49 protein-coding genes (2 of these 49 cut by a window edge) are annotated in these 57,671 nt (G+C 54.6%); 32 read left to right on the forward strand and 17 right to left on the reverse strand.

Translation table 11 applies throughout. From position 1 onward, the window contains the following. From RAHAQ2_RS01035 to RAHAQ2_RS01050, 4 genes are all read left to right on the forward strand, one after another. A protein-coding gene (locus RAHAQ2_RS01035; RefSeq protein WP_014333477.1) for a LacI family DNA-binding transcriptional regulator crosses the window boundary here: on the forward strand, positions 1-740 show its 3' portion. 178 nt of this gene lie to the left of the window's left edge; the window shows 740 of its 918 coding nt (coding positions 179-918); its start codon lies off the left edge, out of view; it ends in the stop codon at positions 738-740. 106 nt (positions 741-846) lie between these two features. After that, on the forward strand, positions 847-1,842 hold the full coding sequence (gene gntR / locus RAHAQ2_RS01040; RefSeq protein WP_014411484.1) for a gluconate operon transcriptional repressor GntR: 996 nt from the start codon (positions 847-849) through the stop codon (positions 1,840-1,842). Between the two features lie 154 nt (positions 1,843-1,996). Continuing rightward, positions 1,997-2,503 (forward strand): transposase, encoded by a 507-nt coding sequence (locus tag RAHAQ2_RS01045; protein WP_014333478.1) that lies wholly within the window; start codon positions 1,997-1,999, stop codon positions 2,501-2,503. Continuing rightward, on the forward strand, positions 2,503-3,330 hold the full coding sequence (locus tag RAHAQ2_RS01050; RefSeq protein WP_238532068.1) for an IS3 family transposase: 828 nt from the start codon (positions 2,503-2,505) through the stop codon (positions 3,328-3,330). The genes RAHAQ2_RS01045 and RAHAQ2_RS01050 overlap by 1 nt, the downstream gene beginning before the upstream one ends. A gap of 50 nt (positions 3,331-3,380) precedes the next feature. Here RAHAQ2_RS01050 and RAHAQ2_RS01055 read toward each other — a convergent pair whose 3' ends face one another. After that, positions 3,381-3,896, reverse strand: coding sequence for a gluconokinase (locus RAHAQ2_RS01055; protein WP_013573544.1), 516 nt, complete (start codon positions 3,894-3,896; stop codon positions 3,381-3,383). A 245-nt stretch (positions 3,897-4,141) separates the two neighbouring features. Here RAHAQ2_RS01055 and gntT point away from each other — a divergent pair, with 245 nt between their 5' ends. Continuing rightward, on the forward strand, positions 4,142-5,458 hold the full coding sequence (gene gntT / locus RAHAQ2_RS01060; RefSeq protein ID WP_014333480.1) for a gluconate transporter: 1,317 nt from the start codon (positions 4,142-4,144) through the stop codon (positions 5,456-5,458). Positions 5,459-5,520: 62 nt separating this feature from the next. On the opposite strand, the gene RAHAQ2_RS01065 is transcribed toward gntT, so the two are convergent. Next, positions 5,521-6,114 carry a YhgN family NAAT transporter gene (locus RAHAQ2_RS01065; protein WP_013573548.1) on the reverse strand — a complete coding sequence of 198 codons (594 nt, stop codon included), beginning with the start codon at positions 6,112-6,114 and terminating at the stop codon, positions 5,521-5,523. A 210-nt stretch (positions 6,115-6,324) separates the two neighbouring features. Here RAHAQ2_RS01065 and asd point away from each other — a divergent pair, with 210 nt between their 5' ends. The 6 genes from asd to glgP all read left to right on the forward strand — a co-directional run bounded on the left by asd (position 6,325) and on the right by glgP (position 17,335). Then, on the forward strand, positions 6,325-7,428 hold the full coding sequence (gene asd, locus RAHAQ2_RS01070) for an aspartate-semialdehyde dehydrogenase (protein ID WP_014333481.1): 1,104 nt from the start codon (positions 6,325-6,327) through the stop codon (positions 7,426-7,428). A 411-nt stretch (positions 7,429-7,839) separates the two neighbouring features. Beyond that, complete coding sequence (glgB, locus tag RAHAQ2_RS01075; protein WP_014333482.1) at positions 7,840-10,023, forward strand: 1,4-alpha-glucan branching protein GlgB; 2,184 nt, start codon at positions 7,840-7,842, stop codon at positions 10,021-10,023. Beyond that, complete coding sequence (glgX, locus tag RAHAQ2_RS01080; RefSeq protein WP_014333483.1) at positions 10,023-12,047, forward strand: glycogen debranching protein GlgX; 2,025 nt, start codon at positions 10,023-10,025, stop codon at positions 12,045-12,047. The genes glgB and glgX overlap by 1 nt, the downstream gene beginning before the upstream one ends. Positions 12,048-12,064: 17 nt before the next feature. Continuing rightward, positions 12,065-13,342, forward strand: a complete 1,278-nt coding sequence (glgC, locus tag RAHAQ2_RS01085; RefSeq protein WP_014333484.1) for a glucose-1-phosphate adenylyltransferase — start codon at positions 12,065-12,067, stop codon at positions 13,340-13,342. Between the two features lie 71 nt (positions 13,343-13,413). Beyond that, positions 13,414-14,850, forward strand: coding sequence for a glycogen synthase GlgA (glgA, locus tag RAHAQ2_RS01090; RefSeq protein WP_014333485.1), 1,437 nt, complete (start codon positions 13,414-13,416; stop codon positions 14,848-14,850). 37 nt (positions 14,851-14,887) lie between these two features. Further along, positions 14,888-17,335, forward strand: a complete 2,448-nt coding sequence (gene glgP / locus RAHAQ2_RS01095; protein WP_014333486.1) for a glycogen phosphorylase — start codon at positions 14,888-14,890, stop codon at positions 17,333-17,335. A 233-nt stretch (positions 17,336-17,568) separates the two neighbouring features. Here the strand turns inward: glgP and glpD are convergent, their stop codons facing one another. The 7 genes from glpD to ulaG all read right to left on the reverse strand — a co-directional run bounded on the left by glpD (position 17,569) and on the right by ulaG (position 25,041). Next, positions 17,569-19,080 carry a glycerol-3-phosphate dehydrogenase gene (gene glpD, locus RAHAQ2_RS01100; protein ID WP_014333487.1) on the reverse strand — a complete coding sequence of 504 codons (1,512 nt, stop codon included), beginning with the start codon at positions 19,078-19,080 and terminating at the stop codon, positions 17,569-17,571. A 273-nt stretch (positions 19,081-19,353) separates the two neighbouring features. Further along, positions 19,354-20,112: a DeoR/GlpR family transcriptional regulator gene (locus RAHAQ2_RS01105; protein WP_013573556.1), complete on the reverse strand. Its 759-nt coding sequence runs from the start codon at positions 20,110-20,112 to the stop codon at positions 19,354-19,356. 9 nt (positions 20,113-20,121) lie between these two features. Then, entirely contained in the window at positions 20,122-20,955 is an 834-nt protein-coding gene (gene glpG, locus RAHAQ2_RS01110; RefSeq protein WP_014333488.1) for a rhomboid family intramembrane serine protease GlpG, read from the reverse strand. A 299-nt stretch (positions 20,956-21,254) separates the two neighbouring features. Then, positions 21,255-22,445: a trans-sulfuration enzyme family protein gene (locus RAHAQ2_RS01115; RefSeq protein ID WP_014333489.1), complete on the reverse strand. Its 1,191-nt coding sequence runs from the start codon at positions 22,443-22,445 to the stop codon at positions 21,255-21,257. A gap of 142 nt (positions 22,446-22,587) precedes the next feature. Next, positions 22,588-22,908 (reverse strand): thiosulfate sulfurtransferase GlpE, encoded by a 321-nt coding sequence (gene glpE / locus RAHAQ2_RS01120; protein WP_014333490.1) that lies wholly within the window; start codon positions 22,906-22,908, stop codon positions 22,588-22,590. An 84-nt stretch (positions 22,909-22,992) separates the two neighbouring features. Further along, positions 22,993-23,748 carry an HTH-type transcriptional regulator UlaR gene (gene ulaR, locus RAHAQ2_RS01125; RefSeq protein ID WP_014333491.1) on the reverse strand — a complete coding sequence of 252 codons (756 nt, stop codon included), beginning with the start codon at positions 23,746-23,748 and terminating at the stop codon, positions 22,993-22,995. Between the two features lie 228 nt (positions 23,749-23,976). Next, entirely contained in the window at positions 23,977-25,041 is a 1,065-nt protein-coding gene (gene ulaG / locus RAHAQ2_RS01130; protein WP_014333492.1) for an L-ascorbate 6-phosphate lactonase, read from the reverse strand. A 424-nt stretch (positions 25,042-25,465) separates the two neighbouring features. On the opposite strand from ulaG, the gene ulaA reads away from it, so the two are divergent. The 8 genes from ulaA to malQ all read left to right on the forward strand — a co-directional run bounded on the left by ulaA (position 25,466) and on the right by malQ (position 34,686). Then, positions 25,466-26,869 (forward strand): PTS ascorbate transporter subunit IIC, encoded by a 1,404-nt coding sequence (gene ulaA / locus RAHAQ2_RS01135; protein WP_014333493.1) that lies wholly within the window; start codon positions 25,466-25,468, stop codon positions 26,867-26,869. A gap of 56 nt (positions 26,870-26,925) precedes the next feature. Next, positions 26,926-27,234 (forward strand): PTS ascorbate transporter subunit IIB, encoded by a 309-nt coding sequence (ulaB, locus tag RAHAQ2_RS01140; RefSeq protein ID WP_014333494.1) that lies wholly within the window; start codon positions 26,926-26,928, stop codon positions 27,232-27,234. Between the two features lie 10 nt (positions 27,235-27,244). Next, positions 27,245-27,715 (forward strand): PTS ascorbate transporter subunit IIA, encoded by a 471-nt coding sequence (gene ulaC / locus RAHAQ2_RS01145; RefSeq protein WP_014333495.1) that lies wholly within the window; start codon positions 27,245-27,247, stop codon positions 27,713-27,715. 23 nt (positions 27,716-27,738) lie between these two features. Beyond that, positions 27,739-28,395, forward strand: a complete 657-nt coding sequence (locus tag RAHAQ2_RS01150; RefSeq protein ID WP_014333496.1) for a 3-keto-L-gulonate-6-phosphate decarboxylase UlaD — start codon at positions 27,739-27,741, stop codon at positions 28,393-28,395. Between the two features lie 10 nt (positions 28,396-28,405). Further along, a complete protein-coding gene (locus RAHAQ2_RS01155) occupies positions 28,406-29,266 on the forward strand; it encodes an L-ribulose-5-phosphate 3-epimerase (RefSeq protein ID WP_014333497.1) in 861 nt (286 codons plus the stop codon). After that, positions 29,263-29,952 carry an L-ribulose-5-phosphate 4-epimerase gene (locus RAHAQ2_RS01160; RefSeq protein WP_014333498.1) on the forward strand — a complete coding sequence of 230 codons (690 nt, stop codon included), beginning with the start codon at positions 29,263-29,265 and terminating at the stop codon, positions 29,950-29,952. Before RAHAQ2_RS01155 ends, RAHAQ2_RS01160 begins: the two co-directional genes overlap by 4 nt. 184 nt (positions 29,953-30,136) lie before the next feature. Next, positions 30,137-32,551: a maltodextrin phosphorylase gene (gene malP, locus RAHAQ2_RS01165; RefSeq protein ID WP_014333499.1), complete on the forward strand. Its 2,415-nt coding sequence runs from the start codon at positions 30,137-30,139 to the stop codon at positions 32,549-32,551. A gap of 8 nt (positions 32,552-32,559) precedes the next feature. Next, a complete protein-coding gene (gene malQ, locus RAHAQ2_RS01170; RefSeq protein ID WP_014333500.1) occupies positions 32,560-34,686 on the forward strand; it encodes a 4-alpha-glucanotransferase in 2,127 nt (708 codons plus the stop codon). Positions 34,687-34,858: 172 nt separating this feature from the next. Here malQ and nfuA read toward each other — a convergent pair whose 3' ends face one another. Together nfuA and gntX are read right to left on the reverse strand one after the other, a co-directional pair. After that, positions 34,859-35,434 (reverse strand): Fe-S biogenesis protein NfuA, encoded by a 576-nt coding sequence (nfuA, locus tag RAHAQ2_RS01175; protein WP_014333501.1) that lies wholly within the window; start codon positions 35,432-35,434, stop codon positions 34,859-34,861. Positions 35,435-35,531: 97 nt separating this feature from the next. Next, positions 35,532-36,221, reverse strand: coding sequence for a DNA utilization protein GntX (gene gntX / locus RAHAQ2_RS01180; RefSeq protein ID WP_014333502.1), 690 nt, complete (start codon positions 36,219-36,221; stop codon positions 35,532-35,534). 46 nt (positions 36,222-36,267) lie between these two features. On the opposite strand from gntX, the gene bioH reads away from it, so the two are divergent. The 12 genes from bioH (at position 36,268) to RAHAQ2_RS01235 (ending at position 45,719) form a co-directional block, all read left to right on the forward strand. Beyond that, positions 36,268-37,038: a pimeloyl-ACP methyl ester esterase BioH gene (bioH, locus tag RAHAQ2_RS01185; RefSeq protein ID WP_014333503.1), complete on the forward strand. Its 771-nt coding sequence runs from the start codon at positions 36,268-36,270 to the stop codon at positions 37,036-37,038. Between the two features lie 232 nt (positions 37,039-37,270). Next, positions 37,271-37,540, forward strand: coding sequence for a YdgH/BhsA/McbA-like domain containing protein (locus RAHAQ2_RS01190; protein WP_014333504.1), 270 nt, complete (start codon positions 37,271-37,273; stop codon positions 37,538-37,540). 308 nt (positions 37,541-37,848) lie between these two features. Then, the gene (mdcA, locus tag RAHAQ2_RS01195) at positions 37,849-39,510 is read left to right on the forward strand and encodes a malonate decarboxylase subunit alpha (protein ID WP_014333505.1); all 1,662 of its coding nucleotides are present in this window, start codon (positions 37,849-37,851) and stop codon (positions 39,508-39,510) included. Positions 39,511-39,515: 5 nt separating this feature from the next. After that, positions 39,516-40,373, forward strand: coding sequence for a triphosphoribosyl-dephospho-CoA synthase (locus tag RAHAQ2_RS01200; RefSeq protein WP_037040700.1), 858 nt, complete (start codon positions 39,516-39,518; stop codon positions 40,371-40,373). Positions 40,374-40,413: 40 nt separating this feature from the next. Next, positions 40,414-40,716 carry a malonate decarboxylase subunit delta gene (locus RAHAQ2_RS01205; RefSeq protein ID WP_014333507.1) on the forward strand — a complete coding sequence of 101 codons (303 nt, stop codon included), beginning with the start codon at positions 40,414-40,416 and terminating at the stop codon, positions 40,714-40,716. Continuing rightward, complete coding sequence (locus RAHAQ2_RS01210) at positions 40,706-41,557, forward strand: biotin-independent malonate decarboxylase subunit beta (RefSeq protein ID WP_014333508.1); 852 nt, start codon at positions 40,706-40,708, stop codon at positions 41,555-41,557. The genes RAHAQ2_RS01205 and RAHAQ2_RS01210 overlap by 11 nt, the downstream gene beginning before the upstream one ends. After that, the gene (gene mdcE, locus RAHAQ2_RS01215) at positions 41,554-42,369 is read left to right on the forward strand and encodes a biotin-independent malonate decarboxylase subunit gamma (RefSeq protein ID WP_014333509.1); all 816 of its coding nucleotides are present in this window, start codon (positions 41,554-41,556) and stop codon (positions 42,367-42,369) included. The genes RAHAQ2_RS01210 and mdcE overlap by 4 nt, the downstream gene beginning before the upstream one ends. 190 nt (positions 42,370-42,559) lie before the next feature. Beyond that, a complete protein-coding gene (locus RAHAQ2_RS01220; protein ID WP_014333510.1) occupies positions 42,560-43,522 on the forward strand; it encodes an AEC family transporter in 963 nt (320 codons plus the stop codon). Positions 43,523-43,539: 17 nt separating this feature from the next. Next, complete coding sequence (locus RAHAQ2_RS01225) at positions 43,540-44,166, forward strand: malonate decarboxylase holo-ACP synthase (RefSeq protein ID WP_014333511.1); 627 nt, start codon at positions 43,540-43,542, stop codon at positions 44,164-44,166. 27 nt (positions 44,167-44,193) lie between these two features. Next, a complete protein-coding gene (gene mdcH, locus RAHAQ2_RS01230) occupies positions 44,194-45,129 on the forward strand; it encodes a malonate decarboxylase subunit epsilon (RefSeq protein ID WP_014333512.1) in 936 nt (311 codons plus the stop codon). A 100-nt stretch (positions 45,130-45,229) separates the two neighbouring features. Next, positions 45,230-45,469 (forward strand): DUF4160 domain-containing protein, encoded by a 240-nt coding sequence (locus tag RAHAQ2_RS24730; RefSeq protein ID WP_014333513.1) that lies wholly within the window; start codon positions 45,230-45,232, stop codon positions 45,467-45,469. Beyond that, a complete protein-coding gene (locus RAHAQ2_RS01235; protein WP_014333514.1) occupies positions 45,453-45,719 on the forward strand; it encodes a DUF2442 domain-containing protein in 267 nt (88 codons plus the stop codon). Before RAHAQ2_RS24730 ends, RAHAQ2_RS01235 begins: the two co-directional genes overlap by 17 nt. Here RAHAQ2_RS01235 and RAHAQ2_RS01240 read toward each other — a convergent pair. The 6 genes from RAHAQ2_RS01240 to greB all read right to left on the reverse strand — a co-directional run bounded on the left by RAHAQ2_RS01240 (position 45,699) and on the right by greB (position 52,915). After that, positions 45,699-46,619, reverse strand: a complete 921-nt coding sequence (locus RAHAQ2_RS01240) for a LysR family transcriptional regulator (RefSeq protein WP_014333515.1) — start codon at positions 46,617-46,619, stop codon at positions 45,699-45,701. The genes RAHAQ2_RS01235 and RAHAQ2_RS01240 overlap by 21 nt on opposite strands. 69 nt (positions 46,620-46,688) lie before the next feature. Continuing rightward, positions 46,689-46,928, reverse strand: coding sequence for a FeoC-like transcriptional regulator (locus tag RAHAQ2_RS01245; RefSeq protein WP_014333516.1), 240 nt, complete (start codon positions 46,926-46,928; stop codon positions 46,689-46,691). 8 nt (positions 46,929-46,936) lie between these two features. Then, positions 46,937-49,255 (reverse strand): Fe(2+) transporter permease subunit FeoB, encoded by a 2,319-nt coding sequence (gene feoB / locus RAHAQ2_RS01250; RefSeq protein ID WP_014333517.1) that lies wholly within the window; start codon positions 49,253-49,255, stop codon positions 46,937-46,939. A gap of 87 nt (positions 49,256-49,342) precedes the next feature. Further along, complete coding sequence (gene feoA, locus RAHAQ2_RS01255) at positions 49,343-49,567, reverse strand: ferrous iron transporter A (protein WP_014333518.1); 225 nt, start codon at positions 49,565-49,567, stop codon at positions 49,343-49,345. 432 nt (positions 49,568-49,999) lie between these two features. Beyond that, positions 50,000-52,330: a Tex family protein gene (locus RAHAQ2_RS01265; RefSeq protein WP_014333520.1), complete on the reverse strand. Its 2,331-nt coding sequence runs from the start codon at positions 52,328-52,330 to the stop codon at positions 50,000-50,002. 111 nt (positions 52,331-52,441) lie between these two features. Further along, positions 52,442-52,915 carry a transcription elongation factor GreB gene (greB, locus tag RAHAQ2_RS01270; protein ID WP_014333521.1) on the reverse strand — a complete coding sequence of 158 codons (474 nt, stop codon included), beginning with the start codon at positions 52,913-52,915 and terminating at the stop codon, positions 52,442-52,444. A gap of 230 nt (positions 52,916-53,145) precedes the next feature. On the opposite strand from greB, the gene RAHAQ2_RS01275 reads away from it, so the two are divergent. After that, positions 53,146-57,671, forward strand: partial view of an alpha-2-macroglobulin family protein gene (locus RAHAQ2_RS01275; RefSeq protein WP_014333522.1) — the 5' portion only. Its footprint extends 1,492 nt past the window's final position; 4,526 of the gene's 6,018 nt are visible here — the first part of the coding sequence; its start codon is at positions 53,146-53,148; the stop codon falls past the right edge of the window.

Below are 57,671 nucleotides of genomic sequence, written 5' to 3' on the forward strand. Positions count from 1 at the left end.
GTTGTATCGGGGTCATTTGCGCGACCGAAAACATCAATCAGTCGACCGGTTATCTCCACGCGCTGGAAAAAGAGTTGCGGCTGAATCAGAAATATTTGCTGCTGCGTTTTGCCACCGACGCGGCGAGCCTGACGCATTCCGTGGACGAAATCGGCAGAGGATTGTGCGATGCGATGATTGTGATCGGCGCCCGTTTTCCGCTGCCAAAACTGCCCGACAACGTCATCACCATTGACTGTCTGGATGCGGATTCAGAGCGCAGTATTCATTTTGACCGCAGCTTTGCCGCCGAAACCGCCTGTCAGTATGTGCTGAAACAAGGGCGCAGACAGATTGCCCTGATCAATCCGGAGAGTCATGAAACCGCCGGACAAATCCTTCAGGGATATCACCTCGCGCTGGAGAAATTTCTGTTGCCCTATGACCGGCGGCTGGTACACAGCGGGGCCGATGCGCTGACGCAACTGCTGGCGCAGAACGTGCCGTTCAATGCGTTGCTGGTGCCGGACGATGCCACCGCGCAGGACGCACTTCGCCAGCTGATGCAACGCGGGCGCGCGGTGCCGGAAAACGTGATGGTGTTTAGCCTCGACAGCACGCTGCCGCCGGGTGTTTCTGCCGTTCCGGCCATTGCCTATCCGCTGGAAACACTGGCGCAACGAGCCATGGCGCTGCTGACCGGTCAGTTTTCCGCCAGCGTCAGTGCGCCGGTTCGCGGCCAGCTCTCTTTACCTTCCTGACAAATCTCTCATGTCGCGCAGCAACGGATATCCGCCTGCGCGAATGTTTGCTAACATCACTCTCTGATCCCTTAACCTTTTCAGCGGCACCATCTCATTGATGAATATGAAGAAAAAAAGACCCGTACTCCAGGATGTTGCCGACAAAGTGGGCGTCACAAAAATGACGGTCAGCCGTTATTTACGTAATCCTGAACAGGTTTCCGGCGCGTTGCAGGAAAAGATTTCAGCGGCACTCGACGAGCTGGGTTATATCCCCAACCGTGCCCCTGACATTCTTTCCAACGCAAAAAGCCGCGCCATCGGCGTGCTGCTGCCGTCGCTGACCAACCAGGTGTTTGCGGAAGTGCTGCGTGGCATCGAAAGCGTGACCGATATCCACGGCTATCAGACCATGCTGGCGCACTACGGCTACAGCCAGGAGCGGGAAGAACAGCGCCTGACCTCACTGCTTTCCTACAATATCGACGGGCTGATTTTGTCCGAACGCCATCACACGGCGCGAACGCTGAAGATGATTGAAGTGGCCGGTATTCCGGTGGTGGAGATGATGGATTGCGTGTCGCCGTGCGTGGATCTGGCGGTTGGCTTCAACAACTTCGAAGCCGCACGACAGATGACGCAACAAATTATCGCGCGCGGCCATCGTCATGTGGTGTATTTCGGCGCTCGGCAGGATGAACGTACCATTATCAAACAGCAGGGTTACGAGCAGGCGATGCGTGAATCCGGGCTGGAGCCTTACAGTGTGATGACCAGCCGTTCTTCCAGCTACAGCGGCGGCGCGGAATTACTGCGACAGGCGCAAAAAGACTGGCCACAAATCGACAGTATTTTCTGCACCAACGATGACCTCGCGGCGGGCGCATTCTTTGAATGTCAGCGTCAGGGGCTGAAAATCCCTTCACAAATGGCGATTGCCGGTTTTCATGGGCACAACATGGGACAGGCGATGGAGCCACCGCTCGCCAGCGTGCTGACACCGCGCGAAAGAATGGGGCAAATCTCCGCCGAACGCCTGCTGGCGAGACTTCGCGGCGAAGAAGTGGTGCCGAGAATGGTGGATGTGGGGTTTACGATATCTGCGGGTGGAAGCATCTGATCTTTTACTCCTTCCCCTCTCACGAGGGGAAGGCTGGGATGGGGGGTGGGTTTTGCGGATGACAGCGCTGCCATTAAAACCCCCTCCCGACCTCCCCCTTCGCATGAACTGAACCCCGAATGTTGGACGTTTTAATCCTCATTCGGAGTTTAGTATGAAGTACGATTTTCAAATCAAAATGATAGCCGTCAGGCACTATCTTGACGGCCATGATGGCTTCAAAATTACCGCCCGCAAATATCAGGTTCCGGCATCCTCACTTCGTGCATGGACTGCCGCCTATCAATTTCACGGTGAGCAGGCTTTTCGTAAGGCGACTCGCATCTATTCCGAACAGTTTCGTGCTCATGTCGTGGATGTGACTCTTCGCGAACATCTTTCTATGCGTTCTGCCGCCGCCCGATTTAATATTGCTGATTATCAGACAATCAAACGCTGGATCCTGGCTGCTAAAAACTCAGCTTTTCCAGCTCTGAAAGAGAGGAATAACATGGCGCAGAAAACGCAAAAACCTGAGATAAAGCCTGAAGACATGACGCCTGCCGAGCTTCTGGAAGAGGTGCGCTATCTGCGTGCTGAACGCGCTTACAACGAAAAGCTCGACGCCCTGATGAAGTCAAAAACAGAACGGAAGAAAAAATCCACGCCATCAGGGCATTAATCGGAGAACACCGTCTCCAGGATCTGTTGAAATCTGCGAGGTTGCCACGAAGCACCTGGTACTGGTGGCAATCGCGGGAGCAAGCCGGGGATGACGTGACGTTATGTGACGCCATCGGGCAACTGGCCATCCGCCATAAGCGGTGCTATGGCTATCGCCGCGTCACGTTAGAACTGCGCAATCAGGGCGTGCGGGTCAATCATAAAAAGGTGTTCCGCCTGATGCGGGAAATGGATGTACAGGCGCGGGTGCGGCCTAAAAAATACCGGAGTTATAAGGACGATATCGGGATGGCGCCAGCGCCCAATCTGCTGAGACGGAAATTTAACGCCTCCGGACCGGGGGTAAAGCTGGTGACGGATGTTACCGAGTTCAATGTGGGCGGGGATAAACTGTATTTATCGCCGGTCATGGATTTATACAATGCAGAAATCATCGCGATGAGTATAGGTACGCGGCCGACTTTCGAGCTGACTGAAAAGATGCTAAATGATTTACTTACATCAGGTTACGTCAGAAAAAAAGCCATTCTACATAGCGATCAGGGCTGGCAATATAGGATGCCTTCGTGGCAAAAAAGGCTCAAAGAGGCAGGGATAAGACAGAGCATGTCGCGAAAAGGCAATTGCTATGACAATGCCGCAATGGAAAGCTTTTTTGCGGTGTTGAAGACGGAGATGTTCCACGGTTATAAGTTCGAGAGCAGGGAAAAACTGGCTGAGTCGATAGAAGCGTATGTCGCTTACTATAACCACGATAGAATAAAGATGAAGTTGGGTGGAATGAGTCCAGCAGATTACCGGACTCAAATGTTCCCCCTGCACTAACCTGGTGTCCAAGTTTAGGGGTTCAGTCCACGCAGGGGGAGGAGAAAGTCTTACTTCTGTACCGTCTTCAAAGCCGCGATACAACGATCTACCACACCTTCAAACTTATGGTCGATATTCACCCGCAACACATCCGGTTCGTCTTCGCCCGGTTCTTCGAGCGCATCGAACTGGCTGCGCAGTAAATCGGTCGGCATGAAATGTCCGGCACGCGCTTTCAGGCGCTCGGCGATCACTTCAAAACTGCCTTTCATGTAGATGAATACCATGCCTTCGTTGTCTTTACGCAGGGCGTCACGGTAGCGACGTTTCAGTGCGGAACAGACAATGATGCCGGTTTCATTTTTATGGCGCAGGCTGTAAGCCGCGTCGTTGAGGCGCAATAACCACGGCGCGCGGTCATCGTCGTTCAGTGGCGTGCCGCTGGCCATCTTTTGAATATTGGCGCGGGGATGAAGATCATCACCGTCGATAAATTTCGCGTTAATTTCACGGGCCAGTGCCGCGCCGACGGTGGATTTACCGCTGCCTGACACGCCCATCAGAATGATGCTTTGTCCTGCCATAAGTATGATCTCTATCCCAAAATGAACATTTTGACTGTGTAGTGAGTCCTAATATTACCATGTTACCGGTATCATGATACCGGTAACAAATGGAGATGTGACTAATATCACAAAGGAATGCACTGCTGTTTTAGCGGTCGCGGTCTGTACCCGTAGCACTGTTAATTCCTACAACATCTTGAAAATTAAAACAATGCTTCACCCGGTTTTTAGCCATACCCGGGTGACAGCGTGAGGGGAAGAATATGCCATTAGTTATTGTAGCGGTGGGTGTCGCACTGCTGTTGTTACTTATGATCCGATTTAAGCTTAATGGCTTCATTGCACTGATTCTTGTCGCGCTGGCGGTGGGGATTATGCAGGGAATGCCGGTCGATAAAGTCATCACCTCGATCAAAAACGGGGTGGGTGGGACGCTTGGCAGTCTTGCGCTGATCATGGGCTTCGGTGCCATGCTCGGTAAAATGCTGGCGGATTGCGGTGGCGCACAACGTATCGCGACCACGCTTATCGAAAAATTTGGTCGCGAACACATTCAGTGGGCGATTGTGCTGACCGGTTTCATCGTCGGGTTTGCCCTGTTCTATGAAGTCGGTTTCGTGCTGATGTTGCCACTGGTCTTCACTGTGGCCGCGGCGGCGCGTTTGCCATTGCTGTATGTCGGCGTTCCGATGGCGGCCGCGTTATCCGTCACACACGGATTCCTGCCTCCGCACCCTGGCCCGACGGCGATTGCGACGATTTTCCATGCGGATATGGGTAAAACGCTGCTGTTTGGTTCGCTGCTGGCGGTGCCGACCGTTATTCTGGCCGGTCCTGTGTATGCGCGCTTCCTGAAAGGTATCGACAAACCGGTGCCGGAAGGTCTGTTTAACCCGAAAACCTTCACGGAAGAAGAGATGCCGGGCTTTGGCGTCAGCGTTGCGACGTCACTGGTACCGGTCATTCTGATGGCATTCCGCGCGCTTTGCGAAATGATCCTGCCGAAAGGCCACCCGGTGCTGGCGTATGCTGAATTCTTCGGCGATCCGGTGATGGCAACGCTGATTGCGGTGCTGATTGCTATCTTCACCTTCGGTCTGAACCGTGGCCGTAAGATGGAAGATGTAATGGCGACCGTGACCGACTCCATCAAAATTATCGCGATGATGTTGTTAATCATCGGCGGTGGCGGGGCGTTCAAACAGGTGCTGGTGGACAGCGGTATTGAAAAATACATCGCGGCCCTGATGCACGGCAGTACTCTGTCGCCAATCCTGCTGGCCTGGTCCATTGCGGCGGTTCTGCGTATCGCGTTGGGGTCTGCTACTGTGGCAGCGATTACTGCGGGCGGTATCGCCGCACCACTGATCGCCACCACCGGTGTCAGCCCTGAGTTGATGGTGATCGCCGTCGGGTCCGGCAGCGTGATTTTCTCGCACGTCAACGATCCGGGATTCTGGTTGTTCAAGGAATATTTCAACCTGAGCATTGTCGAAACCTTCAAATCCTGGTCGGTGCTGGAAACCATCATTTCCCTGTGCGGTCTGGCGGGATGTCTGCTGTTGTCGATGGTCGTCTGACGACAAATTGTTAGCATAAAAAGGCGAGCCAGACGGCTCGCCTTTTTCGTTTCTTCTGCCTGCTAAATCTTCAAATACGCTCTGATCCCATCGAGGAACATCTGCGTTGAGAGCATGACCAGAATCAGACCCATCAGGCGTTCGAGGGCGCTGACGCCTTTGTCGCCGAGCAGGCGCAGAAACAGGTTTGAGAGCAGAAGGATCGCCATCGACATGCCCCAGGCGATAAACAGCGCCAGCGTGAGATGACTCATCTGATTCGGGTACTGGTGCGAAAGCAGCATCAGCGTCGCGAGAATCGACGGACCAGCAACCAGCGGGATGGCCATCGGTACGAGGAAGGGTTCTTCACCGGCAGGCAGGCCACTGCTGCTTTTCTCTTCCGACGGGAAAATCATTTTGATGGCAATCAGGAACAGGATAATACCGCCGGAAATTGACACGGTTTCGGTACGTAAATTCAGGAATGACAGGATTTTTTCCCCGGCGAACAGGAAAATCAGCATCAGGATCAGTGCGATCAGCATTTCGCGGATTAACACGACCCGGCGACGTTTCGGGTCGAGATGTTTTAAAACCGACATAAAAATCGGTAAGTTGCCCAGCGGATCCATAATTAAAAACAGCAAAATGGTTGCTGAAATCATTTCGGTCATGACTACCTCAGAAAAAATGCCTGTTATAAGTTGCGCTGCTATTAAAAGCTGCACTATTGATTAAATTCACTTGCCACTTCTACTACATTTTGTAAGGTGGTAGACCAGCGCGTTAACGGGGCACAGTGCATCAAAACAGGCACTAACTTAGTGCAAATGCGCGTTCAAGCCGTTTTAAGCAGTTATCACCCTCAGGGCAGGACAGATATTATGAAAAATGTAGGTTTCGTTGGCTGGCGCGGGATGGTCGGTTCTGTACTCATGCAACGCATGATTGAAGAACGCGATTTCGACGCTATCCGTCCGGTATTCTTCTCCACCTCTCAGCACGGTCAGGCCGCGCCTTCTTTCACGGGTCAGTCCGGAACCTTGCAGGATGCCTATGATCTGGACGCTCTGAGCGCGCTGGACATTATCATCACCTGTCAGGGCGGCGATTATACCAATGAAATCTATCCTAAGCTGCGTGAAATCGGTTGGTCTGGCTACTGGATTGACGCAGCATCCTCTCTGAGAATGGAAGATGACGCGATAATCATCCTCGACCCGGTGAACAGCGCCGTGATCCATCAGGGCATCGACAAAGGCATTAAAACCTTTGTGGGCGGTAACTGTACCGTCAGCCTGATGCTGATGTCGCTCGGCGGTCTGTTTGCTCATGACCTGATTGAATGGGCCTCTGTCGCCACATATCAGGCGGCCTCCGGCGGTGGTGCGCGTCACATGCGCGAACTGCTGACCCAGATGGGCATGCTGCATAACAGCGTGGCGAAAGAGCTGGAAAACCCGGCTTCCGCCATTCTGGACATCGAACGTAAAGTGACCGCGCTGACCCGCAGTGGCACGCTGCCAACCGATAACTTCGGTGTTCCGCTGGCGGGCGGCCTGATCCCGTGGATCGACAAACAGCTCGATAACGGCCAGACCAAAGAAGAATGGAAAGGTCAGGCGGAAACTAACAAAATTCTCGGCACTTCCAGCATTATTCCGGTGGATGGCCTGTGTGTTCGTATCGGCGCACTGCGTTGTCACAGCCAGGCTTTCACGCTGAAATTGAAACAAGACGTGTCGATTCCGGAAATCGAACAGATGCTGGCTTCGCATAACGACTGGGTTCGCGTGATCCCCAATGACCGCGAATTGTCGATGCGTGAGCTGACGCCAGCGGCTGTCACCGGCACCATGAGCACGCCGGTAGGCCGTCTGCGTAAACTGAATATGGGCCCGCAATATCTGTCTGCATTCACCGTCGGTGACCAGTTGCTGTGGGGCGCGGCAGAGCCTTTACGCCGTATGTTGCGTATTCTTCTGTAACCCGATGCTATGTTGAAAACTGCCCTGTTTTCTTCGTAATGATTTCCCGCGGGACACCAGCACGGTGTCCCGTTTTTAACTCTGCCATCAATCACTTCACCGTTTATCCGCCTTTTTCCAGCGCAACTCTCTGAATTTCATTTTGCGAAAAATTCCTTGGTTTCTTCACACTGATTTTTCGAACCTTTGTCTATGCTTAGTAGAAGAGCTATGCCTCTTTGAGAAGCTGAAATAAGCACTTATTTGGAAATTGTGAGCGTAAGCGTCATCACGCACCTTTTGGCAAAACTGAAACACAGCCGGATCACAAATCGGCGATAAAAAGGGGAGCACACTGGAATCACGTTTCGTATTGAATATCTGAATGATTTTATTGGATTTATTGATTTAATTAATCATAGGACGAAATACATGTCTGTACTTCCCGATCAGCACGTCATTAATCAAATTATATCTGGCCACTACGCTGATCCTTTTTCTCTTTTGGGTATGCATTCTGTGGCCGCCGGGCTGGAAGTGCGCGCCCTGTTGCCGGATGCCGATCAGGTCTGGGTTATTGATGTAGAAAAAGGTAAACAGGTGGCGGAACTGCGTCGTTATGACGATCGTGGTTTCTTTGTCGGCCTCATCCCGCGCCGTAAAAATGCGTTTCGTTACAAGCTGGAAGTCCGCTGGGGCGAGAATCTCCAGGTGATTGATGATCCGTACCGGTTCGGCACACTGTTGCAGGAACTCGATATCTGGCTGCTGGCAGAAGGTACACATTTGCGGCCATATGAAAAACTCGGTGCACATCTGCAAACGCTGGATGACGTCGAGGGTGTCAGTTTTGCCGTCTGGGCACCGAACGCCATGCGGGTTTCCGTGGTCGGTGAATTCAACTTCTGGGACGGCCGCCGTCACCCGATGCGTCAGCGTCGCGAAAACGGTATCTGGGAACTCTTTATCCCCGCCGTCCGTGAAGGTCAGCTGTATAAATTCGAAATTATCGACTGCCGCGGGCAGATCAGCCTGCGCGCCGACCCGTATGCGTTTGAGGCGCAGATGCGTCCGGACACCGCTTCGTGCGTGCGGAAATTACCGGATGTTGTGCCGCATTCAGAAAGCAGAAAGAAAGCCAATGCGCTGAATCAGCCGGTTTCCGTGTATGAAGTGCATCTGGGTTCCTGGCGTCGTCATGCCGATGATAATTTCTGGCTCAGCTATGGCGAACTGGCTGAGCAATTAGTCTCGTACGCCAAATGGATGGGCTTTACGCACATCGAACTGATGCCGGTTAACGAACATCCGTTCGACGGTAGCTGGGGCTATCAGCCACTTGGCATGTATGCGCCGACCCGTCGGTTCGGTACACCGATGGAATTCAAAGCCTTTGTCGAGGCCGCACATCATGCCGGGCTGAACGTCATTCTCGACTGGGTGCCGGGACATTTCCCGAGCGACACCTATGGTCTGGCGCAGTTTGACGGCACCGCGCTGTACGAATATGCCGATCCGCGTGAAGGCTATCATCAGGACTGGAACACGCTGATTTATAACTATGGCCGCCATGAAGTGCGTAACTATCTGGCCGGGAATGGTTTTTACTGGATTGAACGGTTTGGCATTGATGGCCTGCGTGTCGATGCGGTGGCTTCCATGATTTACCGCGATTACAGCCGTAAAGCCGGAGAGTGGATCCCGAATTATTACGGCGGTCGCGAAAACCTCGAAGCCATTTCCTTCCTGAAATATACCAACCAGACCATTGGCCGCGAACTCGGCGGTGCGGTGACGCTGGCAGAAGAATCCACCGATTATCCCGGCGTCACCATGCCACCGGATGCCAACGGGCTGGGTTTCCATTACAAATGGAATATGGGCTGGATGCATGATTCCCTGACCTATATGCAGCTTGATCCGGTTCACCGCAAATACCATCACAATCTCATGACATTCGGCGTACTTTACGCCTACAGCGAGAACTTCATATTGCCCCTGTCGCACGACGAAGTGGTGCACGGTAAAAAATCCTTGCTGGATAAAATGCCCGGCGACGTCTGGCAGAAGTTCGCTAACCTGCGCGCCTATTACGGCTTTATGTGGGCGCATCCGGGTAAAAAACTGCTGTTTATGGGCAATGAATTTGCGCAGGGGCGCGAGTGGAATTTCGACGCAAGTCTCGACTGGCATCTGCTCGACGACCCGGGTGGCTGGCACAGCGGCGTACAACATCTGGTACGCGATCTGAACCTGACCTATCGGGCCAACGCGCCGTTGTATGAGCTCGATTACAACCCGCGGGGCTTTGAATGGCTGGTGGTCGACGATCACGAAAACTCGATTTTCGCCTTTGCCCGCCGCGATGAAAATGGCGGCGAAGTGATCGTTATCAGTAACTTTACGCCGGTCCCGCGCGAGCACTATCGCATCGGTATCAGCCGTCCCGGGTGTTATCACGAAATTCTTAATACGGATTCGCATTTCTATCGTGGCAGCAATGTCGGCAACGGCGGCGATGTTTACAGTGAAAATATTGGCCATCATCAGCGTGAACACTCGATCAGCGTGACTATTCCACCGCTGGCGACGGTTTATTTGCGAAGGGAGGCGTAATGAAACAGCCCGCTCCCGGTCTGCCCGCACCTTTTGGTGCGCATCTCAGAGATAACGGCGTCAATTTTTGCCTGTACTCCGCACATGCGGAAAAAGTGGAGTTATGTCTTTTTGATGAGACCGGAAGTGAGCAGCATCTGCCTTTGACGGGGCGAACCGGTAATCTCTGGCACGGATTTGTGCCGGATCTGAAAGCCGGACAGCGTTACGGTTACCGCATTTACGGGCCGTTCGACCCGAAAAAGGGTCACCGGTTTAACCCGAAAAAAGTCCTGATCGACCCGAGCGCACGCGCCATTGATGGCGTATTGCTCGACAACGCACGGTTCACCGGCGGCACCGATGCACCGGACGATAAAGACAGCGCTGTCGTTGCGCCGAAATCCGTGGTGGTCGCCGGAAATTTCAACTGGGGTGATGATAAACCGCCTGCGACACCCTGGGGTGAAACGGTGATTTACGAGGCGCATGTACGCGGCCTGACCCGCCAGCATCCGCATATTCCGGCAGCGATTCGCGGCACGTATGCCGGGCTGGCACATCCGGTGATGCTTGAATATTTGCAGCATCTGGGTGTCACCGCGATAGAACTGCTGCCGGTGCAGCATCATGCCGATGAACCGCGACTGCAACGTCTCGGACTCAGCAATTACTGGGGCTATAACGTGCTGGCACCGTGCGCCGTGGAACCGCGTTATGCCAGCGGGTCGGGCGGGGTGTCAGCGCTGAATGAATTTAAGTCGGCGGTCAAAGCGCTGCATCAGGCGGGTATCGAGGTGATCCTCGACGTGGTGTTCAATCACAGTGCCGAGCTGGATATCGACGGGCCGTTTATCTCGTTTCGCGGCATTGATAACGCCAGTTATTACTGGCTCAACGAAGACGGTTCCGACAACAACATGACCGGCTGCGGCAACACGCTGCGCCTGATGGACGATGAGGTCATCGCCTGGACAATTGACTGCCTGCATTACTGGGTACGCGAATGTCATGTCGATGGCTTCCGTTTTGATTTAGCCACCGTTCTCGGCAGAACGCCGGAGTTCAGTGCGCAATCGCCGCTGTTCAACGCCATTAAGCAGGATGCCACTCTCTCGCAGGTCAAACTCATCGCAGAACCCTGGGATATCGGTACAGGCGGCTATCAGCTCGGCAATTTCCCGGCGCCGTTTGCTGAATGGAGCGATATCTGGCGCGACGATATGCGTCAGTTCTGGCTGCACGGCGACACCTCCCTCGGCCAGTTTGCCGGACGTTTCGCGGCTTCTGCCGACAAATTCAATCCCGCACAACGCGAACCCTGCGCCAGCGTGAATATGCTGACGGCACACGACGGTTTCACGCTGCGCGATCTTGTGAGTTTTAACCAGAAACACAATCAGGCTAACGGCGAAGAAAATCGCGATGGCCACAATGAAAATTTCAGCCAAAACCACGGCGAAGAAGGGCTGGCGGCGTCTGCACAAGTTCTGCAACAGCGCCGTCTCAGTCAGCGTGCTTTGCTGGCAACGCTGTTTCTGTCACAGGGCACGCCGATGTTGCTGGCCGGTGATGAACTCGGTAACAGCCAGTCTGGCAACAACAACGCCTATTGTCAGGACAATCCGCTGACCTGGCTCGACTGGGAAAACGCGGATGACAGCCTGACAGCCTATACCTGTGCGCTGATTGCGCTGCGCCGGAAAATTCCGGCACTGACGCAAAATCGCTGGTGGCAGGAAGGCGGCGACGACGTGCAATGGCTGAATCAACAGGGGCAACCGATGAGCCCCGGTGACTGGGAGCAGGGCCCGCAGCAGTGGCTGCAAATCTGCCTGTCACAGCGCTGGCTGGTTATCGTGAATGCCTCGCTGCACGAGGTGGATTTGCACCTGCCGCCGGGAAACTGGCAGCCGGTTGCACCGTTCAATAGTGTGCTTTTTGATGAGGAACCCCGGCGTGTCATGGAAGGCTCGCAATGGCGGGCGGCAGCAAAAACCCTCTGTGTCCTACAAGATTTCACTCCACAGAGCCGGTCATTATAAAAACGAAGGAGTCCGTTATGGCGACATTAGATAACCGGGACCCGGTCATGCTGGCAAGACAGTTGCCGCTGAAATCCGTGGCATTGATCCTTGCCGGGGGCCGTGGTTCAAGACTGAAAGATTTGACCGCAACCCGGGCAAAACCCGCCGTTCATTTTGGCGGAAAATTCCGCATCATTGATTTCGCTCTGTCAAATTGCCTGAACTCCGGCATTCGCCGCATCGGCGTGATCACGCAATATCAGTCACATACGCTGGTGCAGCATATCCAGCGCGGCTGGTCTTTCTTTAACGAAGAAATGAACGAATTCGTGGATTTACTCCCGGCCCAGCAACGTCACAGTACCGAGCACTGGTACAAAGGGACCGCCGATGCGGTTTATCAGAATCTGGATATTATCCGCCGTTACAACGCTGAATTTGTGGTGATCCTGGCGGGTGATCATATCTACAAAATGGACTACTCGCGGATGTTGATCGACCACGTGCAGAAAGGCGGTGAATGTACCGTCGCCTGCCTGGAAGTGCCGCGCGCCGAGGCCAGTGAATTCGGTGTTATCGGCGTCACTGAGGATTATCACATCACCAGTTTCGTCGAAAAACCCAAAGACCCGCCGCCGATGCCCGGCAATCCCGATATGGCGCTGGCGAGCATGGGCATCTACATTTTTAATGCAGACTATCTGTTTCGCATGCTTGAAGAAGACATGGCGAGTGAAGAGTCGAGCCATGATTTCGGCAAAGATCTGATCCCGAAACTGACCCGTCAGGGCGTCGCCCGCGCGCATCCGTTTGGCCTGTCCTGCGTCACGCAAAACGATGAAGCGCCGCCGTACTGGCGTGATGTCGGTACGCTCGATGCTTACTGGCGCGCCAATCTGGATCTGGCTTCTGTCACCCCGGAACTGGATATGTACGACCGCGACTGGCCGATCCGTACCCATATGGAGCCGCTGCCGCCCGCCAAATTTGTGCAGGATCGCTCAGGCAGCCACGGTATGACCATGAATTCGCTGGTGGCCGGTGGCGTGATTGTTTCCGGTTCGGTGGTGGTGCATTCCGTGTTGTTCCCGCGGGTACGTGTCAATTCTTTCTGCAATATCGATTCGGCCATCATCCTGCCGGATGTGAATGTGGGTCGTTCATGCCGTTTACGCAAATGCGTTATTGACCGCGCTTGTCAGATCCCTGAAGGCATGGTGATTGGTGAGAATGCCGATGAAGACAGCCGCCGTTTCTACCGTTCGGAAGGTGGCGTGGTGCTGGTGACCCGCGCAATGCTGGCGAAACTATAACCAGACAATAGAAATATGACTTTTCGTCATCCCGGTGAACGCCGGGATGACCGGGATAATCAGGAGCGCGAATGCAGGTTTTACATGTTTGTTCTGAGCTGTTTCCGCTGTTAAAAACGGGCGGCCTTGCGGATGTCGCCGGTGCATTACCCGCCGCTCAGATTGCGGAGGGCGCGGATGTCCGCGTGCTCATTCCGGCTTTCCCTGACGTCAAAAAAGGACTGGGGGAAACGCAGGTGATTGGTACGCTGGCAACCTTTGCGGGGCATGTCACCCTTTCACTAGGTTACTTTGATGGCGTGGGGATTTATCTGATTGATGTGCCGGGATTGTATGACCGTCCCGGCAGTCCGTATCACGATCAATCGTCGTTTGCCTACCCGGATAACCATCTGCGCTTTGCATTGCTGAGCTGGATGGCCTGCGAACTGGCGCTGAATTTCGATCCGCACTGGAAGCCCGATATCGTCCATTCTCATGACTGGCACGCCGGGCTGTGTTCCGCCTATATCCGCGCCCGCAACGCACCGGTGCGCACGGTTTTCACCGTCCATAATCTGGCGTTTCAGGGGCTGTTTGGCGCGCATCATCTCGATGAGTTGTATATCCCGCGCGAATTTTTCCAGATGCACGGGCTGGAATTCTACGGTCAGATCTCTTTCCTGAAAGCCGGTCTGTTCTATTCCGACCATGTGACTACCGTCAGCCCGACGTACGCGAAAGAAATCACCCGTCCGGAATTTGGTTACGGCATGGAATCCCTGTTGCTGGAACGCGAAATGCAGGGGCGGCTGACGGGGATCCTTAACGGTGTTGATGAAGCCATCTGGCAGCCGCGTGATGACGTGCTGCTGTCGGCGCGCTACGACGCGGAAGATTTACGCTCGAAAGCGGTCAATAAAGCCTATCTGCAAAGGGCGATGGGGCTGGATGTCGATGATTCGCGTCTGGTATTTGCCGTTGTCAGCCGTCTGACCAGCCAGAAAGGGCTGGATCTGGTGCTCGAAGCTTTGCCGGACTTGCTCGAACGCGGTGGCCAGCTGGCGCTTTTGGGCGCAGGTGACGCAGTCCTGCAACAGGCATTTCTGGCGGCGGCGGCGGACAATCCGGGGCAGGTCGGCGTGCAGCTCGGTTATCACGAAGCGTTTTCCCACCGTATTATCGGCGGGGCGGATGTCATTATGGTGCCGAGCCGCTTCGAGCCTTGCGGATTAACTCAATTGTATGGTCTTAAATACGGCACGTTGCCGCTGGTGCGCCGCACCGGCGGGCTGGCTGACACGGTGGTCGATTGTGCGCTGGAAAATCTGGCCGACGGAACGGCCAGTGGTTTTGTCTTTGAAGAAGCAACGGGGAAATCGCTGGGCAATGCGATCCGCCGGGCATTTGTTTTGTGGAGCCGACCGAAACACTGGCGACACGTCCAACAACACGCTATGGGTATTGATTTCGGCTGGAAGGTGGCTGCACAGGAATATCTCACCCTGTACAACCGTCTGCTGTCCTGACCCTGAACGCAGATAACTTGATCGGGAATGTAACGCTATGACTTCACCGTTTAATTACAACTCACCGACAGTCAGTGTCGAAGCGCTTAAGCATTCTATTGCCTATAAACTGATGTTTATCATTGGCAAAGATCCCTCTATTGCGACACAACATGACTGGCTGAACGCCACATTGTTTGCGGTGCGCGACCGCATGGTGGAACGCTGGTTGCGTTCTAACCGGGCGCAAACCTCACAGGACGTACGGCAGGTTTATTACCTGTCGATGGAGTTTCTGATTGGACGGACGCTTTCCAATGCGCTGCTGGCGATGGGCATTTACGATGACCTGAAAAGCGCGCTTGATGAAATGGGCTTTGATCTCGAAGAACTGATCGGTGAAGAAAATGACCCTGGTTTAGGCAACGGTGGCCTCGGACGACTGGCGGCCTGTTTCCTTGATTCGCTGGCGACGCTGGCGCTGCCGGGGCGCGGTTACGGCATCCGGTATGAATACGGTATGTTTGCGCAAAGCATCATCAACGGTGAGCAAAAAGAAGCGCCGGATTACTGGCTGGAATACGGTAACCCGTGGGAATTCCAGCGTTACAACACCCGTTATAAAGTGCGTTTCGGCGGACGTGTGCAACATGAAGGCATCAAAACCCGCTGGCTGGAAACCGAGGAGGTCATCGCCTGCGCTTACGATCAGGTCATTCCCGGCTACGACACCGACGCGACCAACACGTTGCGCTTGTGGGGCGCGCAGGCCAGTAACGAAATCAATCTGGGTAAATTTAATCAGGGCGATTATTTCGCGGCGGTGGAAGATAAAAACCATTCTGAGAACGTGTCCCGCGTATTGTATCCCGATGATTCGACCTATTCCGGCCGCGAGCTGCGGTTGCGTCAGGAATATTTCCTGGTGTCAGCGACCGTGCAGGATATCCTTAACCGGCATTACACCACGCACCATACTTACGACAATCTGGCTGATAAAATCGCCATCCACCTCAACGACACGCACCCGGTGCTGTCGATCCCTGAGCTGATGCGCCTGTTAATCGACGAGCATAAATTCGAGTGGCAAGCCGCATGGGAAACCGTGTGCAGTGTGTTCTCTTACACCAACCACACGCTGATGAGCGAAGCGCTGGAAACCTGGCCGGTAGACATGATCGGCAAGATCCTGCCGCGCCATCTGGAGATTATTTTCCAGATTAACGATCACTTCCTGAAAGAAGTGGCGGAAAAGATCCCCAATGATAATGGCCTGCTGTCGCGTGTCTCGATTATTGATGAAGGCAACGGACGCAAAGTGCGGATGGCATGGCTGGCGGTGATCGCCAGTCATAAAGTTAATGGTGTTTCCGAACTGCATTCCGAACTGATGGTGCAATCGCTGTTCGCCGATTTCGCCCGTATTTATCCGGACCGTTTTTGTAATAAAACCAATGGTGTCACGCCGCGCCGCTGGCTGGCGCTGGCCAATAAACCGCTGTCAGCGGTGATTGACGACGCCATCGGCCAGACCTGGCGTTCCGATCTCAGTCAACTGGCGGAACTGAAACAGAATCTGGATTATCTGAGCTTCCTGCAGGCAATCCGCAAGGCCAAGCTGGACAATAAAAAGCGGCTGGCACTGTATATCGCCCAGAAGCTGAACATCGTGGTCGATCCGAAAAGCCTGTTCGACGTGCAGATTAAGCGCATCCATGAATACAAACGTCAGTTGATGAACGTGCTGCATGTCATCACCCGCTACAACCGCATTCTGGATGAACCTGAGGCTGACTGGGTGCCACGCACGGTGATTTTCGCCGGTAAAGCGGCCTCGGCATACTATGCGGCGAAGCAGATCATCCGGCTGATCAACGACGTGGCGACAGTGATCAACAACGATCCGCGCATGGGTAACAAACTGAAGATCGTTTTCATTCCGAACTACAGTGTCAGCCTGGCGCAGCTGATCATTCCGGCGGCGGATCTTTCCGAGCAAATCTCGCTGGCGGGAACTGAAGCGTCGGGCACCAGTAACATGAAATTTGCCCTGAATGGCGCGCTGACCATTGGCACGCTGGACGGTGCCAACGTCGAAATGCTCGAACACGTGGGTGAGGAGAATATCTTTATCTTTGGCAATACCACGCCACAGGTCGAGGAATTACGCCGCAAAGGCTACAACCCGCATACCTACTTCGAGCAGGACGCCGAACTGCATCAGGTGCTGACGCAAATTGCCACCGGCGTCTTCAGCCCTGGCGAGCCGAAGCGTTACACTAACCTGTTCGATACGCTGGTGAATCTCGGTGATCACTATCAGGTACTGGCGGATTACCGCAGTTATGTCGATACGCAGGATAAAGTCGATGAGCTGTATAAACTGCCGGAAGAGTGGACGCGCCGCACGCTGCATAACATCGCCAACATGGGCTATTTCTCCTCGGACCGTACCATTCAGGAATACGCCGATGAGATCTGGAACATTAAACCGGTGAAGTTGTAGAGCGGGAATAAAGGTGGGACTTTGCTCCTCCTCCTGCAAAGGGGGATTCAGAAGCGACTTCAATCAGCTCCCTCCCCTGCGAAGGGGAGGGTTGGGGTGGGGTATTAAGGTCAAAAACAAGATGTTAAGTGTGCATAATTACTTGTTTTATCTGTTAAACCCCCTCCCGGCCTCCCCCTTCGCAGGGGGAGGAGCTAAATACCCGTCCTTCGCAGGGGGAAGAGCTCACTAAATCACGACGCCAGCGACAAGTGTTTCTTCTGCTGTTTGTGTGTTTCCAGCCATTCGGCGATACGTTGTTGCTGGGCTTTGTCCAGCCACATACCGAGTTTGGTACGACGCCAGATGGCATCATCAAGCTGTGAAACCCACTCTTTTTCCACCAGATAGCGCAGTTCCGCTTCATAGAATCCGTGACCGAAATCTTCGCCCAGCGATTCCAGACTGGTTGCCTCATTGAGGAACAACTCTGTCTGGCTGCCATAAGTCCGTGCATAACGACGGGCCAGCGATTCAGGTAACCATTTGAAGCGGGTACGCAGACTGGCGCTGTAAGTATCGCGGTCGCCGTTCAGTTTCCCACCCGGCAGCACGGCCGTTTTGGTCCACGCCGGGCCAGCTTTCGGATAGTACTTCACCAGTTTTTCCAGCGCGTGTTCGGCCAGTTTACGGTAAGTGGTCAGTTTGCCGCCGAAGACAGAAAGCAGCGGCGCTTTGCCGTCCTGATCATGAACGTCGAGCGTGTAATCGCGGGTCACGGCCTGCGGTGAATCTGATTCATCATCGCACAACGGACGCACACCGGAATAGGTCCAGACGATGTCTTCGGTGGTCAGCTGTTTCTTAAAGTGATCGTTATAGACTTTCAGCAGATAACCGACTTCTTTATCATCGATTTTCACATCTTTCGGATCGCCGTGATATTCCACGTCGGTGGTGCCGATGATAGAAAATTCATCCATCCACGGGATCACAAACACAATGCGGTGATCTTCGTTTTGCAGAATGTAGGCCTGCGGCTGATTGTGCGCGCGCGGCACCACAATATGGCTGCCTTTGATCAGACGAATGCCGTATGGCGATTTCAGCTTCAGGCCGTCGTCGAAGAAATGTTTTACCCACGGGCCGGTGGCGTTCACCAGACCTTTGGCGCGCCAGGTAAAGGTTTTGCCGGTATCGATGTCTTCAGCTTCCACCATCCACAGGCCGTCTTCACGCCATGCACGGGTCACGCGGGTGCGGGTGCGGACTTCGCCGCCACGCTCTTCCACTTCCTGTGCATTGACCACCACTAAACGCGCATCGTCAACCCAGCAGTCTGAGTATTCAAAACCTTTGGTCAGTTCTGGCTTCAGCACGGATTCACTGCCGAATTTCAGGCCTTTACTGGCCGGCAGGCTGGTGCGTTTACCCAGATGGTCGTACAGGAACAAACCGGCGCGGATCATCCAGGCCGGGCGCAGATGCGGCTGATGCGGTAAACGGAAACGCATCGGGAAGGCAATATGCGGTGCCATTTTCAACAGCACTTCACGTTCAGCCAGCGCTTCGCTGACCAGACGGAATTCGTAATGTTCCAGATAGCGCAGGCCACCGTGGATCAGTTTAGAACTGGCCGAAGAGGTCGCGCAGGCCAAGTCTTGCGCTTCAAGCAGCAGAACAGACAGCCCGCGGCCAGCTGCATCGACTGCGATGCCGGTACCATTAATACCGCCACCAATTACGATCAAGTCTTTGGTTTCCACGTCATCTTCCTCCAGATGTTCGCAATAGCTCTTTTATGTTCGTTTTCGCTCATGATTGTAATCGAGAATGGACAAACAAGCCAAGCGTTAACCAAATAAAAACAATTATGCGTGATGAAGGTAACATTTTTGTGTCGGTTTCGAGCAAAATGGCAAGAAGGGGACGAAACCGAACGCAGTTACGCGTGGAATTTTTCGAAATTGTTCGTTTTGTCTGACAGGCAGGAAGGAAAAGCAGGAGCGCCAGATCCGCGCTCCTTACATGCAGGAAAATCAGCAGAGTTCGAGATGCACGTCGTACTTATCGATGATTTGTTTCACGCTGTCCGGCGGCTGTTTATCCGTGAACAGATAGTGAATCAAATCCATTTTTCCCAGATTAACCATCGCGTTGCGACCAAACTTGGAATGGTCGGTTACCAGCATAACGCAGCGGGAGTTTTCAATAATCGCCCGTTTGGTGCGGGCTTCGTGATAGTCGAATTCGAGCAGCGAACCGTCCATATCAATGCCACTGATGCCAAGAATACCGTAATCAAGGCGGAACTGAGAGATGAAATCGAGTGTTGCTTCCCCCATGATCCCACCGTCGCGGGCCCGCACTTCGCCGCCTGCGAGGAATAAACGAAAATCCTCCTTGGCTGTCAGCAGTGTCGCGACGTTCAGATTATTGGTCACGATCCGCAGATTTTTATGATTAAGCAGCGCGTGCGCCACGGCTTCCGGCGTGGTGCCGATATCAATAAACAGCGTTGAACCGTCAGGGATCTGGCTGGCGACACGCTCAGCGATACGCGCTTTCGCTTCCGACCACATGACTTTACGGTCATTGTATGCCGCATTCACCGAGCTGGACGGCAAGGCCGCGCCGCCATGGTGTCGGTGAATTTTATTCTGTTCCGCCAGATCATTCAGATCACGGCGGATAGTTTGCGGGCTGACAGCAAAGTGCTCCACCAGCTCTTCGGTGCTGACATAACCCTGCTGGCGGACTAAATCGATAATTGCATCATGGCGTTGTGTTTGTTTCACCCGAATCCCTTACTTGCTTTTTTTGTTGCGCGGAGTGCGCGTATCAACAAATGCCATGACCAGTCCGAGACCGAGACCAAATGCATGTGCGGCATTCGACACGGCAGCGCCGCCGGTTGCATAGCCAATGAACATGAAAATCAACGAAATGACCAGTAACCCGCCGGGCACGTACAGACGACTTTCCGGTTTCAGCTGGCCGGTCAGCCAGGCGTAACCCATCAGTGCATAGACCACGCCGGACAACCCGCCAAACCACGAACCGCTGACCATCGACTGGCCCCAGCCGCTGATCAGGGCAGAAATCAGGGTCACGGTAAACAGTTTGCCGCTGCCCAGATGCATTTCTATCTGGCTGGCGAGATACCACCACCATGCCAGATTAATCAACAGGGCAATAAAGGAGAAATTCATCAGGGCCGGGGTGAACCACCGCCACAGCTGGAAAACGCGCGAACTGTCCGGCCAGGCAAGCCAGCTCATCACCAGCTCGTCGCCCACCATTTGTTGCAGGATAAATACCGCCAGGCTCAGCACAATCATGCCGATGGTCAGCGGTCCGGCGCGGCTGCGCAGGGTTTTCAGGAAAGGTGTGTGCGACATCTTTAAATGTGGCTGCGCCTTGCCGGTTTTCCAGCTGGCTTCCTGATAGCGCGGATGCAGGGGATCGCGCACAAACAGCGCCACCTGCTTCTCGGCCTCTTCGAGACGGGATTCATCTTCCAGCCAGAGCTGTACTTCCTGACTTTCGTGTTTCATCGTCAGCGTAAAACCCTGCGTTGCCATGTAATCGACAAAAGCCTGAGCCAGGCGGGGGTTGTTCAGGTTAAGAATGCGCACCATAGCGTTAAGCGGTTTCCCTAATTGTTTGATTTGTTGCCGTCATTTTAGGGCAATACCTTATCTGCCAGCGTGGGGGATGTCGATTATAACGTCAGACGAGTAAAGGAGGAGAATTTAGGCATGCTGTGCGAACCGCAGAGAACAAAAAAATAGCGTGAGTGTGAGATGGATCGGGATCTGATGAAACGTTAAGGGACAGATATCTTTATTGATGGGAGGGAAATCGCCAGTATTCTGGCGATAAATGCCAGTTTTCGCCAGAATACTGACAGAAACTGGCATGTTCATTACCTGTTCGCTTACAGCCCTTCCAGCGCCTGTTGCAGATCAGCAATCAGGTCTGCGGTGTCTTCGATACCGATGCTGATGCGCACCAGCCCGTCGGTGATACCGCTCTGACGGCGGACTTCCGGCGCGACGGCGCTGTGCGTGGTGGATGCCGGATGGCAGGCCAGCGAATCGGTGTCGCCGAGCGAGACCGCCTGCGTGATAATGCTCAGCTTATCGAGGAAAGTCCGTGCGGCGTTCAGCCCGCCTTTCAGCTCAATCGCCATGATTCCACCAAACAGTTTCATCTGGCGCGAGGCGGTGGCGTGCCCCGGATGCTGTTTCAGCCCCGGATAGAACACGGTGTCTACCGCGCTGTGGCCGTCGAGGAATTCCGCCACCGCCTGCGCGCTCAGCGAACTGGCTTCGACGCGCAGCGGCAAGGTTTTCAGGCCGCGGATCAGCAAACTGGCTTCGAACGGGCCCAGGTTGCCACCGAACTGTTTCAGGCTCAGGGTGCGGATTGGCGTGATTAACGCCGCCGAACCCGCCACCACGCCGCCGGTCGCATCGCCGTGACCGCTGATGTATTTGGTCGCGGAATGCAGAACGATATCAATGCCCAGTTCCAGCGGACGCGTCAGGTACGGCGTGGCGAAAGTGTTATCCGCCACACTCACCGCACCGGCGGCTGTGGAAAGACGCGCGATTTCTGCCAGATCGGCGATATCCAGCCCCGGATTAGCGGGAGTTTCCACCAGTACCACTTTGGTATTTTTGGTGAATGCGGCTTCCAGTTCATTCACATTCGCAACGTGAACCGGTTTGATACCATATCGCGGCAGCAGATTACGGACCACGCCTTCGGTGCCGCCGTACAGCGTGCCGATATGAATGATTTCATCGCCGGGAACCAGCAGGGCAAACAATGTGGCGCTGATGGCCGCCATGCCGCTGGCACAGGCAACGGCGGTTTCTGCGCCTTCGAGTGCCGCCAGTTTTTGTTCGAAAACGGCCACTGTCGGATTGGCGAAACGGCTGTAGATATAGCCGGGTTCTTCACCGCTGAAACGGCGTGCGCCGCTGTCGAAATCCGGGTATGAAAATGCCGATGCGGCGGTGATTGGCGTGGCAATGGCGCCGGTCAGGGCATCGGGCTGCTGTCCGCCATGAACGGCGAGGGTACGCATCCCTAAAGAACGTGAAGTGTTCAGATTTTTCATCTTGAAATCCTGTCGATAGTAGACGGAAATTATATCAACACTGGAGAAAGGTAGCTTTTTTGGCTTAAGAACATTTTCGGCGCAAACCCGATAGCCTGGTTATAAAGACTATAGCTTGCGCCGGAGGCAAATAAAGACGAGATCAGGCTTCGATATCTTGCGGGAAAGTCTGTGACCAGGCTTCGAAACCGCCGTCAACGCTGTAGACCGATTCGAAACCCTGAGAGATCAGAAATTGTGCGGCACCGCGGCTGCTGATGCCGTGATAGCACATCACCAGCACCGGCGTTTTGGCATCGGTCTGCTGGATAAACGCAGGCAGGCTGTCGTTGCTCAGATGCCAGGCGCCCGGAGCGTGCGCTGCGCTGAAGCTTTGCGGGTCACGGATATCGACCATCACGGCTTCGCCAGATGTCAGGCGGTTACGGGCTTGTTCTACGCTGATTGCTTCAAATTGTTCCATTCTGGTCGTGCCTCATAAAAGGTTTTGCCCACATTCTACCCAATAATTGCACAACTAAGACCAGACAAAGGGAAGGGATAAGCGTTAAACCAGGATCACTTCCACGCCTTTCTGGCGTAACTGTCCGATGATTTCCTCGTTCGCTTCTTTGCCGGTGATCAGCACATCGATTTGTTCGGTGCGGCTGAACAGCATCCCCGCACGCTGACCGATTTTGCTGCTGTCGACCAGTACCGCTAAATTCCCGACATAATTCAGCATCTTCTGCTCGGCCATCGCCGTGAGCATATCGGTTTTGTACAGGCCATCGCTGGTCAGCCCCGCGCCGCTGGTGAACATCCAGTGTCCGGCATACAGGCTGGCATCGCCGTCTTGTGGTGCCAGCGTAATGGACTGACTTTTATTGTACTGACCGCCCATGATCACCACGCTGTCGTGCTCCTGTTCAATCAGATAATTGGCCAGCGGCAGATAATTGGTGATGACCTGAATGTCTTTTCCGCACATTTCCCGACCGAGCAGGAACGCTGTTGAACCGCAGTTAATCACCACGCTTTCACCCGGCTGGCACAGTCCGGCTGCCGCTTTGGCGATACGCATTTTCTCGTTGAGATTGTGCGTCTGATGGATATTCAGCGGGGTCCAGTTCTGGCGCGGCTGATTCACGGCCTCAGCACCGTTGCGCACTTTACGCAGCTTTCCCAGTTCATTGAGCTTAGTGATGTCACGACGCGCCGTGGCCGGTGAAATATCAAAATTATCAATCACATCGGCGACGGAAATCTGCCCCTGACGTTGCAGCAGATCGAGAATAGCATTATGGCGTTGTGGCTCAGTCATGGTGGCTCCGGGCAGGATCGTCAAATGATTATTCCATGATTATAAACGAGCGTAATTGCGAAATGCATTGTTTATGAAGACGCAAATTAACCGGCCTCAATCAATACCCTAAATAATTCGATTTGCAGCAAGGCGACAAGCTCAGGAAGCCCCGGGAGCTTAGTTAACTAAGTGACCGGGGTGAGTGAGCGCAGTCAACGCATCTGCAACTTGAAGTATGACGGGTATTTATAAGAAAGACTTGAAGGGCAGATCAGTCTCTGTCGTAAAACAGTCGTCAAAGCCACGCGGGTAATGATATTCGAAGTTATCTTTGTCATCCGGATAAGTGAATTTGCCACCGACCTGCCAGATAAATGGCTTGAAGCCGTATTTCAGGCGATCTTTTTTCATCTCCCACAGTACGCGAATTTCCTGCGGATCGGCCTGGAAATTTGACCAGATATCATGATGGAACGGGATCACCACTTTGGTTCTCAGTGATTCCGCCATACGCAGCATATCCACGCTGGTCATTTTGTCGGTCACGCCGCGCGGGTTCTCGCCGTAAGAGCCAAGTGCCACGTCAATCTGATACTCGTTGCCATGTTTGGCGTAGTAGTTGGAATAGTGCGAATCGCCACTGTGATACAGGTTTCCGCCCGGCGTTTTGAACAGATAATTCACCGCACGCTGATCCATCATGTCCGGCAATACGCCCGCGGCTTTCTGACCGGCGGGCAGGGTGATCAGCACCGTGCGGTCAAAGGAGTCCAGCGCGTGGATCTCCACGTCTTTGATCCTCACCACTTTGCCCGGCGTCATCACAATGCAACGGCTTGCCGGTACGCCCCAGCTCATCCACAAATCCACGCAGGTCTGCGGGCCGATAAAGGGCACGTCGGCAGCACAGTTTTGCATGACGGCGGCGGCGACGTTCACATCGATATGATCATTATGATCATGGGTAGATAACACCGCGTCGACCTCCCTGATCGCAAAGGGATCGAGCACAAACGGCGTGGTGCGCAGGTTAGGCTGAAGTTTTTTCACGCCGGCCATGCGCTGCATCTGGTGGCCGGTTTTCATCAGCGGGCTGCTGTGATTTTGCTTGCCGACGCCGCACCAGAAATCGACACAAATATTCGCGCCGCCCTCAGACTTCAGCCAGATCCCCGTGCAGCCCAGCCACCACATGGCAAACGTGCCCGGCGCGACCTTTTCCTGCTCGATTTCTTCGTTTAACCAGGTGCCCCATTCCGGAAAAGTGCTGAGGATCCAGGACTCGCGGCTGATCGTTTCTACTTTGCTCATAGTATTCCCTCATTTGAGTTGGCGTTGAAATGGCGTCACAATAAATCATTTAATGATTATATATGATTCTATTGTGAGAAAGTTATCACCAAAAACTCATCGTGACAATGATTATAAACGGGGTATTTTTAGCGTTTTTTAGCGTTAAGAAGGGGTGAGCAAAGCAGGATGGAAGGGTTTCAGGAGCTTTTTTCAGGTATTATTTCATAATATCTGACTGATATTTATCATAAATTGAGTGGGCTTTAGTGAGTTAACTCATTCTGCCTGTGACGATATCTTGCGAGACTGCTCACAAATAATCATTATGAATCTTTATTTGATTTAATGTGAGCATTAGAGTGCGTCTGTCCCTCACTTTTTAGCGCGGAGTTTGCTCGTTAAGCGCGTGGAAGAGATCAAACAAGGTCAGACGGAGAGTCTTATGGAATTCCTCTACACCATCTTCACCGTATTTTTTAATCAGGTAATGACCAACGCGCCGCTGCTGCTGGGTATTGTGACCATGCTCGGTTACATCCTGCTCCGAAAGAGCGCCACGGTGATCATCAAGGGCACGATCAAAACCATTATCGGCTTCATGTTGCTACAGGCAGGTTCCGGCATTCTCACGGGGACATTTAAGCCGGTGGTGGCGAAACTTTCGGAAGTGTATGGCATTAATGGTGCCATTTCAGACACCTACGCTTCGATGATGGCGACGGTCGAACGCATGGGTGAGGCTTACAGCTGGGTCGGATACGCGGTGCTGATCGCCCTCGCACTGAATATCCTGATGGTGGTTTTCCGCCGTATCACCGGTATCCGCACCATCATGCTCACCGGCCACATCATGTTCCAGCAGGCCGGGCTGATTGCGGTATTCTTCTTCATCATGGGTTATCCGATGTGGACCACCATCTGGTCGACGGCCATTCTGGTGTCGCTCTACTGGGGGATCACCTCGAATATGATGTACAAACCGACGCAGGCGGTGACCGAAAACAGCGGTTTTTCGATAGGCCATCAGCAGCAATTTGCGTCGTGGATAGCCTATAAAATCGCGCCATATCTCGGTAAAAAAGAAGACAGCGTGGAAGACCTCAAATTGCCAGGCTGGCTGAATATCTTCCATGACAATATCGTCTCCACCGCCATCGTGATGACCGTATTCTTCGGCATTATTCTGTGTTCTTTCGGCCTCGACACCTTGCAGCAAATGGCCGGAAAAACTCACTGGACCATCTACATCCTGCAAACCGGTCTGATGTTTGCGGTGGCGATTTTCATCATCATTCAGGGCGTGCGGATGTTCGTCGCTGAACTGACCGAAGCCTTTAACGGCATCTCTCAACGCTTAATTCCCGGTGCCGTTCTGGCCATCGACTGCGCAGCTATCTACAGCTTTGCGCCGAACGCCGTGGTCTGGGGCTTTATGTGGGGCACCATCGGCCAGCTGATTGCCGTCGGCATTCTGTTCGGCATGGGTTCTTCCATCATGATTATTCCCGGCTTTATCCCGATGTTCTTCTCCAATGCCACCATCGGCGTGTTTGCCAACCACTTCGGCGGCTGGCGCGCGGCGCTGAAAATCTGTCTGGCGATGGGGATGATCGAAATTTTCGGCTGCGTCTGGGCTATTAAACTCACCGGTCTCAGCGCCTGGATGGGGATGGCCGACTGGTCAATTCTGGCACCGCCTATGATGCAGGGCTTCTTCAGCATCGGGATGGCCTTTATGGGCATTATCGCGGTGATCGCGCTGTTGTATATGTTCTTCGCCGGTCGCGCATTGCGGGCTGAGGAAGACGCAGAAAAACAGGCGCTTAATCAGTCCGTTTCTCACTAATGATTTCTCATTAATGACTTCTCACAAATGACTTCTCACAAAATAAAGAGGTTCCCATGACAGTACGAATTCTGGCGGTATGCGGTTGCGGGCAGGGCAGTTCAATGATCATGAAGATGAAAATCGGCCAGTTCCTGACACAGGAAGGCGTGGATCACTCCATGAACAGCTGTGCGGTGGGGGAATACAAATCGGAACTGGGCGGTGCAGACATCATCGTCGCCTCCACCCATGTGGCGGATGAAATCACCGTCAGTGGTAATAAATACGTGGTCGGCGTGCGCAACATGCTGTCGGCGGCGGATTTCGGCCCGAAAGTGATGGAAGTCATCAACGCACATTTTTCCGCTGACCTGAAAAAATAAGGAGCGCGCCATGAAACTGCGGGATTCGCTGGCCGAAAACAACTCGATTTGCCTCAATGCAGAGGCAGAAACCTGGCAGGACGCGGTAAAAATCGGCGTCGATATGTTGGTCAGCGCCGGTGTGGTCGAACCGCGTTATTACCAGGCGATCCTGGACGGCGTCGAACGTTTCGGGCCGTATTTCGTGATCGCACCCGGACTTGCCATGCCCCATGGCCGCCCGGAAGAAGGCGTGATTAAAACCGGTTTTGCGCTGGTGACGCTGAAAAAGCCGCAGGTGTTCAACCATGAAGATAACGATCCGGTGGACATCCTCATTACGCTGGCGGCGGTGGATGCCAATGCGCATCAGGAAGTGGGCATTATGCAGGTGGTGAACCTGTTTGATGATGAAGCCAATTTTGACCGCCTGCGCGCCTGTACCACCGCGCAACAGGTGCTGGATTTGATCGACCTGACCTCCGCCACGGCGGTTCACTAATTCGTTAGCAGAAGGAATTTATTATGTCTCATTCATTACCTATGTTGCAGGTGGCGCTGGATAACCAGTCAATGGACGACGCTTACAAGACCACGCGCCTGATCGCCGGCGAAGTCGACATCATCGAAGTCGGTACTATTTTGTGTGTCGCCGAAGGGGTGCGCGCGGTGCGTGACCTTAAGGCGTTGTATCCGGAAAAAATCGTACTGGCTGATGCCAAAATCGCCGACGCCGGGAAAATCCTCGCGCGCATGTGTTTTGAAGCCAATGCTGACTGGGTGACGGTGATTTGCTGTGCCGACATCAACACCACCAAAGGTGCGCTGGAAGTGGCGAAAGAATTCAACGGCGACGTGCAGATTGAACTGACCGGTTACTGGACGTGGGAGCAGGCGCAGGAATGGCATGACGCAGGCATTGGGCAGGTGGTTTATCACCGCAGTCGCGACGCGCAGGCCGCCGGAGTGGCGTGGAGTGATGCCGATATCTCGGCGATTAAACGCCTTTCCGCCATGGGCTTCAAAGTGACCATTACCGGCGGGCTGGCGCTGGAAGATTTACCGCTGTTTAAAGACATTCCGGTGCATGTCTTTATCGCCGGTCGCAGCATCCGTGACGCCAAAGATCCGGTTGATGCAGCCCGTCAGTTCAAAAAATCCATTCGCCAGCTCTGGGGCTAAGGAACACCGCATGATGCATAAAGCCGTTCCACTCGGTATCTATGAAAAAGCCCTGCCTGCGGGAGAAGACTGGCTGATGCGCCTGACACTGGCGAAAGAGCTGGGCTTCGATTTCGTTGAAATGTCGGTGGATGAAACCGACAACCGGCTGGCACGGCTTGACTGGTCACGGGAGCAACGTCTGCTGGTGGTGGAGGCAATATCCCACACCGGCATCCGCATTCCGTCGATGTGCCTGAGCGCGCACCGACGCTTTCCGCTCGGTGCAGAAGATGATGAAACCCGCAATCAGGGCCTGGAAATCATGCGCAAGGCCATCGTGCTGGCGCAGGATCTCGGCATTCGTGTGATCCAGCTTGCCGGTTATGACGTGTATTACCAGCAGGCCAATGAAAATACCCGCGAGCGTTTTCGCGACGGTTTGCAGGTATCGGTTGAAATGGCCAGCCGTGCGCAGGTCACGCTGGCGATGGAAATCATGGATTACCCGCTGATGAATTCCATCAGCAAAGCGCTGGGTTACAGCCATTATCTGAACAATCCGTGGTTTCAGCTTTATCCGGATATCGGCAATTTGTCGGCATGGGACAACGATGTGCAGATGGAGCTGGCGAGCGGTGCGGGGCATATCGTCGCCGTGCATGTTAAGGACACACAGCCCGGCGTATTTAAAAACGTGCCGTTTGGCAGTGGCGTGGTGAAGTTCGAGCGCTGCTTTGAAACATTGCAAAAAAGTGGTTATCGCGGGCCGTACCTGATCGAAATGTGGAGCGAAACCGCCGCCGATCCGATGCAGGAAGTGCGCAACGCCCGTGCCTGGGTGATCGATAAAATGCAAAAAGCCGGGCTGAACATGGAGGAAACCCGATGACGGATGCACTGAAACAACGCGTGTTTGACGCCAACATGGCGCTGCCCGCTTTTGGCCTGGTGACCTTTACGTGGGGCAACGTCAGCGGTATCGACCGCGAACGCGGTATTGTTGTGATCAAACCGAGCGGCGTGGAATACGGGAAAATGCAGGCCAGCGATATGGTGGTGCTGAACCTGCAAGGCGAGGTCGTGGAAGGGCGTTACAAACCGTCTTCAGATACGGCAACGCATCTCGAGCTGTACGCCCGTTTCCCGCAACTTGGCGGTATCGTGCATACCCATTCGACCTGTGCGACGTCATGGGCGCAGGCCGGGATTGCCATCCCGCCGCTCGGCACTACACATGCAGATTATTTTGCCGGTGCCATTCCCTGCACACGGCCTTTATCGCGTCAGGAAGTCAGCGGAGATTACGAACTGGAAACCGGCAAAGTGATCGCCACGGCGCTGACGAACATCGATCCGCTGCATATGCCCGGCATTCTGGTCGCCCAGCACGGCCCGTTCTGCTGGGGAACCACGCCGGAGCAGGCGGTACACAACGCCGTGGTGCTGGAAGAAGTTGCCAAAATGGCATGGATCACCGGTTCAATCCGGCGCGACCAAACCCCGATGGATGATTATTTGCTGCACAAACACTTCAGCCGTAAACACGGGCCGGATGCGTATTACGGGCAGAAATAGCCGCGACTGAGATGCCATTAAAACTCCACCCCAACCCTCCCCTTCGCAGGGGAGGGAGCCGATCGAGCGTTTCCCCTCCCCCGCAGTGAGCATTTTTCCAGCATAGGGTTTATACATAGATAGCGAGATCACACTTTTTCTCACGGAAGCATTCCGTCCCCTCAGACAGAAAAGAGACTGCCCTATGTCGAAGATCACGTTCAAGCAGGATGTTTTTTTGGCGGCGCTCACCCGCCAGTGGCAAGCGTTCGGACTCACCTCAGCTTCAGATATGACCCGGCACCAGTGGTGGCACGCGGTCAGTGCCGCCGTTGCAGAGCAGCTTCCTGCGCAAAGCGAGTCGGTCAGCAGCAAAAGCAAAAAAATCACCCGCCACGTTAATTATATCTCGATGGAATTTCTGGTCGGACGCCTGACCGGCAACAACCTGATTAATCTTGGCTGGTATGAAAAAATTGCCGCTGCGCTGGAACCCTTTGATATCAATCTGACCGACCTGCTGGAAGAAGAAATTGACCCGGCGTTGGGCAATGGCGGTCTGGGGAGACTGGCGGCCTGTTATCTCGATGCGATGGCTTCCGTCGGGCAGCCCGGTATCGGTTATGGCCTGAATTATCAGTACGGACTGTTCCGTCAGCGCTTTGTTGACGGCAAACAAAAAGAGTCGCCGGATGACTGGCACCGCAGCGAATATCCGTGGTTTCGCCACAACAGTGCGCTGGCCGTCAGCGTCGGTGTTGGCGGTAAAATGGTGAAAAATGAGCAGGGCGTTTCACGCTGGGAACCGGAATTTATCCTGCGCGGTGAAGCCTGGGATTTGCCGGTAATGGGGTATCGCAACGGTATCACGCAACCGTTGCGGTTGTGGGAGGCCACGCATCCTCATCCGTTTGATCTGGAAAAATTTAATGATGGCGAGTTTCTGAAAGCCGAACAACAGGGCATCGACGCCGCTAAACTCACCAAAGTGTTGTATCCGAATGACAACCATCAGGCCGGTAAACGCCTGCGTCTGATGCAGCAGTATTTCCAGTGTGCCTGCTCGGTGGCCGATATCCTGAGGCGTCATCATTTCCATGGCCGAAAAATCAGCGAACTGCCGGATTATGAAGTCATCCAGCTCAATGATACGCACCCGACTATCGCCATTCCTGAAATGCTGCGCGTGCTGATCGACGAACATCAGCTGAGCTGGAATGACGCCTGGCATATTACCAGCCGCACCTTCGCGTATACCAACCACACGCTGATGCCGGAAGCGCTTGAAACCTGGGATGAGCGTCTGGTACGCAGTTTGCTGCCGCGCCATTTTCAGATCATCAAACAGATCAACGCCAACTTTAAGAAACAGGTCAGCAAAGAGTGGCCGGGCGATGAGGCGGTCTGGGCGAAACTCGCCGTGCACCATGACAAACAGGTGCGCATGGCCAATCTCTGCGTGGTCGCCGGGTTTGCGGTGAACGGTGTTGCGGCGCTGCATTCCGATCTGGTGGTCAAAGATTTGTTCCCGGAGTATTACCAGCTATGGCCGGAAAAATTCCACAACGTGACCAACGGCATTACGCCGCGCCGCTGGCTGAAACAATGTAATCCTGCGCTGTCGGCGCTGATTGATGAACGGCTGAAAACCGACACCTGGGTCAATAATCTGGATCTGCTGAAAGGGCTGGAAGACGGCGTCAAAGACAAAAAATTCTGCAAGCAGTACCGCAAAATCAAACATGATAACAAAGTCCGGCTGGCGGAATACGTCTGGCAGCGCATGGGGATCCGCCTCAATCCCGACGCGATTTTTGATGTGCAGATCAAACGCCTGCACGAGTACAAACGTCAGCATCTCAATCTGCTGCACATTCTTTCGCTGTATCGCCAGATCCGCGATAACCCGAAACTTGACATCGTGCCGCGCGTTTTCCTGTTTGGTGCGAAGGCAGCGCCCGGATATTACCTCGCCAAAAACATTATCTATGCGATCAATCAGGTGGCGGAGAAGATCAACAACGATCCGATCGTCGCCGATCGTCTCAAAGTGGTGTTCATTCCCGATTATAGTGTTTCGGTGGCCGAACTGATGATCCCGGCGGCGGACGTGTCGGAGCAGATTTCCACCGCAGGTAAGGAAGCCTCCGGCACCGGCAATATGAAACTGGCGCTGAACGGTGCGCTGACTATCGGTACGCTCGATGGCGCAAACGTCGAGATTGCCGAACAGGTCGGTGAGGACAACATCTTTATCTTCGGCCTGACGGTCGATGAAGTGAAAGCGCAGCTTAAAAAAGGCTACAAGCCGAAAGCGTTGGTGAAAAAGGACAAACATCTCAAAGCCATTCTCGACGAACTGGCCAGCGGTTTTTATGCCAGTGGCGACAAAAAAGCCTTCGATCTGATGTTGAACAGCCTGCTCGACGGCGGTGATCCGTATCTGGTGCTGGCGGATTTTGCCTCCTATTGCGAGGCGCAAAAACAGGTCGATGCGCTTTACCGTAATGCCGATGAATGGACACGCCGTACCTTGCTCAACACGGCACGTGTAGGCATGTTCAGCGCCGATCGTTCCATCCGCGATTATCAGCAGCGCATCTGGCAGGCCAAACGATAGGAGCCGACATGGAGGACAAGCAACTCGCTGAGGCCGCGCGCCGGGCAGGCATTGTAGACAGTTTCATTAATATGACGGATGACGTGGAAACGGTGTCAGATGATACGCGCGTCGCCTTGCTGGCGGCGATGGGGCGTGATCCGGCTGACGTGCCGGAAATCACGCCTGTGCCGCCGGTCAACGTGTTTACGCAAGGCAAAAAGGTGCTGCTGACGCCGGAAGTCAGTGGTGCGTTTAGCTGGCAACTGACGCAGGAAAATGGCAGCCAGACGCAGGGCGAAATTCCGGCCGGTACCGTGCTGAATCTTGGTGCGGCGCTGCCCACCGGTTATCACCAACTGACGTTATCGCAAAACGGCAACGTCTGGCCCTGCCGGATCATCGTCGTGCCGCCGCGTTGTTATGAGCCTGAGGCATTGCTGACAGGGGAAAAACTGTGGGGCGCGACCCTCCAGCTTTATACGCTGCGCTCGGAGAATAACTGGGGCGTAGGCGATTTTGGTGACCTGAAAAAAATGGTCGAGGAAATCGGCCTGCGCGGCGGGGCGTTCGTCGGGTTGAATCCGATACACGCGCTCTATCCGGCGAATCCGCAAAGTGCCAGCCCGTACAGCCCGTCGTCCCGCCGCTGGCTGAATCTGACCTACATTGATGTGAATGCCGTGGAGGAGTTTACCGCCAGCAGTGAGGCGCAACGCTGGTGGCACTCTCATGAGACGCGTGAGGCGTTACTGCAGGCGCGCAGCACTGAGTTTGTCGATTATCCGCAGGTGATTGAATTGAAACTGACGGCGCTGAAACTGGCGTGGCAGTTGTTTTGCAGTCTGCCGGAAAGCCGCCCGCGTAAGCAGGATTTCCGGCAATTTGTCGAACTTGGCGGTGAGAGTCTGCGGCAACAGGCGCTGTTCGATGCATTGCATGTGCATCTGCGCGATCTGGATCTGGGCCAGTGGGGCTGGCCGGTATGGCCGGAGGCCTATCGTGATGCGAAAAGTGCAGACGTGCGTGAATTCAGTGAGCGTTACGCCAGCGAAGTTGCGTTTTATCAGTGGCTGCAATGGCTGGCGCAGACGCAGTTTTCCGCATGTTATCAGCGCAGTGTTGAGCTGAAGATGCCGATCGGCGTGTACCGTGATCTGGCCGTGGGTGTGGCGCAAGGCGGTGCGGAAACCTGGTCCGATCCGGCGCTGTATTGCCTGAATGCCACTGTCGGCGCGCCGCCCGATATTCTCGGGCCGCAGGGGCAAAACTGGGGGCTTCCACCCATTGATCCCCACGAAATGAAAGCCCGTGCCTATCAGCCGTTTATTGATTTACTGCGGGCAAATATGGCGGAATGCGGTGCACTGCGTATCGATCACGTCATGGGGTTGCTGCGTTTGTGGTGGATACCGGCGGATCAGGAGGCGGGCAGCGGCGCGTATGTTCGTTATCCGCTGGAGGATTTACTCGGCGTGCTGGCTTTGGAAAGTCAGCGGCATCAGTGCATGGTGATTGGTGAAGATCTGGGCACCGTGCCGAAAGAAATTCTTGCCAGCCTGCGTGACTGCGGGGTGTATTCCTACAAAGTATTGTATTTCGAGCATGATAAAAACTTTCTTTACCGCCCGCCGCAAGATTATGTTTCACAAGCGATGGCGACGGTTACCACGCATGATTTACCGACGTTGCGGGGCTACTGGGAAGGTGCCGATTTAACGCTGGGCGCCTCTCTGGGCGTGTACCCGGATCCGCTCGTGCTGGAAAAACTGCGCGGTGAGCGGGAACGCAGCAAGCAGGGTTTGCTGGACGCGTTGCACCGGACTGGTTGCGTGCCGAAATCGATCAGCCGCAGTGCTGAAAACATGCCAATGATGCCGCTGCTCAACCGGGGTTTGCAACGTTATCTGGCGGGCAGTGCCAGCGCATTACTGGGCCTGCAACCGGAGGACTGGCTGGACATGTCCACACCGGTGAACGTGCCGGGTACCAATACCGAATACCCCAACTGGCGGCGCAAACTGACGCGAACGCTGGAGGAGATGTTTGCTGATGAGTATATCGATGCGCTGCTCAGTGATTTGAATCAGCGGCGGGCTTGTGCGTCGTCTGCTAAACCCTCTCCCCGGCTCCCCCTTCGCAGGGGAAGGAGCTAAACCCGCTTGCCTTCCATCCCTTCGCCGGGGGGAGTTGAAAGCCGGATCTGAAGGGCGGAGCGGCTCCCTGAAGGGGAGGGTTGGGGGGTATTAATGGCATCTCCGGATCGGAGGCATAAAAAAAGCACCCAACGGAAGGGTGCTTTTTGCATTCCTGCTGATCAGCGGGAAATCAGTAGAATGAGTGCTCGCCGCGCTGGTGTTCAGTCAGGTCGCGAACGCCTTTCAGCTCAGGGAAGTTTTGCAGCAGTTCTTTCTCGATGCCGTCTTTCAGGGTGACATCAATCATTGAACAGCCGTTGCAACCGCCGCCGAATTGCAGAACGGCGATACCATCATCGGTGATTTCCATCAGGGAAACACGACCACCGTGGCTGGCGAGCTGCGGGTTAATCTGCGACTGCAACTGATATTCAACACGTTCCATCAGCGGCGCATCGTCAGAGACTTTACGCATTTTAGCGTTCGGTGCCTTCAGCGTGAGCTGGGAACCGAGCTGATCGGTGACGAAGTCGATTACAGCATCCTGCAGATAAGGCGCGCTTAATTCATCAATGAAAGCAGACAGTTTCTCGAACTTCAGTTCGGTATCCGTCGCTTCCACAGCGTCAGGTGGGCAATAGGAGACACCGCATTCTGCGGTTGGCGTACCGGGATTGATCACGAATACGCGGATTTGGGTGCCTTCTTCCTGGTTTGCCAGCAATTTGGCAAAGTGCTCTTGGGCAGCATCGGTAATAAGGATCATAACATTCGCTCAATAGTTGACTACTCTAGTTGGTTATAATACGCCCTTTGTTTTTACCCGTCACCCTTCACGTTGCCAGTGTGTTAGCAGCACGTGCTCATGCCTGTAAAGTCCGGCAAATACAGGCTATTTGCAGCGAAGCAACGCCATGATTACGCAGAATTTTGCTGATTTCCCGCACCGTACTGCCGGTCGTGACCACGTCATCGAGCAACATCACATGCTTATCGCGCAGGCTGGCATGGCAGGTGAACGCTTTTCGCAGGTTCCACTTTCTCTGCTGTTCGGTCAGGCTTTGCTGCGGCGGTGTGCGCCGGTCACGGCTCAGGGCATCGGGCAGATATTCACAATGCAGCCAGCGCGCCAGCGGCTTCGCGAGCAATTCACTCTGATTATACCCACGCGAGAAATAGCGTTTCTGATGTAACGGCACGCTGAGGAGTACGTCCGGTCTCGGCAGATTGTTCATCCGGTAGCGTTCCTGCCAGCGCAGCAAAAGCAAACGGGCGAGTGTGGTGTCGAGCTCCGGTTTTCCGGAGAATTTGAACCGCAAAACCAGCCCGCTCACCGGCATTTCATAAGGGCTGGCGAAGATCATCGCGTCCCATGGTGGCGGTTTTAACAGGCAACGTCCGCAGTCGGTATTGCCTCCGGAAGAGGGCAATCCGCAGCGCAGGCAGCAGGGGGGTGCGGCTGGCAGATATTTCATGCACAGGCTGCAAATGCCCTGAACCGGGAGATGCAACGGACACTGGCATAGCCAACAGCGGCTGGCAATTGTTAGCATAGTGGCGGGTTCCTTTTGCCAATCAGACAGACACGGACAATACGCTATGAATACGCTTTACCGGGAGACTATCGGCGAAGGAAATCGCCATCTTGTGCTGCTTCACGGATGGGGGCTGAATGCCGAAGTATGGCGTTACACGGCTGAGCGACTTGCGCCGCATTTTTGTCTGCATCTGATTGATCTGCCGGGCTATGGTCGCAGTGAGGGTTTCGGGGCCATGACGCTGGAAGACATGGCAGAGACCGTTCTCGCCGCGATGCCGGAAAAAGCCTCATTACTTGGCTGGTCCCTGGGCGGTCTGGTGGCCAGCCAGATAGCCCTGAGTGCGCCACAGCGCGTGGAAAAATTGATTACCGTGGCGTCATCGCCCTGTTTTGTCGCTCATGAAGACTGGCCGGGGATCCGCCCGGACGTATTGCAGGGTTTTCAACATCAACTCAGTGAAGATTTCCAGCGCACGGTTGAACGTTTTCTGGCGTTGCAGACGCTGGGCAGCGACAGCGCCCGTCAGGATGCACGACTGCTTAAATCGATTGTCCTGAACCTGCCGATGCCGCCGGTTGCCGTGCTCAATAGCGGGCTGGAGATTTTACGCAACGTGGATTTGCGCCAGCCGATGACCCAACTGACCTTGCCAATCCTGCGTATTTACGGCGCGCTCGACGGGCTGGTGCCGAGGAAAATGGTGCCGTTGCTGGATGCGATTCTGCCCGGTTCCCGCTCGGAAATCGTTGAAAAGGCAGCGCATGCGCCTTTTATTTCCCATCCGGATATGTTTTGTGAGCTTGTCGGGCAGTTCCTGATTACAGACTGAAAACCAATGTAAATATTTTTTTCAATTTTCTGGCTAATTCCCAAGGGTGACTAATACTTAAGCCGATAATGACGGGGTGAAAGGTGGGCGTAAGTTATTACGCGAGCCTGTTTGCGTCTCTGGGGAGTTTACTGGCGTTTAACCATGAAGGTCATGCCAGCGCAGATACACCCGCTGTTCATATCTTGACTGCTTTCTTTGAGAACTATTCATCCAATTTAGAGGTAATGTCATGAAATCAAACAAAATTATCGTTGCGGCAATTCTGACGGGGTTATTCTCACTCAACGCGATGGCGGCAGAGATGATCTCGAAAGAAGAAGCCAAAGATAAGGGTTACACCAGCCTGGGCGTGGTCACGACCAGCAATGAATACACTGCGCCAATGGATGCGAAAGAAGAACTGTCCAAGCTGGCTGATGAAAAGGGCGGCAAATACTATGTGGTGATTGCGGCTCAGGAGAAGAAGAAAATCACCGCAACGGCTGAAGTCTTCAAATAATCGCTTTTATGCTGCTCTGAACCCCGGGATGCCTTTGTGCATCCCTTTTTTATTCCCGTTTTCTGTGCGCTCCTTCTCTTTCCTTGTTCTGTATCAATTTGTTTTTAATGAAATACGTCAGATCGTTACTCTCAGAGTAACGAAGTGTCAGGCCGCTTAATTGATGGAATATTCTGCGCTGCTTACACTTAGCAGGCTATCAAAACAGGTCAAATGTGATGCAACCGCCACTTGACTGAACTTCCCAACGTCCTCTTGTGACATCACGCCGGGAAGCATTCAGCAAGCTCAACCCAGGGAGGTTTGGCATGCCGCAACATCCGCAGACCACGAAAGTGTGGGACACCCGCCGCAAAGAAAAACAACGGCGTATCGACAGTGTCCGTTCCGTGGCAGAGGGTAAAGTTTTACCCACAGATAAAATTATCCCTATCCTCGAAACGCTGATTGCCTCCGGCGACCGCGTGGTGATGGAAGGTAACAACCAAAAACAAGCTGACTTTCTTTCCCGCTCACTGGCGAAAGTGGATCCTGAAAAGCTGCATGATTTGCATATGATCATGCCGAGCGTCAGCCGCGCTGAACATCTGGATCTCTTCGAACGCGGTATCGCCCGCAAGCTCGATTTCGCCTTCTCCGGCCCGCAAAGCCTGCGTATCGCGCAGTTGCTGGAAGATGGTCAGATGGAAATCGGTGCGATCCACACCTACATCGAATTGTATTCCCGACTTTATGTTGATCTGGTGCCGAACATTGCCCTGATCGCGGGCTTCAAAGCTGACCGCAAAGGCAATCTGTACACCGGCGCAAGTACGGAAGATACCCCGGCGCTGGTTGAAGCCGCCGCCTTCAAAAACGGCATCGTGATTGCGCAGGTTAACGAACTGGTGGATGAAGAAACCGACCTGCCGCGCGTGGATATTCCGGGCGACTGGATCGATTTCGTGGTCGTGGCCGACAAGCCATTCTTCATTGAACCGTTATTTACCCGTGACCCGCGCCTGATTAAACCGGTTCATGTGCTGATGGCCATGATGGCCATTAAAGGCATCTATGCGAAGCACAACGTGCAGTCGCTGAACCACGGTATCGGCTTTAACACTGCGGCCATCGAACTGCTGCTGCCAACCTACGGCGAACAGCTCGGTCTGCGCGGTAAAATTTGTAAACACTGGACACTGAACCCGCATCCGACGCTGATCCCGGCCATCGAAAGCGGCTGGGTGGAAACCGTTCACTGCTTCGGTGGCGAACTGGGGATGGAAGAGTACATCCGCGCCCGTCCTGACGTGTTCTTCACCGGCTCTGATGGCTCCATGCGTTCCAACCGTGCGTTCTGCCAGCTGGCAGGCCAGTACGCGGTGGATATGTTCATCGGTTCCACCTTGCAGGTTGACGGACTGGCGAACTCCTCCACCGTGACCCGCGGGCGTCTGGCCGGTTTCGGTGGCGCACCAAATATGGGGCATGACCCGCATGGTCGTCGTCACTCCACGCCAGCCTGGCTCGACATGATTGAAGAGCCGGACCCGATGGCACGCGGCAAAAAACTGGTTGTACAGATGGTGGAAACCTTCCAGGCCGGTGGCAAACCGACATTTGTTGAGAAACTCGAAGCCGTCGATGTGGGTAAAGAATCCGGTATGCCTCTGGCCCCGGTAATGATTTACGGCGACGACGTGACCCACGTGCTGACCGAAGAAGGTATCGCCTATCTTTACCGCGCCCGTTCTCTTGAAGAGCGCCGTGCGATGGTGGCGGCAGTGGCCGGTATTACTGACATCGGTCTGGGGGTTGACGCCAAACGCGTCGCCGACCTGCGCCGTCAGGAACTGGTGGTCTTCCCGGAAGACATGGGCATTCGCCGCACCGACGCCACCCGTTCATTACTGGCCGCTGGCAGCGTGAGCGAACTGGTTGACTGGTCCGGCGGTTTGTATAACCCGCCAGCCAAATTCCGTAGCTGGTGATCATGATGCCGCAGACTTTAACGATTGGCGCTGTGCTCACAGCGGAAGAACTGGCCGAAAGGCTGGCAGAAACGGCGACGCAGGCGCTGATCGACGAAGCGCGGCTAAGTCCGAAACCGGGGCTGGTAGACAGCCGGAGTGCCGGGGCTCATCAGGATTTAAGTCTGGATCTGATGGTGCGTTCGGCGCGCAGCCTGACGACCACGTTCTATTTGCTGGCCTTACACAGCTGGCAGCGTCCGGCGGATATCGCCCTGCGTCAGGAAGTGGGACGTTTAGGCCGTGCGGGAGAAGCGCAGATGATGGCGGAAACCGGCGGAGTGAATACTCACCGGGGCGCTATCTGGGCGATGGGGTTGCTGGTCAGCGCCGTCGCCATGCAGCCGGAACGTTTACTGCCGCTGCATATTGCGCAGCGCGCCGCGAAAATTGCGGTGTTGCCCGACGCTTTCAGCCCGAAAAAATTCAGTAAAGGTTCGCACGCCGTACAGCGTTATCAGGTACCGGGTGCCCGCGAAGAGGCACAAAGCGGTTTCCCGCACATTATTGGTTGTGCATTGCCGCAGCTTCATCACAGCCGGGCACGTGGTGCGAGCGAAAGCGAAGCACAGGTCGATGCTTTACTGGCGGTGATGAGCACACTGGCCGACACCTGCGTGCTGTCACGCGGTGGTTTGCCAGCGCTGGAAGCCATGCATCAGGGCGCGCAGGCCGTGCTGGAAGCCGGTGGCACCAGCACGATGGCGGGCAAACAACGGTTGCGTCATCTCGAACAGCGCATGCTGGCCGATAACGTATCTCCCGGAGGGGCGGCTGATTTACTGGCTGCGACACTGTTCCTCGACCGCGTCAGCGTGGCCTGAACCGGACACGCATTAACTAACATCAGTACAAAGAGGTGTTATGGAACGTTTTGAATTTAGTTATCCGGCGGCCAAACCGCTGGCAGATCACGCCCAGGCGGGTGTGGTAGGTTCCGGCGATTTAGAAGCGCTGTATGAGCCACAAACAACAAGTGCACTGAAAATTACGGTGACCACCTCTGTCGACGGCAGCCACAGTCTGTGGCAACACTTTTTTGACCGTCTGAACGCGCTGCGCGAATTACCGGCCGGGCGTCTGGACATCAATGATTTTGGTGCCACACCCGGGGTTGCCCGTCTGCGTATCGAACAGGTCTTTGAGGAGGCTGAACATGCCAACTGATACTTCCGTTCAGGATCAGAGCTTTATCGAGCTTAATGCCCGTCAGCGCGCCCGCAAACTGCTGGACGCAGGGACTTTCCGTGAACTGCTCGGGCCGTTCGAACGCATTATGTCGCCGTGGCTGGAACCGCAGGGCATTGTCCCGCAGGCCGATGACGGCATGGTCGTTGCCAAAGGTCAGATTAACGGCCAGCCCGCTGTGGTCGTGGCAATTGAAGGCAGCTTCCAGGGCGGCAGCATGGGCGAAGTGTCTGGTGCCAAAATGGCCGCTGCGCTGGAAATGGCGGCAGAAGATAACCGCAACGGCATTCCGACACAGGCGGTTCTGCTGCTGGAAACCGGCGGTGTGCGTTTGCAGGAAGCCAATCTGGGCCTGGCCGCCATCGCCGACATTCACGCCGCCATTGTGGATTTACGCCGCTATACGCCGGTGATCGGCGTGGTTGCCGGTACTGTCGGTTGCTTTGGCGGGATGTCGATTGCCGCCGCGCTGTGCAGCTATTTGATTGTCACCCGGGAAGCGCGTCTGGGGCTGAACGGTCCGCAGGTTATCGAACAGGAAGCCGGTATCGATGAATACGATTCCCGTGACCGTCCGTTTATCTGGAGCATGACCGGTGGCGAAGTGCGTTATCACAGCGGTTTTGTCGATGCACTGGTGAAAGATTCCCTCGCTGAAGTGAAAGACAGCATGCTGGGCTTCATGAAAAAAGGCGTTCCGGTGACCCATCGTTCGGATAACTATGAGTATTACCTGCCAAAACTGACCGGTTTTGACACCGCGCAGCAGGCCAGCCGTGAAGTGACGGAAGTCTTGTTTAACCGGGAGGATCGCGCATGAGCAACGTAAATAACAACGCAGTCAGCCGGGGTGATTACTGGTTCGCTGAACTGACCAAAGACGCCACACCGGTTGCCGGTCTTTGCCCTTCCGTAAAAGCGGCTGACGGCAAAATGAATGACCAGCCTGTGCGTTTCATCGCCGTGGTGCCGGACAAAAATAACCAGTATCCGCGTGCAGCGGGCGGCGAAGTCGGTCTGCTCGAAGGCTGGAACCTGGCAAAAGTGGTCAGCGACGTGATTGACGCTGACGCCAATGCCAGCACCAAACGCGCCATCGTGGCGGTGATTGACGTACCAAGCCAGGCTTATGGTCGTCGCGAAGAAGCGTTCGGGATCCATCAGGCGCTGGCCGGTGCCGCAGGCGCTTACGCCAAAGCCCGTCTGGCAGGGCATCCGGTGATCGGGCTGATTGTCGGCAAAGCGATGTCGGGCGCATTTCTGGCGCACGGTTATCAGGCCAATAAACTGATCGCCTTCAAAAACAACGGCGTCATGATCCATGCGATGGGCAAAGAATCCGCCGCCCGTATCACCTTACGTTCTGTGGATGCGCTGGAAAAACTGGCGGCCACCATCCCGCCGATGGCTTACGACATCGAAAACTACGCCACGCTGGGCCTGCTGTCGCAATTACTCGACATCGCTGACCCGGACAACGCCACACCCGATGACATCAGCAGCGTAGAAAACGCTGTCTGGCAAAACATTCAGGACGCACGCAAAGAAGGCGTTAGCCTCAGCAACCGTCTGGGTGCAGAAAACCGCGCAAGTTCGCAGCGCGTTCGCCAGCAGATGCGTCAGGAATGGTAATTCATTAACCACTTTCAGTCTCAACCGGTAACGCACCTGCAAACAGCGTGACGCAGCCGCATTGCGGGTTCCCGCCCTGACATACCGTCAGGGTGTGGGCCTGCTGTTGTCTGCAACTGGACTGTCATACTAAAAAAACCATCGCACCGGCGCCGACTGAGCAATCATTTTTTGCCTCAGGAAAAACGCTATGACTTACGTAATATTGCACGCGCTTGCCCCTATTTTCGTCATCATGATCCTCGGATTTTACGCCGGGAAAGCGAAAATGGTGGATAACCAGAATGTCTCTTTACTGAATATTTTCGTGATGGATTTTGCTTTACCTGCTGCGCTGTTTGCAGCCACCGTACAGACCCCGTGGACGGGCATTGTGGAGCAGTCACCGCTGATTCTGGTGCTGGTTCTGGCCATGTGGATCACTTATGCGGCGATTTACTTTATTTGCACTAAAGTCTTCAAAAAGTCTCCGCAGGACGCTGCCGTTCTGACGCTGACCGTCGCACTGCCAAACTATGCGGCACTGGGTCTGCCTATTCTGAGCAGCGTGCTGGGTGATGCGCCGTCAACATCGCTGTCCGTTGCGGTCTCTATCGCCTGCGGTTCTGTGCTGATGACGCCGTTCTGTCTGCTGATTCTGGAACGTGAAAAAGCGCGGCTCAGTGGCGAAAATCAGGGGTCTTCCCTGGCATTGCTGCCGGTTCTGATGTGGCGTTCAGTGAAAAAACCGATCGTCTGGGCACCGTTGCTGGGTGTGATCCTGTCAGCGATTGGCATTAAAATGCCGGAAATCTTCCTGGCGTCGATCAAGCCGCTGGGTCTGTCAGCGACCGCGTCTGCGCTGTTCCTGACGGGTGTGATTCTGTCAGCCCGTAAACTGAAAATTAACGGTCCGGTGCTGTTGTCTTGTGTGGCGAAAAATCTGGTCCAGCCGTTCATCGCCTGGGGTCTGGTTCTGGCCTTTGGCCTGAGCGGTCAGGTTGCGGTGACCGCGATCCTGATGATTGCACTGTCTGCCGGTTTCTTCGGTATCGTGTTCGGTAACCGTTTCGGCGTGCAGTCTCCTGATGCAGAAGCCTCACTGCTGATCAGTTCCGTATTGTGTATCGTGACCCTGCCGCTGTTTATCTCACTGACCGCTGCATTGCATTGATTTAAGAAGGATTGAATATGTGTGACCCGCGTGCCCATGATTTTGTCTGGATCCGTGACCGTTCTGCGCTTGAGAGTGACGACGTTTTACCCGAATGGGTAAACACCGGCTGGCGCACTGCGCTGCCGCTGGTGGTGCGTCGTGATAAACGTGCTGACGGCGCAATTCCTGTGGGCATTCGCGGCCTGACCCGCATTCAGCGTGCCGCCGCCTGGATTGACCCGGCGGCGGTGGAGCGGGTCGTCACACCGGAATCACTGGTCAGCGACGTTAACGCGCTTTTGCACTCGCCGTTTGTGTCACAGCAACCGGTGCAGGCGCTGATTACGTTATGCAGCCTGAAGCTGCCTTTCCCGTGGGGCGTGACGGGCAGTTGCGCCTTCGCGCTGGTCAGCGACCTGCCGGTGATGCACGCCGACAGCGATCTTGATTTACTGGTGCGTTGCGACACGCCGGTGGACTCTTCACTTTTTTCTGATTTTTACGACCAGCTTCAGCGGCTTCCCTGCCGCGCTGATGTTCAGATCACTACGCCGCAGGGGGGATTTGCCCTCAGCGAATGGCTGCGCGGTGGTGACATCATGCTGAAAACGGCGTCCGGCCCGTTGCTGGTGCGCGACCCGTGGCAACCTCCGGCAGACTGATACCCGCAAAAAGAAGCAAGGAGCACGATGAAAATCTTATTTACCTTCCCCGGCCAGGGGCCGCAGGTGCCGCATATGCTGCATCGCCTGCCGGATAATCCGCTCACGGATTCCCTCATTGCACAGGCCAGTCTCGCGCTGGGTGAAGACGTTCTGTTGCTCGACACCGCCGATGCCTTGCGTTCCACCCGCGCGGTACAACTGTGTTTATTGATTGCCGGTGTGGTCTGGGCGAAGCAATGTCAGGCCGAAGGTATTGAGGCAGATTTTTGCAGCGGGCTGTCGATTGGCGCGTTTCCTGCCGCGGTGATGGCGGGTGCGCTCGATTTTGATGATGCCATCCGGCTGGTGGCATTGCGTGGCGAACTGATGCAGCAGGCTTATCCGCAGGGCTTTGGCCTTTCGGCGATCACCGGGTTGCGTCAGATGCAGGTTGAAGATCTGGTGGCTCAGGTCAACAGCCCCACATCACCGGTGTATCTGGCGAATATTAATGCGGAAGATCAGCTGGTGATTGCGGGCAGCGACGCCGCGATGGCGCAGGTGATGCAGCTCGCCAAAGCCCGGGGCGCGCAGAAAACGCATCAGCTGGCTGTCAGTGTGCCGTCACACTGCGCACTGCTTGATCAGCCTGCGGCGAAACTGGTGGAAGCGTTTAAAAATATTCAGATTTCCCGTCCGGCCTGCGGCTATCTCAGCGGAACGACGGGGCGTGTTTACTGGCAGCCGGAGAAAATCGCCGACGATCTGGCGATGAACATGGCGCGTACCGTCAACTGGCGGGACGCCATGGTGGCGGCCTACCAGCGCGAAGTGCGGCTGGCGATAGAAATGCCCCCTGGCGCGGTGCTGACCGGCCTGACCCGCCGCGCGATGGAGCAGGGCGAAGCGTTGTCGTTATGCCAGTCGGGCATGCAGGTTGCGGCACGTCTCGCAACACGGTTACGGGAAAACGAACGCTGATTAAAGGCATGATAGGTTGGTGATGCTACGGAATAAAAGCCTTTCCTGAGTGAAAGATTTTTTGTTTTTATCGGACCGTTTATACAGGGAAGTCACCGCCATGCCAGTGATACTACGTTTTAAAAATTACCGTTTTTTCTTCTATTCCAATGAAGGAAATCCTCTTGAACCGCATCATATTCATGTAAGATCCGGTCAGAAAGAAGCCAAACTATGGCTTTCACCTGTTGCCATATGTCGCCAGACAGGTTTTTCTGCCAAAGAGGTCAGGGAAATTATAACGTTAACTAACGTTTATCAGACACTATTTCAAGGAGCATGGAATGAATATTTCGCCTAAAAGTGTTCGTTTTGATGAAAGTACAATGTGGGTGACTCTTGAAGATGGCCAGATCCTGACAGTGCCGCTGGCGCAATTTCCTGCTCTGCTGAACGCAACACCCGCACAGCGTCAGGATTGCGAAACCAGTGCTTATGGTTTGCATTGGGATGCTCTGGATGAAGATATTTCCATTGAGGGCTTAATCGTGGGAAAGCCGATCGCTAAACCGGCTACCCATACGAATGCGTCAGCGCTTTCTGCTCGCTAGCGCATACATCCGGCTTTCGGCTGCGAGGGCGAGCAGGTTCGGATCGTGCTCGCGGCTGTGCGGGAAGACCAGTGAGATGGTCTGGCGCATCTGGTAGGCTTCGGCCAGGGGCAGTAATTTCACCGTATTCTCATACACGCCTTTCATCCTGCCCGGAATGAGCGTGTAACCGACACCCGCCTGTACCAGACTCAGCATTGAGAAAATATCATTCACCCGCGTCACGATGTCCGGCTCGAAACCGGCGACCTGAAAGGCTTCCTGAAAGCCGTGATAGGTGGCGAACCCTTCGGCCAGGGACACGAATTTCTTCTGTTTGTAATCACGTAAATCCGCTGTGCCTTCCGAAGCCAGCTCTGCGCTGGCCGGGGCCGCGAGGAAAATATCGTCCTGAAACAGCGGCAACTGATCGTAACGCTGGGCATCGACGCTGGAATCACTGGTCGATATCAGGATGGCATCCAGCTGACCGTCTTCCAGTTTGTGCAGTAAATCATTGTTAGAGCCCATCACCAGTTCCAGTTCAAGCTCAGGACGGCGCAGTTTCAGCCCCATGATCAGGCGCGGAATGGTTTCCAGTGTCAGCGAATATAACGTGCCGACTTTCAGCCGCTTGTCGCCAAAACCGGCGGCGCGCCGGGTCGCCAGGATACCGTGTTCCATTTGCTCGATAACCTGCGTCGCGTGCTCAAGCAGTGCTTCAGCCGCAGGCAACGGCAGCAGATTACGGCCACGATGGATAAACAGCGGGCAACGTAAACCTTCTTCCAGCGAATGCAGGGCGCGATGCACGCTAACGCTGCTCAGACCAAGCTGCTCGGCTGCGCGGGTGATGTTTTGCTTTTCCATGTAAGCGAGGAAGATTTCAAGTTTACGGAAGGTGATTTCACTGTCGATCATGCAGGCTCCTGCGGGGCGTAAACGAGGAGAGATGATAGCCGCGACGCGGCTATCATGAAAGGCGTTGAATCAGTGTTGGATGAGCTGATAGCTCACCGTGAGGCAATTTTTGCCGTCGGCGCAGCTTTTACAGCTGCCGCTCAGACAACTGTCATCGGCTTCGACCACTTCTGCTTTGCGCATGGCGACCAGCCGTTCCAGCATCGCCTGCACCAGCGGCTGTGGCGCATTAAGCTGATGACTGAGCTGGCGGGCATCTGCCCGCCCGACCAGTGCGAGACTGTCGCGAACCTGAATCAGGCTGGTCATCTCATCTCCTAGTGGCAGTCGCTGCCGGTAGCGGGTTTACAACAGGCCGCCACATTGCGCGGTTGCAGGTGAACACTGACCCGGCTGCGGGCTTTGCGCAGAGCGGTTAAGACGATGGCATTGAAAATCAGTACGACCAGGATGATGCCCGCGCTGTGTGCGGGATGACGGCTGAACGTCGCCGCCTGGTAGAACACGGTCGCCAGTGAGTACGCCACATTCAGCCCCCAGAAGATGGAGAACGTCATCCAGTTGCGGCTGGTTTCACGGGCAATCGCCCCCATCACCGAGACGCAAGGTACATAAAGCAACACGAAGATCAGATAGCTGTAAGCCGAAATCGCCGAGCCAAATTTGGTGCTCATGACGCCCATTGAGCTGACGCCCATTTCGCCATCGCCTTTGCTGGCTTCGATCGGGTTCGACAGCACGCTGATGCTGAAGGTGTCTTTCAGACCCTGCCAGGTTTCTTTTACCGCACCGCCCAGTTCATCGAACAGGTTGAAACTGGCCGCATCGAAGGTTTCATTGGTGATGTGTTCGGCGGTGTACAGCGTGTTCAGCGTACCGACCACCACTTCTTTCGCCATCGCCCCGGTCACCAGTCCCACAGTCGCCTGCCAGTTGTCAGGTTGTACGCCCATCGGCGACAGCACCGGTGTCAGCACTTTACTGACTGACGCCAGCGCAGAGTCATTGATGTTATCCACTGCCTTGCCGCTGAACGAGAAGCTGTTCAGCGCGCCGATGAAAATACTGGCAATCACGATCACCTTGCCAGCACGTAATACGAATCCTTTCAGACGTTGCCACGTTTGCAGCAGCAGACTTTTCAGGTGCGGCACGTGATACACCGGCAGTTCCATCACAAACGGCGAGGCTTCGCCGCGCATGATGGTGTATTTCAGCAGCAGGCCGGTCAGGATGGCGACCACGATGCCTAACAGATACAGCGAGAATACGACAGATGCGCCGTCCTGGCCGAAGAACGCCGCGGAGAATACCGCGAAAATCGCCAGACGTGCGCCGCATGACATAAACGGTGCCATCATCACGGTGATCAGACGTTCGCGCGGCGCATCCAGCGTACGGGCGCCCATGATAGACGGTACGTTACAGCCAAAACCGACAATCAGCGGCACAAAGGATTTCCCCGGCAGGCCGAGCGATTGCATCAGCCTGTCCATCACAAATGCGGCACGCGCCATATAACCGGAGTCTTCAAGGAAGGAGAGGAACAGATACATCATGCCGATTTGCGGCACCAGCGGCAGCACGGTATTGATACCGCCACCCAGCCCCTGTGCCAGGAAAATGGTCAGCCACTGCGGGAAATGCAGGGTAAAGCCAATCCACTGCATGCCCTGAATGAAAATCGCGGCTGAGCCGATATCGAAAATCGGTTGCAGCGCGCCGCCGATGTTGATGGCCAGCACAAACATCAGATACATCACCAGCAGGAAAATCGGCACGCCCAGAAAGCGGTTGAGGATCACGCGATCGAGCACCTGCGTCAGTTTGTTCGGCGCCGTGAGATGAGAGTTGCTGATCTCGGCGCAAAGTGCCGCGATGCTCTGATAACGTGCATCGGCAATCAGCAGCGCCGGATCTTCCAGTTTGTGCTCAGCCAGCCGGGCTTTCACCTGCGGCAATAATGCCTGCGCGTTGCCTGCATGCGTCTGGCTATAAATATCCCCTTCAAGAATTTGCAGTGCCAGCCAGCGGCGTTGTTGCAGCGCCATGTCTTGCGGCATGCCCGCAGCCAGCACATCCACTTCCTGTTGCAGAACCGGATGATATTGCACACGTTCCAGCGCAGCCACCTGGGGTAACTCGTCGATCGCGGCTTTCAGTTCTTTGATGCCGCTGGCACGGGTAGAGACCAGCGCGACTACCGGGCAACCCAGACGGGCAGATAGCGCAGGGATATTAATATTGATGTTCTGGATTTTAGCGATATCAAGCATGTTCAGCGCCACGATGCACGGCACGCCCAGCTCCAGCAGTTGCAGTGTCAGGTATAAATTGCGCTCGAGGTTTGAGGCATCCACGACGTTGATCATCAGATCTGCATCACCACTGAGAATGTAATGGCAGGCAATTTGTTCATCGAGCGAGGTTTGCTCGGAAATGGTGGTCAGGGAATAGGTGCCGGGTAAATCCACCAGTGTAATCTGATGCTCAGCGGTGGTGAACTGACCTTCTTTGCGCTCGACAGTAACCCCTGCCCAGTTACCGACACGCTGGCGTGAACCGGTTAACTGATTGAAAAGCGTCGTTTTGCCTGAGTTTGGGTTACCAATCAGGCCGATAGTTAATGGTTTCATACGTTAAAGTCTACGCGTGAGAAAAGGGAAACATGCAAGCACAAGGCCCGCCGCGAAAAATGAACAGTCGATGGCCTGATGCGGGGATCAGGCCAGCATCTCGAGCTGGAGGAGATCGAGATCTTTTCTGCGGACGACGAGGCTGGTACGGCGGGTTTCGATTTGTACCGGATCGCCCATCGGCGCGACGCGGATAATGTTAAAAAATGACCCCGGTAACATCCCGAGTGACAGCAGTTTCTGCCGGTACGCCGGACTGATCTCATGAGAAAAGCCGGTAATTTTATAAGCACGTTTTGACTGAAGTTGCATAATTCCTCGCGAGGCGATCAGGCATTAATGGATGACGGCGTTTTAGTGATACTGCGCCGTGCGTCCCTGCCCGGTGATGTCGCTGACCAGCGATTTATGTGGCTAACGATTTTTGTTGCTAAAGATAGTGCTCAGAAATTGTCCCTGGTGCGAAATTATCAGCCCTTGGCTGACGGCGCATTGAATACGCAACGAAGTACAAACGAGAATAGTTATCATAATTAGTACGCGTATGGAGACAAAAGAAAAGAGGCGGGCCTCTTCGCGGCTATCTCCACCGCGTTGCTATCCTATGCCTGCCTGATGGTCGATTTATTGATTTATCTCAGTGATTGATTCATTAGGACAGAGTTTAAAAAGTGTTGAAAAAAGAGCCATAAAAAAAGCCGCTGATTATCAGCGGCTTTCGTCGGCAGAGGATAAAACAGAGAATTACCGTTTTTTGCCGAGCGCGGCTGCCAGTGCATCAGCCATGGCATTATTGCCCGCCGGAACCGTATTGCGGCCCGCCGGTTTGTTCGGCGAATGGCGTTTCTGGTTGTCGCGGGTATCTGCCGCTGGCGCGGAAGAACGGCGGGCAGGCGCTTCGCCCGGTTGCTCATCCAGTCGCATGGTCAGCGCGATACGTTTGCGTTGCAGATCGACTTCCATCACTTTGACTTTCACGATATCACCGGCTTTCACCACGGTATGCGGATCTTCAACGAACTTGTTCGCCAGTGACGAGATATGCACCAGACCGTCCTGATGGACGCCGATATCGACGAATGCACCAAAGTTGGTGACGTTAGTGACAGAACCTTCGAGGATCATACCTGGCATCAGGTCGTTCATGGTTTCCACGCCATCGGCGAAGGTCGCGGTTTTAAACTCAGGACGCGGATCGTGCCCCGGTTTTTCCAGCTCTTTAATAATGTCGGTGACCGTCGGCACACCGAATTGCTCATCGGTGAATTCGCTGGCTTTGAGGCCGCGCAACACATTCGAATCGCCCATCAGTTCTTTCAGCGCCATCTGTGTCGCCGCCAGAATGCGTTCCACTACCGGATAGGTTTCCGGGTGAACCGTCGAGGCATCGAGCGGATTGTCGCCGTGATTGATGCGCAGGAAGCCCGCGCATTGCTCAAAGGCTTTTGGTCCCAGACGGCTGACTTTCAGCAACTGTTCGCGGTTACGGAACTGACCGTTCTCATCGCGCCAGTTGACGATATTCTGCGCCATCATGCGGGTCAGACCGGCCACACGGGTCAGCAGCGGAACAGACGCGGTATTCAGATCCACGCCGACGGCGTTTACGCAGTCTTCCACCACGGTATCGAGTTTTTTCGCCAGCTGAGACTGGCTGACGTCGTGCTGATACTGGCCCACACCGATGGATTTCGGGTCGATTTTCACCAGTTCCGCCAGCGGATCCTGCAAGCGTCGGGCGATAGAGACTGCGCCGCGAATGGACACATCCAGATCCGGGAATTCCAGCGCCGCCAGTTCGGAGGCGGAATACACCGATGCACCGGCTTCGCTGACAATCACTTTCTGCGCTTTTACCGCCGGGAACTGTTTTTGCAATTCGAGGAAGAAACGTTCCGTTTCACGGGACGCGGTACCATTACCGATCGCCACCAGTTCGACGTTATGTTTAATACACAGCGCCGCAACCTGTTGCGCGGCTTTCGCCGCCTGACCGGTATGGGGATAAACCGTATCGATATCCACCAGTTTGCCGGTGTTATCCACAACGGCGACTTTCACACCGGTACGTAAACCCGGATCGAGGCCCATCGTGGCGCGCATACCGGCTGGCGCGGCCATCAGCAAATCGTGCATGTTGCGGGCGAAAACGTTAATCGCTTCATCTTCGGCGCGTTCGCGCACGGTGCCCATCAGTTCAGTTTCGAGGTGCAGCAGCACTTTGATACGCCATGTCCAGTTGACGACGGCGCGACGCCATACGTCGGCAGGTGCGTTGTTCAGCCGCAGGCCCAGATGGTCGATGATCAACTGTTCGGCATAACTCTCTTTCGGGGGTTCATCGTGTTGCGGATCGGCATTCAGCGCCAGTTGTAACACGCCTTCGTTACGGCCACGGAACATCGCCAGTGCGCGGTGAGAAGGCACCTGAGAAATGGGTTCGTGGTGATCGAAATAGTCGCGGAATTTCGCGCCTTCCTGTTCTTTGCCCTCTACCATGCGGGAGGTCAGATGGGCATTTTTCCATAAATAATCACGGACTTTCGCCAGCAGCGAGGCATCTTCTGCAAAGCGTTCCATCAGAATGTAACGTGCGCCATCCAGCGCCGCTTTGGTGTCGGCCACGCCTTTTTCAGCATCGACAAATTGTGCGGCAGCAGCGTCCGGCTCGTTTTGCGGCGCGTTCCACAGCAGTTCGGCCAGCGGTTCCAGTCCGGCTTCAATGGCGATTTGTCCGCGGGTGCGGCGCTTCGGTTTAAACGGCAGGTAAAGGTCTTCCAGCTCGGTTTTGCTCAGCGTTGTATTAATGGCTTTCGCCAGATCGTCGCTGAGTTTTCCCTGCTCCTCAATGGATTTGAGAATGGTCTGGCGGCGGTCTTCCAGCTCCCGCAGATAACCCAGACGGGTGTCCAACTGACGCAGCTGGGTATCATCCAACCCACCGGTGACTTCCTTACGGTACCGTGCAATAAACGGCACGGTATTACCTTCATCCAGCAGACGCACCACGGAAGCAACCTGCTCCGGGCGAACCTGCAATTCACTTGCGATAATGCGGCTCAGTTGATCATTCATAGGTCTGGTATCAGTTTTTTCGTTTAAAAAAGCAGGGCACAGTTATACGGTTTGAAGACATAAAATGCCAGTCATCAGGCTGCCCGCCTGCGTGTTTTGAGAGTTAGCTGATTATTTTATGTATTCGATTTGATTGACGTACCAGGTCGCGTCGCCGACCGGCGTGGTCACCACCAGACTGTCGCCGACTTCTTTTTTCAGCAGGGCGCGCGCCATCGGTGAATCGATAGAAATGTAGTCTTTGCGGCCAAAAATTTCGTCGTAACCGACAATACGGAAACGCTTGATGTCGCCGTCGTCGTTTTCCACTTCAACCCACGCACCAAAGAACACTTTTCCGTCCTGTTGCGGTGAATAGTCGACGATGCGCAGTTGCTCCAGACATTTCGTCAGGTAACGCACGCGGCGGTCGATTTCGCGCAGCCGCTTTTTATTGTACTGGTAGTCAGCATTTTCGCTGCGATCGCCCAGACTCGCGGCCCAGGTGACTTTTTTGGTCACTTCCGGTCGCTCTTCGCGCCACAGGTAATCCAGTTCAGTTTTGAGCTTGTCGTAACCTTCACGGGTAATCAGTTTCGTTTTCATGTCACCTGCCGCTTTCCTTAACATTATCTGGCTATTGTTTCACACAATCGTACCGCTGGCAGCGCAGAAATTAGCCGGAAATTCCGGGTTACTGCTACGCTATATCTGATGGCTTTTCAGGCGAATAATCTTTATCCTGCGGCGCAATACATTGAATTTAATAAAAGTCCTGATTTAAACAAAATATCACTTCTGGCGATGGTTCACAGGGATTAGGGGTACAGCAACAAATGGATTTATTAAAATTCTTACTACGTCTGCCTTTTACATTGATAAAAGGTCTTTTCCGCGTGCTGGCTTTTATTCTGAGTCTGCTTGGGCGCGTTTTCAAACCGCTGGTCGGGAATATCGACTGGCGGGCGCCTGCCTGGTGGACGGCCACTTCCGGCTGGCTGAAGCGCAGTTTTACGCGGATGGAAAAGGGCGTAGATAACTCCCCGAAAGCCATCAGCCTGGCGATTCTGCTTTTGCTGTGCGTCGCAGGTGCGGGTGTTTACGGCTGGCACTGGTGGCTTAACCGCCCACAGCCGATCGAACCTGCACCGATGGTTTATCAGGATACCAGCCTGCGCGTCAGCGGCCCCGAATCTGTGAATTACGCCGCGCAAAAATCTGCGCCGCAACAGGTGATTTTCACTTTCCGTAACTCTGCAGCGCCCGTGACGGACGTCGGCAAAGTGGTCGAAAAAGGGATTTCTCTGAAGCCTGCCACCGAAGGTGAGTGGAAGTGGGTGAGTGGTTATACGCTGGTTTTCACCCCTAAAAATCCGCTGCCGATGGGCAGCAAATATGAAGTTAACTTCTCGCCTGATGTGCTGCTTGCGCCACAAAGTAAACTGGCGAAAACCCGCTATGAATTTTCTGCCCCGGCTTTTGGTTATCAGTTGGGTCAGGCTGAGTATTATCAGGACCCGCAGGATCCTCAAAAACGCAGCGCGATTTTTAACGTTAAATTCAACGCACCGGTGGACGTCGCCAGTTTCGAAAAACAGATTTCGCTTGGCCTGACCGAAGGGAAAGCCAAAACCGAGTCAAAACTCAATTATTCCGTGGTCTATGACCAGAAGAAACTCAATGCCTGGGTACATTCCGAACCGCTGAAATCACTGGATCACGGGGGTTCCGTGCGGGTGACGATTGGCGAGGGTGTGAAATCCTCTGTCCCTTCAAATGCCACTGCGCAGGCGAAGAATGGCGTGGTGTCCGTGCCGACGCTTTATAGCCTGACGGTGAACGAAGCCAGCGCGCAGGTCGTGGATGCTGAGGGTGCGAAAGGTCAGCGTGCGCTGATCGTCGGGTTCAGCGATGCGGTCAAAGACAAAGATATCCGCCAGGCGGTCAAAGCCTGGTTGCTGCCACAGCACAATCCTAACGATCAGGACGAGGCCAAAGGCGCGGATGATTACGCCAGTTGGGCAGTCGACAGCGTCGAAAATAATGTGCTCGCGCAGTCCACACCGCTGAATATCCGGCTCAATGACGCGGAAAGTGATTATCAGCCGCAGTTCAGCTTCCGCTTTGATGCGCCAGCCCACCGCGCCATGCTGGTAGAAATTGACAATATTCTGACCTCTTCCGGCGGTTACAAAATGCCGGAAAAAGTGTACCGCATTGTTCAGGTCCCGGATTATCCGAAATCCCTGCAATTTATGTCGCAGGGCTCGCTGTTGTCGGTCAGCGGTGACAAACAGATCAGCGTGGCGGCGCGCAACGTGCCGGGACTACGTCTGGATATTAAACGGGTGATCCCGAGCCAGTTGCAACACATCGTGTCGTTCAAAAGCCGTGAATATTCATCGGCGGAATTCAACCGCCTGAATGACGAATATTTCACCGAGCATTTCAAATATCAGACGGCGGTTAATAATGACAAGCCGGGTGAGGTGAATTATCAGGGCGTCGATCTTTCGCGTTATCTCTCCACCGACCCGGCCTCACATCGTGGCGTCTTCCTGCTGACGTTGTCGGAATGGGATCCGAAGAAGAAAGAAGATAAACCGGAAACCGATGACGACGGCAATGTTTATCAGGACGAACAGCAGAACGAAGACGAAGCGCCGGTTGGCGATTCACGCTTTGTCGTCGTCACTGATTTGGGGATTATTGCCAAGCGTTCGCAGGACAAAACCCGCGACGTGTTTGTGCAGTCGATTCACAGCGGCACGCCGGTGGCGAACGCGACAGTGTCGGTTATCGCAAAAAACGGCGTCACGCTGCTGACGCAAACCACCGGTGCCGACGGTCATGTGCGCTTTCCTGCGCTGGATGTTTATACCAGCGAGCGTCAGCCGGTGATGTTCCTGGTGGAAAAGGAGGGCGATGTGTCTTTCCTGCCTGCGGACCGGAATAACGATCGCGGCCTTGATTTTTCCCGTTTTGATGTCGATGGCGAAATCACCCCGAATGACCCGCGTACGCTGAGCAGTTATCTGTTCTCCGATCGCGGCGTTTATCGTCCGGGTGATACCTTCAATATCGGGCTGATCACCCGCGCCGCCGACTGGAGCAACGGGCTGGCGGGCGTACCGGTGCGGGCGGAAATTCATGACCCGCGCGATAAGCTGATGAGCACCATCCCGCTGACGCTGGGTGCCAGCGGTTTCAATGAACTGAGTTATACCACTGACGATAATTCACCGACCGGTGAATGGAATGTCTATCTGTATCTCATCGGTAAAGACAATGAATCATCGACCTTCCTCGGGCATACCGCCGTCAACGTCAAAGAATTCGAACCGGATCAACTGAAGGTCAAACTGCAACTGACGCCGGAACGCAAACAAGGCTGGGTGAAACCTTCAGAATTGCAGGCCAATATCGACGTACAGAACCTGTTTGGCACGCCAGCGCAGGACCGCCGCGTGACATCCAGACTGACGCTGCGCCCGATGTATCCGAGCTTCGATAAGTTCCCGGATTATGCTTTCTATGAGAACCGCCAGAACAGCGACGGTTTCGAAACGGAGCTGGAAGACCGGACGACCGATGAAAAAGGCGCGGCGAATATCCCGCTGGATCTGAAATCTTACGCTGACGCGACGTATCAACTGCAACTGCTGTCCGAGGCGTTCGTGGCCGGTGGCGGACGTTCTGTGGCCGCAACGGCACGTGTGCTGGTGTCGCCGTATGATTATCTGATTGGCGTAAAAGCCGATGGTGATCTGGGTTACATCAACCGCGATGCTGCACGACATCTGAATATTATTGCGGTTGACCCGTCGCTGAAACAGATTGCGCTGCCGGATCTGAAAGTTGCGCTGATTGAACAGAAATACATTTCAGTGCTGACCAAACAGGATTCCGGCGTTTACAAATACCAGTCGAAAATGAAGGAAGTGCAGTTGTCGGAACAGCCGTTGTCGCTGACGGCGCAGGGTAACGACCTGACGCTGGCGACGGATAAACCGGGGGATTTCGTGCTGGTGGTGGAAGACGCAAAAGGCAACGTGCTGAACCGCATTGGCTATACCGTGGCCGGTAACGCCAACCTCAGCCGTTCGCTGGACAGAAATGCCGAACTGAAGCTGAAACTGAATCAGGCGGAGTACCTGCCGGGTGAAGAAATCGAGGTGTCAGTCAACGCGCCGTATACCGGCAGCGGGCTGATCACCATCGAAAAAGACAAAGTCTACAGCTGGCAGTGGTTCCACACCGACACCACCAGTTCGGTGCAGAAAATTCGCGTACCGGCGGCAATGGAAGGCAACGGTTACATCAACGTGCAGTTCGTGCGTGATGTGAACTCCAATGAAATCTTCATGAGCCCGCTGAGTTACGGTGTGATGCCGTTCAAAATCAGTACCATGGCCCGGCAGAACACTCTCGAAATCACTGCGCCTGAAGTGATTAAACCGGGCGAAAATCTGGTCATGACGGTGAAGACTGACGGCCCGCAACAGGTGGCACTGTTTGCTGTCGATGAAGGTATTTTGCAGGTGGCGCGTTATCGCCTGAAAGATCCGCTGGAATACTTCTTCCGTAAACGTGAACTGGGCGTGGAAAGCTCGCAGATTCTGGATCTTATCCTGCCGGAATTCAGCAAGCTGATGCAGCTCGCCGCCGCGCCGGGCGGTGACGCCGGTGAAGGGCTGGATCTGAACGTCAATCCGTTTAAACGTAAGCGCGACAAACCGGTGGCGTACTGGTCGGGTATTACCGAAGTGAACGGCGAGAAGCAGTTTGATTATCCGGTGCCGGATTATTTCAACGGTAAAATCCGCGTAATGGCCATTTCCGTGACGCCGGACAAAATCGGCAAAGCACAGACCTCGGCGACCGTGCGCGACAACTTCATCATGACGCCAAATGTGCCGTCGATGGTGGCGCCGGGTGATGAGTTTGATGTCAGCGTAGGTGTAAGTAATAACCTCGAAGGGCTGAACGGCAAAAGCATTCCGGTTGCGATTCACCTGACCGTACCACCGCAGCTTGAAGTGGTGGGCAACGCCGATCAGAACCTGTCACTGGCTGAAAAACGGGAAGGCGTGATTAACTTCCGCCTGCGCGCCAACGCCGTGCCGGGCGATGCGCCGCTGGTGTTTGAGGCGACATATGGCGATAAAACCAGCCGCCGGACTATCAGCACTTCGGTGCGCCCGGCAATGCCGTTCCGCACGCAGTCGGTGATGGGGCGCATGAGCGGCAGTAGCCAGAACGTCGATAATCTGCGCCAGATGTTTGATGCTTATGCGGTGCGCAAGGCGGCGGTATCCAACTCACCGTTAGTGCTGACCCGCGGGTTGTCGCAGTATCTGGC

The organism is Rahnella aquatilis CIP 78.65 = ATCC 33071 (assembly GCF_000241955.1).
Lineage (GTDB): Bacteria > Pseudomonadota > Gammaproteobacteria > Enterobacterales > Enterobacteriaceae > Rahnella > Rahnella aquatilis.

Coding starts and splice junctions, on each gene's coding strand:
- RAHAQ2_RS01055 (WP_013573544.1), bottom strand. CDS start 3,896: ATGGCAGGACAAAGCATCATTCTGATGGGCGTGTCAGGCAGCGGTAAA.
- RAHAQ2_RS01265 (WP_014333520.1), bottom strand. CDS start 52,330: ATGAATGATCAACTGAGCCGCATTATCGCAAGTGAATTGCAGGTTCGC.
- RAHAQ2_RS01235 (WP_014333514.1), top strand. CDS start 45,453: ATGAATATTTCGCCTAAAAGTGTTCGTTTTGATGAAAGTACAATGTGG.
- RAHAQ2_RS01200 (WP_037040700.1), top strand. CDS start 39,516: ATGCCGCAGACTTTAACGATTGGCGCTGTGCTCACAGCGGAAGAACTG.
- nfuA (WP_014333501.1), bottom strand. CDS start 35,434: ATGATCCTTATTACCGATGCTGCCCAAGAGCACTTTGCCAAATTGCTG.
- RAHAQ2_RS01065 (WP_013573548.1), bottom strand. CDS start 6,114: ATGACCGAAATGATTTCAGCAACCATTTTGCTGTTTTTAATTATGGAT.
- ulaC (WP_014333495.1), top strand. CDS start 27,245: ATGAAACTGCGGGATTCGCTGGCCGAAAACAACTCGATTTGCCTCAAT.
- RAHAQ2_RS01210 (WP_014333508.1), top strand. CDS start 40,706: ATGCCAACTGATACTTCCGTTCAGGATCAGAGCTTTATCGAGCTTAAT.
- RAHAQ2_RS01160 (WP_014333498.1), top strand. CDS start 29,263: ATGACGGATGCACTGAAACAACGCGTGTTTGACGCCAACATGGCGCTG.
- feoA (WP_014333518.1), bottom strand. CDS start 49,567: ATGCAACTTCAGTCAAAACGTGCTTATAAAATTACCGGCTTTTCTCAT.
- RAHAQ2_RS24730 (WP_014333513.1), top strand. CDS start 45,230: ATGCCAGTGATACTACGTTTTAAAAATTACCGTTTTTTCTTCTATTCC.
- RAHAQ2_RS01150 (WP_014333496.1), top strand. CDS start 27,739: ATGTCTCATTCATTACCTATGTTGCAGGTGGCGCTGGATAACCAGTCA.
- RAHAQ2_RS01190 (WP_014333504.1), top strand. CDS start 37,271: ATGAAATCAAACAAAATTATCGTTGCGGCAATTCTGACGGGGTTATTC.
- mdcH (WP_014333512.1), top strand. CDS start 44,194: ATGAAAATCTTATTTACCTTCCCCGGCCAGGGGCCGCAGGTGCCGCAT.
- RAHAQ2_RS01205 (WP_014333507.1), top strand. CDS start 40,414: ATGGAACGTTTTGAATTTAGTTATCCGGCGGCCAAACCGCTGGCAGAT.
- gntT (WP_014333480.1), top strand. CDS start 4,142: ATGCCATTAGTTATTGTAGCGGTGGGTGTCGCACTGCTGTTGTTACTT.
- RAHAQ2_RS01245 (WP_014333516.1), bottom strand. CDS start 46,928: ATGACCAGCCTGATTCAGGTTCGCGACAGTCTCGCACTGGTCGGGCGG.
- ulaB (WP_014333494.1), top strand. CDS start 26,926: ATGACAGTACGAATTCTGGCGGTATGCGGTTGCGGGCAGGGCAGTTCA.
- RAHAQ2_RS01225 (WP_014333511.1), top strand. CDS start 43,540: ATGTGTGACCCGCGTGCCCATGATTTTGTCTGGATCCGTGACCGTTCT.
- RAHAQ2_RS01045 (WP_014333478.1), top strand. CDS start 1,997: ATGAAGTACGATTTTCAAATCAAAATGATAGCCGTCAGGCACTATCTT.
- gntX (WP_014333502.1), bottom strand. CDS start 36,221: ATGCTAACAATTGCCAGCCGCTGTTGGCTATGCCAGTGTCCGTTGCAT.
- RAHAQ2_RS01220 (WP_014333510.1), top strand. CDS start 42,560: ATGACTTACGTAATATTGCACGCGCTTGCCCCTATTTTCGTCATCATG.
- glpG (WP_014333488.1), bottom strand. CDS start 20,955: ATGGTGCGCATTCTTAACCTGAACAACCCCCGCCTGGCTCAGGCTTTT.
- glgP (WP_014333486.1), top strand. CDS start 14,888: ATGACTTCACCGTTTAATTACAACTCACCGACAGTCAGTGTCGAAGCG.
- bioH (WP_014333503.1), top strand. CDS start 36,268: ATGAATACGCTTTACCGGGAGACTATCGGCGAAGGAAATCGCCATCTT.
- ulaR (WP_014333491.1), bottom strand. CDS start 23,748: ATGACTGAGCCACAACGCCATAATGCTATTCTCGATCTGCTGCAACGT.
- glgB (WP_014333482.1), top strand. CDS start 7,840: ATGTCTGTACTTCCCGATCAGCACGTCATTAATCAAATTATATCTGGC.
- RAHAQ2_RS01155 (WP_014333497.1), top strand. CDS start 28,406: ATGATGCATAAAGCCGTTCCACTCGGTATCTATGAAAAAGCCCTGCCT.
- glpE (WP_014333490.1), bottom strand. CDS start 22,908: ATGGAACAATTTGAAGCAATCAGCGTAGAACAAGCCCGTAACCGCCTG.
- malP (WP_014333499.1), top strand. CDS start 30,137: ATGTCGAAGATCACGTTCAAGCAGGATGTTTTTTTGGCGGCGCTCACC.
- mdcA (WP_014333505.1), top strand. CDS start 37,849: ATGCCGCAACATCCGCAGACCACGAAAGTGTGGGACACCCGCCGCAAA.
- ulaG (WP_014333492.1), bottom strand. CDS start 25,041: ATGAGCAAAGTAGAAACGATCAGCCGCGAGTCCTGGATCCTCAGCACT.
- glgA (WP_014333485.1), top strand. CDS start 13,414: ATGCAGGTTTTACATGTTTGTTCTGAGCTGTTTCCGCTGTTAAAAACG.
- gntR (WP_014411484.1), top strand. CDS start 847: ATGAAGAAAAAAAGACCCGTACTCCAGGATGTTGCCGACAAAGTGGGC.
- feoB (WP_014333517.1), bottom strand. CDS start 49,255: ATGAAACCATTAACTATCGGCCTGATTGGTAACCCAAACTCAGGCAAA.
- RAHAQ2_RS01115 (WP_014333489.1), bottom strand. CDS start 22,445: ATGAAAAATCTGAACACTTCACGTTCTTTAGGGATGCGTACCCTCGCC.
- glgC (WP_014333484.1), top strand. CDS start 12,065: ATGGCGACATTAGATAACCGGGACCCGGTCATGCTGGCAAGACAGTTG.
- RAHAQ2_RS01240 (WP_014333515.1), bottom strand. CDS start 46,619: ATGATCGACAGTGAAATCACCTTCCGTAAACTTGAAATCTTCCTCGCT.
- asd (WP_014333481.1), top strand. CDS start 6,325: ATGAAAAATGTAGGTTTCGTTGGCTGGCGCGGGATGGTCGGTTCTGTA.
- ulaA (WP_014333493.1), top strand. CDS start 25,466: ATGGAATTCCTCTACACCATCTTCACCGTATTTTTTAATCAGGTAATG.
- glgX (WP_014333483.1), top strand. CDS start 10,023: ATGAAACAGCCCGCTCCCGGTCTGCCCGCACCTTTTGGTGCGCATCTC.
- greB (WP_014333521.1), bottom strand. CDS start 52,915: ATGAAAACGAAACTGATTACCCGTGAAGGTTACGACAAGCTCAAAACT.
- malQ (WP_014333500.1), top strand. CDS start 32,560: ATGGAGGACAAGCAACTCGCTGAGGCCGCGCGCCGGGCAGGCATTGTA.
- mdcE (WP_014333509.1), top strand. CDS start 41,554: ATGAGCAACGTAAATAACAACGCAGTCAGCCGGGGTGATTACTGGTTC.